At 35.4% G+C, this 57,671-nt stretch carries 55 protein-coding genes and 7 pseudogenes (1 of these 62 running past the window's edge); 50 read left to right on the top strand and 12 right to left on the bottom strand.

Annotation, left to right across the window (positions count from 1 at the left end):
• The 4 genes from ABH959_RS24355 to ABH959_RS24370 all read left to right on the top strand — a co-directional run.
• Nucleotides 1-312: LPXTG cell wall anchor domain-containing protein (locus ABH959_RS24355; RefSeq protein ID WP_404493297.1), on the top strand; the 312-nt coding region annotated here is incomplete at its 5' end.
• A 249-nt stretch (nt 313-561) separates the two neighbouring features.
• A complete protein-coding gene (locus tag ABH959_RS24360; protein ID WP_404493298.1) occupies nt 562-1,236 on the top strand; it encodes a hypothetical protein in 675 nt (224 codons plus the stop codon).
• A gap of 192 nt (nt 1,237-1,428) precedes the next feature.
• Nucleotides 1,429-1,905 (top strand): PH domain-containing protein, encoded by a 477-nt coding sequence (locus ABH959_RS24365; protein ID WP_199659762.1) that lies wholly within the window; start codon nt 1,429-1,431, stop codon nt 1,903-1,905.
• Nucleotides 1,898-3,313, top strand: a complete 1,416-nt coding sequence (locus ABH959_RS24370; protein WP_016093133.1) for a PH domain-containing protein — start codon at nt 1,898-1,900, stop codon at nt 3,311-3,313. The genes ABH959_RS24365 and ABH959_RS24370 overlap by 8 nt, the downstream gene beginning before the upstream one ends.
• Nucleotides 3,314-3,412: 99 nt before the next feature.
• Here ABH959_RS24370 and hmoB read toward each other — a convergent pair whose 3' ends face one another.
• On the bottom strand, nt 3,413-3,916 hold the full coding sequence (gene hmoB / locus ABH959_RS24375) for a heme-degrading monooxygenase HmoB (RefSeq protein ID WP_002087141.1): 504 nt from the start codon (nt 3,914-3,916) through the stop codon (nt 3,413-3,415).
• 127 nt (nt 3,917-4,043) lie between these two features.
• Here hmoB and ABH959_RS24380 point away from each other — a divergent pair, with 127 nt between their 5' ends.
• The 6 genes from ABH959_RS24380 (at nt 4,044) to ABH959_RS24405 (ending at nt 12,771) form a co-directional block, all read left to right on the top strand.
• Nucleotides 4,044-6,161, top strand: a complete 2,118-nt coding sequence (locus tag ABH959_RS24380) for a transglycosylase domain-containing protein (RefSeq protein ID WP_113936584.1) — start codon at nt 4,044-4,046, stop codon at nt 6,159-6,161.
• A gap of 189 nt (nt 6,162-6,350) precedes the next feature.
• Nucleotides 6,351-7,397, top strand: a complete 1,047-nt coding sequence (gene hemE, locus ABH959_RS24385; protein ID WP_113936583.1) for a uroporphyrinogen decarboxylase — start codon at nt 6,351-6,353, stop codon at nt 7,395-7,397.
• A gap of 14 nt (nt 7,398-7,411) precedes the next feature.
• On the top strand, nt 7,412-8,347 hold the full coding sequence (gene hemH / locus ABH959_RS24390) for a ferrochelatase (RefSeq protein WP_113936582.1): 936 nt from the start codon (nt 7,412-7,414) through the stop codon (nt 8,345-8,347).
• A 19-nt stretch (nt 8,348-8,366) separates the two neighbouring features.
• A complete protein-coding gene (hemY, locus tag ABH959_RS24395; RefSeq protein WP_219301541.1) occupies nt 8,367-9,788 on the top strand; it encodes a protoporphyrinogen oxidase in 1,422 nt (473 codons plus the stop codon).
• Between the two features lie 217 nt (nt 9,789-10,005).
• Entirely contained in the window at nt 10,006-12,372 is a 2,367-nt protein-coding gene (locus ABH959_RS24400; protein ID WP_404493299.1) for a DUF6359 domain-containing protein, read from the top strand.
• Between the two features lie 99 nt (nt 12,373-12,471).
• Nucleotides 12,472-12,771: a hypothetical protein gene (locus ABH959_RS24405; protein WP_404493301.1), complete on the top strand. Its 300-nt coding sequence runs from the start codon at nt 12,472-12,474 to the stop codon at nt 12,769-12,771.
• A gap of 48 nt (nt 12,772-12,819) precedes the next feature.
• Here ABH959_RS24405 and ABH959_RS24410 read toward each other — a convergent pair whose 3' ends face one another.
• Nucleotides 12,820-13,662 (bottom strand): hypothetical protein, encoded by an 843-nt coding sequence (locus tag ABH959_RS24410; RefSeq protein ID WP_242309776.1) that lies wholly within the window; start codon nt 13,660-13,662, stop codon nt 12,820-12,822.
• A gap of 433 nt (nt 13,663-14,095) precedes the next feature.
• On the opposite strand from ABH959_RS24410, the gene ABH959_RS24415 reads away from it, so the two are divergent.
• Nucleotides 14,096-14,668, top strand: a complete 573-nt coding sequence (locus tag ABH959_RS24415; protein ID WP_061688996.1) for a TetR/AcrR family transcriptional regulator — start codon at nt 14,096-14,098, stop codon at nt 14,666-14,668.
• A 206-nt stretch (nt 14,669-14,874) separates the two neighbouring features.
• Nucleotides 14,875-17,610, top strand: a complete 2,736-nt coding sequence (locus tag ABH959_RS24420) for a YhgE/Pip family protein (RefSeq protein WP_404493302.1) — start codon at nt 14,875-14,877, stop codon at nt 17,608-17,610.
• A 39-nt stretch (nt 17,611-17,649) separates the two neighbouring features.
• Here the strand turns inward: ABH959_RS24420 and ABH959_RS24425 are convergent, their stop codons facing one another.
• On the bottom strand, nt 17,650-18,411 hold the full coding sequence (locus ABH959_RS24425; RefSeq protein WP_404493303.1) for a hypothetical protein: 762 nt from the start codon (nt 18,409-18,411) through the stop codon (nt 17,650-17,652).
• A 220-nt stretch (nt 18,412-18,631) separates the two neighbouring features.
• Nucleotides 18,632-18,985, bottom strand: a complete 354-nt coding sequence (locus tag ABH959_RS24430) for a PH domain-containing protein (protein ID WP_002125820.1) — start codon at nt 18,983-18,985, stop codon at nt 18,632-18,634.
• Between the two features lie 159 nt (nt 18,986-19,144).
• Between ABH959_RS24430 and ABH959_RS24435 the strand changes: the two are divergent.
• From ABH959_RS24435 to yknW, 3 genes and pseudogenes are all read left to right on the top strand, one after another.
• A pseudogene (locus ABH959_RS24435) lies at nt 19,145-19,350 on the top strand (hypothetical protein).
• Nucleotides 19,351-19,379: 29 nt separating this feature from the next.
• Nucleotides 19,380-19,682, top strand: coding sequence for a DUF2087 domain-containing protein (locus ABH959_RS24440; RefSeq protein WP_404493304.1), 303 nt, complete (start codon nt 19,380-19,382; stop codon nt 19,680-19,682).
• Nucleotides 19,683-19,706: 24 nt separating this feature from the next.
• A complete protein-coding gene (gene yknW / locus ABH959_RS24445) occupies nt 19,707-20,387 on the top strand; it encodes a YknW family membrane protein (RefSeq protein WP_002125826.1) in 681 nt (226 codons plus the stop codon).
• 90 nt (nt 20,388-20,477) lie between these two features.
• Here the strand turns inward: yknW and ABH959_RS24450 are convergent, their stop codons facing one another.
• Nucleotides 20,478-20,996, bottom strand: a complete 519-nt coding sequence (locus ABH959_RS24450; protein ID WP_404493305.1) for a DinB family protein — start codon at nt 20,994-20,996, stop codon at nt 20,478-20,480.
• 91 nt (nt 20,997-21,087) lie between these two features.
• Nucleotides 21,088-22,029: a helix-turn-helix transcriptional regulator gene (locus ABH959_RS24455; protein WP_404493306.1), complete on the bottom strand. Its 942-nt coding sequence runs from the start codon at nt 22,027-22,029 to the stop codon at nt 21,088-21,090.
• Nucleotides 22,030-22,223: 194 nt separating this feature from the next.
• On the opposite strand from ABH959_RS24455, the gene ABH959_RS24460 reads away from it, so the two are divergent.
• Nucleotides 22,224-23,237 carry a LacI family DNA-binding transcriptional regulator gene (locus ABH959_RS24460; RefSeq protein ID WP_002087115.1) on the top strand — a complete coding sequence of 338 codons (1,014 nt, stop codon included), beginning with the start codon at nt 22,224-22,226 and terminating at the stop codon, nt 23,235-23,237.
• 39 nt (nt 23,238-23,276) lie between these two features.
• On the opposite strand, the gene yhfH is transcribed toward ABH959_RS24460, so the two are convergent.
• Nucleotides 23,277-23,405 (bottom strand): protein YhfH, encoded by a 129-nt coding sequence (gene yhfH / locus ABH959_RS24465; protein WP_000567010.1) that lies wholly within the window; start codon nt 23,403-23,405, stop codon nt 23,277-23,279.
• Nucleotides 23,406-23,608: 203 nt separating this feature from the next.
• Between yhfH and ABH959_RS24470 the strand changes: the two genes are divergently transcribed.
• The 14 genes and pseudogenes from ABH959_RS24470 (at nt 23,609) to ABH959_RS24535 (ending at nt 37,365) form a co-directional block, all read left to right on the top strand.
• Nucleotides 23,609-24,343, top strand: coding sequence for an MBL fold metallo-hydrolase (locus ABH959_RS24470; RefSeq protein WP_404493307.1), 735 nt, complete (start codon nt 23,609-23,611; stop codon nt 24,341-24,343).
• Between the two features lie 9 nt (nt 24,344-24,352).
• Complete coding sequence (lplA, locus tag ABH959_RS24475) at nt 24,353-25,342, top strand: lipoate--protein ligase (protein ID WP_002134871.1); 990 nt, start codon at nt 24,353-24,355, stop codon at nt 25,340-25,342.
• Between the two features lie 217 nt (nt 25,343-25,559).
• Nucleotides 25,560-25,985 (top strand): hypothetical protein, encoded by a 426-nt coding sequence (locus tag ABH959_RS24480; protein ID WP_404493325.1) that lies wholly within the window; start codon nt 25,560-25,562, stop codon nt 25,983-25,985.
• 177 nt (nt 25,986-26,162) lie between these two features.
• Nucleotides 26,163-27,695, top strand: a complete 1,533-nt coding sequence (locus ABH959_RS24485; RefSeq protein ID WP_404493308.1) for a fatty acid--CoA ligase family protein — start codon at nt 26,163-26,165, stop codon at nt 27,693-27,695.
• 185 nt (nt 27,696-27,880) lie between these two features.
• Nucleotides 27,881-28,132, top strand: a complete 252-nt coding sequence (locus tag ABH959_RS24490) for a hypothetical protein (protein ID WP_002064161.1) — start codon at nt 27,881-27,883, stop codon at nt 28,130-28,132.
• Nucleotides 28,133-28,229: 97 nt separating this feature from the next.
• Complete coding sequence (locus tag ABH959_RS24495) at nt 28,230-29,252, top strand: S-layer homology domain-containing protein (protein ID WP_404493326.1); 1,023 nt, start codon at nt 28,230-28,232, stop codon at nt 29,250-29,252.
• A 233-nt stretch (nt 29,253-29,485) separates the two neighbouring features.
• Nucleotides 29,486-30,541, top strand: a complete 1,056-nt coding sequence (locus ABH959_RS24500; RefSeq protein ID WP_002166179.1) for a sulfate ABC transporter substrate-binding protein — start codon at nt 29,486-29,488, stop codon at nt 30,539-30,541.
• Between the two features lie 21 nt (nt 30,542-30,562).
• Nucleotides 30,563-31,390: a sulfate ABC transporter permease subunit CysT gene (gene cysT, locus ABH959_RS24505; RefSeq protein ID WP_002011198.1), complete on the top strand. Its 828-nt coding sequence runs from the start codon at nt 30,563-30,565 to the stop codon at nt 31,388-31,390.
• 11 nt (nt 31,391-31,401) lie between these two features.
• Nucleotides 31,402-32,259, top strand: a complete 858-nt coding sequence (gene cysW, locus ABH959_RS24510; protein WP_113936568.1) for a sulfate ABC transporter permease subunit CysW — start codon at nt 31,402-31,404, stop codon at nt 32,257-32,259.
• Between the two features lie 12 nt (nt 32,260-32,271).
• A complete protein-coding gene (locus ABH959_RS24515; RefSeq protein ID WP_002125843.1) occupies nt 32,272-33,345 on the top strand; it encodes a sulfate/molybdate ABC transporter ATP-binding protein in 1,074 nt (357 codons plus the stop codon).
• 119 nt (nt 33,346-33,464) lie between these two features.
• A pseudogene (locus tag ABH959_RS24520) lies at nt 33,465-35,909 on the top strand (RHS repeat domain-containing protein); the annotation flags it as partial.
• Nucleotides 35,910-36,003: 94 nt separating this feature from the next.
• Nucleotides 36,004-36,240, top strand: a complete 237-nt coding sequence (locus ABH959_RS24525; RefSeq protein WP_404493309.1) for a hypothetical protein — start codon at nt 36,004-36,006, stop codon at nt 36,238-36,240.
• 178 nt (nt 36,241-36,418) lie between these two features.
• Nucleotides 36,419-37,096 (top strand): annotated as a pseudogene (locus ABH959_RS24530) (RHS repeat-associated core domain-containing protein); the annotation flags it as partial.
• 23 nt (nt 37,097-37,119) lie between these two features.
• Entirely contained in the window at nt 37,120-37,365 is a 246-nt protein-coding gene (locus tag ABH959_RS24535) for a hypothetical protein (RefSeq protein WP_098167239.1), read from the top strand.
• Between the two features lie 17 nt (nt 37,366-37,382).
• Here the strand turns inward: ABH959_RS24535 and ABH959_RS24540 are convergent.
• Nucleotides 37,383-37,514: pseudogene (locus ABH959_RS24540) on the bottom strand (IS6 family transposase); the annotation flags it as partial.
• 18 nt (nt 37,515-37,532) lie between these two features.
• Between ABH959_RS24540 and ABH959_RS24545 the strand changes: the two are divergent.
• The 9 genes and pseudogenes from ABH959_RS24545 to ABH959_RS24585 all read left to right on the top strand — a co-directional run.
• A pseudogene (locus tag ABH959_RS24545) lies at nt 37,533-37,826 on the top strand (RHS repeat-associated core domain-containing protein); the annotation flags it as partial.
• Nucleotides 37,827-37,835: 9 nt separating this feature from the next.
• Nucleotides 37,836-38,174, top strand: coding sequence for a hypothetical protein (locus tag ABH959_RS24550; RefSeq protein ID WP_404493310.1), 339 nt, complete (start codon nt 37,836-37,838; stop codon nt 38,172-38,174).
• 413 nt (nt 38,175-38,587) lie between these two features.
• A complete protein-coding gene (locus ABH959_RS24555; protein WP_201066347.1) occupies nt 38,588-38,761 on the top strand; it encodes a hypothetical protein in 174 nt (57 codons plus the stop codon).
• A 94-nt stretch (nt 38,762-38,855) separates the two neighbouring features.
• Nucleotides 38,856-39,320, top strand: coding sequence for a DUF6882 domain-containing protein (locus ABH959_RS24560; protein ID WP_215584668.1), 465 nt, complete (start codon nt 38,856-38,858; stop codon nt 39,318-39,320).
• 110 nt (nt 39,321-39,430) lie between these two features.
• Nucleotides 39,431-40,360 carry a hypothetical protein gene (locus ABH959_RS24565; RefSeq protein WP_404493311.1) on the top strand — a complete coding sequence of 310 codons (930 nt, stop codon included), beginning with the start codon at nt 39,431-39,433 and terminating at the stop codon, nt 40,358-40,360.
• A gap of 56 nt (nt 40,361-40,416) precedes the next feature.
• A complete protein-coding gene (locus tag ABH959_RS24570; RefSeq protein ID WP_404493327.1) occupies nt 40,417-41,265 on the top strand; it encodes a hypothetical protein in 849 nt (282 codons plus the stop codon).
• 10 nt (nt 41,266-41,275) lie between these two features.
• A pseudogene (locus tag ABH959_RS24575) lies at nt 41,276-41,527 on the top strand (hypothetical protein); the annotation flags it as partial.
• 397 nt (nt 41,528-41,924) lie between these two features.
• Entirely contained in the window at nt 41,925-43,031 is a 1,107-nt protein-coding gene (locus ABH959_RS24580) for a metallophosphoesterase (protein ID WP_242246146.1), read from the top strand.
• Nucleotides 43,032-43,159: 128 nt separating this feature from the next.
• Nucleotides 43,160-44,137 (top strand): HD domain-containing protein, encoded by a 978-nt coding sequence (locus ABH959_RS24585; protein ID WP_404493312.1) that lies wholly within the window; start codon nt 43,160-43,162, stop codon nt 44,135-44,137.
• Nucleotides 44,138-44,179: 42 nt separating this feature from the next.
• On the opposite strand, the gene ABH959_RS24590 is transcribed toward ABH959_RS24585, so the two are convergent.
• Nucleotides 44,180-45,304 carry an anti-sigma factor gene (locus ABH959_RS24590; protein ID WP_404493313.1) on the bottom strand — a complete coding sequence of 375 codons (1,125 nt, stop codon included), beginning with the start codon at nt 45,302-45,304 and terminating at the stop codon, nt 44,180-44,182.
• A 5-nt stretch (nt 45,305-45,309) separates the two neighbouring features.
• Nucleotides 45,310-45,795 carry an RNA polymerase sigma factor gene (locus ABH959_RS24595; RefSeq protein ID WP_002168921.1) on the bottom strand — a complete coding sequence of 162 codons (486 nt, stop codon included), beginning with the start codon at nt 45,793-45,795 and terminating at the stop codon, nt 45,310-45,312.
• Nucleotides 45,796-45,931: 136 nt separating this feature from the next.
• Here ABH959_RS24595 and ABH959_RS24600 point away from each other — a divergent pair, with 136 nt between their 5' ends.
• Complete coding sequence (locus tag ABH959_RS24600; protein WP_113937632.1) at nt 45,932-46,834, top strand: AraC family transcriptional regulator; 903 nt, start codon at nt 45,932-45,934, stop codon at nt 46,832-46,834.
• A 307-nt stretch (nt 46,835-47,141) separates the two neighbouring features.
• Here the strand turns inward: ABH959_RS24600 and ABH959_RS24605 are convergent, their stop codons facing one another.
• Entirely contained in the window at nt 47,142-48,884 is a 1,743-nt protein-coding gene (locus ABH959_RS24605; protein WP_113937633.1) for an ATP-binding response regulator, read from the bottom strand.
• 9 nt (nt 48,885-48,893) lie between these two features.
• Complete coding sequence (locus tag ABH959_RS24610; RefSeq protein ID WP_113937634.1) at nt 48,894-49,598, bottom strand: response regulator transcription factor; 705 nt, start codon at nt 49,596-49,598, stop codon at nt 48,894-48,896.
• Nucleotides 49,599-49,737: 139 nt separating this feature from the next.
• Between ABH959_RS24610 and ABH959_RS24615 the strand changes: the two genes are divergently transcribed.
• From ABH959_RS24615 to ABH959_RS24655, 10 genes and pseudogenes are all read left to right on the top strand, one after another.
• Nucleotides 49,738-50,586, top strand: a complete 849-nt coding sequence (locus tag ABH959_RS24615; protein WP_404493314.1) for a CPBP family intramembrane glutamic endopeptidase — start codon at nt 49,738-49,740, stop codon at nt 50,584-50,586.
• Between the two features lies 1 nt (nt 50,587).
• Nucleotides 50,588-50,944, top strand: a complete 357-nt coding sequence (locus ABH959_RS24620) for a hypothetical protein (protein WP_113937636.1) — start codon at nt 50,588-50,590, stop codon at nt 50,942-50,944.
• A gap of 31 nt (nt 50,945-50,975) precedes the next feature.
• A complete protein-coding gene (locus ABH959_RS24625) occupies nt 50,976-51,275 on the top strand; it encodes a hypothetical protein (protein ID WP_113937637.1) in 300 nt (99 codons plus the stop codon).
• A 232-nt stretch (nt 51,276-51,507) separates the two neighbouring features.
• On the top strand, nt 51,508-52,776 hold the full coding sequence (locus tag ABH959_RS24630; RefSeq protein ID WP_404491217.1) for a M48 family metallopeptidase: 1,269 nt from the start codon (nt 51,508-51,510) through the stop codon (nt 52,774-52,776).
• 135 nt (nt 52,777-52,911) lie between these two features.
• Nucleotides 52,912-53,691, top strand: a pseudogene (locus ABH959_RS29435) (MCP four helix bundle domain-containing protein); the annotation flags it as partial.
• Nucleotides 53,692-53,847: 156 nt separating this feature from the next.
• Nucleotides 53,848-54,639, top strand: coding sequence for a methyl-accepting chemotaxis protein (locus ABH959_RS29440; protein WP_415750039.1), 792 nt, complete (start codon nt 53,848-53,850; stop codon nt 54,637-54,639).
• 219 nt (nt 54,640-54,858) lie between these two features.
• On the top strand, nt 54,859-55,767 hold the full coding sequence (locus ABH959_RS24640) for a DMT family transporter (RefSeq protein ID WP_113937640.1): 909 nt from the start codon (nt 54,859-54,861) through the stop codon (nt 55,765-55,767).
• Nucleotides 55,768-55,844: 77 nt separating this feature from the next.
• Nucleotides 55,845-56,036 (top strand): S-layer homology domain-containing protein, encoded by a 192-nt coding sequence (locus ABH959_RS24645; protein ID WP_395922792.1) that lies wholly within the window; start codon nt 55,845-55,847, stop codon nt 56,034-56,036.
• Between the two features lie 400 nt (nt 56,037-56,436).
• A complete protein-coding gene (locus ABH959_RS24650) occupies nt 56,437-57,087 on the top strand; it encodes an S-layer homology domain-containing protein (protein ID WP_113937641.1) in 651 nt (216 codons plus the stop codon).
• 361 nt (nt 57,088-57,448) lie between these two features.
• Nucleotides 57,449-57,671, top strand: partial view of an S-layer homology domain-containing protein gene (locus ABH959_RS24655; protein ID WP_113937642.1) — the start only. 443 nt of this gene lie beyond the right edge of the window; 223 of the gene's 666 nt are visible here — the first part of the coding sequence; its start codon is at nt 57,449-57,451; the stop codon falls past the right edge of the window.

Genomic DNA, 57,671 nt, shown 5'->3' on the forward strand with positions numbered 1-57,671 from the left:
AAACCGGAAACAACAGATCCAGAGAAGCCTGGAACAACAGATCCAGAAAAACCGGAAACAACAGATCCAGAGAAGCCTGGAACAACAGATCCAGAAAAACCGGAAACAACAGATCCAGAGAAGCCTGGAACAACAGATCCAGAGAAGCCTGGAACAACAAATCCGGAGGAACCTGGAACAACGAATCCAGAGAAGCCTGAAAAAGAATTACCGAAGACAGGACAGAAAATGCCTGTGGAACCATATATGGGAGCACTTCTTATAATGATGAGTTTTGGGTTACTCGTATTAGGTAGAAAACAACAGAGATAATAAAAGTGGAAAGGTATCCTCAAAGTATTTGAGGGTACCTTTTTAGCATAAAAAAAAGCATCTAGCAAAAGTACTAGATGCAAATAAAAACACAAGGGAAGATAAATGTCTTCCCTTTTCCCGTAAGTAATTATATCAAAAAAATTATAAAAAACTAGCTTTATTTTTAATATAATGAATGTGTGAAGCTATGAAAGTAAAAGATTACACTATTTTCGTAGTGTTTTTTATTAAAAGGAGTGAATTATAGTGCTCGGAGTAAAATTTTATGATTGGAAAAAACAACGTCCTAAAAAACATTATTTGCGTGTGCATGAAATTAGGATTTTTGAGTTAATTTTCTCAAAGAAAATTAACGAGTTTGAAATGGGATTGGGAGAGATTGAGCAAGTTACTGTCTATTGTTTAGCTAATGAAAATACTGATATTTCATATAAAGTGAATAGAGCTTTAGGTGAAATTTGTGTATATGTTCCTTACGATTTTATGGAATTTTTAACACTTGATTCAGTTGAAGAGAAATACAATGAGTTTTGTAAATTAGTACATCAATATGTTATCCCCGGACTTGAAGAAAACTCTACTCTCTCACCACCTATTGTTAGAAAGTATGTCGAAGAGTCTTTGGGAGAAATTGTGAAACGAAACTATGAAGGGATATTTTTAGTAGGAAAGACACCTAAAAAAAGCCCAAGCCGTAAGAAGATAGCGATATTAAAAGGAATTCATCGTGTTAAAGGTTTCCAACTACGATGTGAGGTGTACGATGAAAAGGGTTTAAAGATTCGCGATCAATTATTGGTGGAAGAGGTAGGTAACGAAATGGTGTATTCAAGATTTTTAGGCACATTAAAATGGGAAAGTGAAAATTTAATTGTGGTCAAATCAAAATCTAGTAGTTGGAAAGAAGAAATTTATATTTAATAATAAAGCTATTATAGAAGAAATGATTTGTAGAAAGAAGAGATGCTATTGCTTCTTCTTTCTTTATGTTTATTCGATTAATGAAGGGGATTTTAAAGAAATGCTCGACATAATGTAAGAAACTATAATTTTACAAAACTGTATATAACAACTAATATATAAGTAATAAATTCATATAATTGGAGTGATGAGATGCAGCCGTTAGAAAAGGAGATTCATTCTAATATGCTAAAAGTGTGGAGAATTCATGCTTTAATTGGGGCGGCAGTTATACTAGCAGTCGTAATTGCGTATTTCTTTTTTATGATTAACTTTAACTGGTGGGGCTGGTTGTTTGGATTGTTAGTGACAGGAGCAGTTATATACATACCACTCGACTATTTTGTATTTCCAAATTTACGTCAACGTTATTATAGTTACAGATTAAATGAAGAAGAGATTGAGATTCAAAAGGGAATGTTCGTTGTAAAACGCGTACTTATTCCGATGATTCGCGTGCAGCACGTAACGATTGAGCAAGGGCCAATTATGAGAAAGTATAATTTAGCAGAATTACATATTTCAACAGCGGCAACTTCTCATAGTATTCCAGGCTTAACGAAGGAAGAAGCAGAGCAGCTGAAAAGACAAATTGGAGAACTTGCGAAAGTGAGTGATGAGGATGTATAAGAGGCAACATCCAATCACAATTTTATTAGGTATTCGAATTGCGACTTTGTTGCCTTTTATTTTTCTTGTTTTATTTCGTTCAGATGGTGAAGTAAAACCTTGGTATTTCTTACATCTTGTTCTTTTGTTTGTATTATTTATTATGGCTATTTTTTCAGCTGTAAAATGGTATTTCAAAGTATACTGGGTTGTAAATAATATTGTACATATTAAACACGGTGTTTTTGTGAAGAAGGAAAGTTATTTAAATAAAGATCGTGTGCAAAACATTAGTACATCTTCTAATGTCATTTATCAAATGCTTGGGCTTACGAAATTAAATATAGAAGTAGCGGGCGGCGGTAGTGAGCCGGAAGTGATGTTAGCTGGTATTAAAGAAGATGAAGCGAAGGAACTGATTGCCTTATTAAATAAAAAAAGAAGCGCTGCGAGTGAAGAAGTACCCATGGCAGAAGAAAGTAAGACGATTTATCAGTTAACGATGAAAGAGATTTTAGTAGCTTCCATTACGTCTGGTAGATTCGGATTAGTGTTTTCTGGATTACTTCTTATTTACACAGAGTTTAATCAATTTCTTCCAGAATGGCTCATAAATAAAGTGGAAGCGTATGTGATGGATAACGGTGTATATGAATTAATCGTTATGGCCGCGATTTTAATGGCGGTTTCGTGGGTCGTTTCGACAGCTGGTTATGCGCTAAAATATGCGAACTTTAAAATAGAGCGAAACGGAAATGAAATTCGTATTGTGCAAGGGTTATTTGATAAGAAAGAGTTTGTCTTAAAGCTCCACCGCATTCAAGCAATTACTGTGAAAGAAGGAATTCTCCGCCAGCCTTTCGGTTATTGCTCTGTCGAAGTGGAAGTCATTCAAAGTATAGAAGCGGCAGGGAATGAAGTGATGTTACATCCTTTTATGAAGAAAAAAGATGTACAGCAGCTACTTGCCTATTTACAGTTGCCATATGAAATAGAAGAGGAAATCGTTCATTTACCGAAGGCTGCATTACGCCGTTACGTCGTAATGGGCTGGATTACAAGTGCTGTGCTCGCTGTGCCAATCGCTGGTGCGAGTATATATTTTAAACAACATACTGCGTTGTTCGTTCTTATACCGCTATTTATTGTATTTACAATACTTGCATACGCTAGATATAAAAGTGGTGGATATATGATACGAGACAATCAGTTAGTAATGGTGCACCGAGGTCTCGCGAAATATACAGGGATCATGCGAAGAAGACATGTTCAAGTAGTAGGATATAATCAGTCGCATTTTCAAAAGAAAGATGAGTTATGTACAGCTGCTGTAGCGGTGGCGGGACATGGTTATGAAGTGAAGCATATGCGAAAAGAAGACGCGCTTCGCATATATAATTGGTACAAAGAAAAAGGAAACACCGTGTAATGGTGTTTCCTTTATTTGTGTCGTGATTTGTCGATAAGTCGATATATTCGAAAAATCGCCGATATAATTTCATATACCGCCGACTCCGAACTCCGAAAATTAAACTAACACATCAAAAGTAGTCACGAACGACGGGCGAGAGAAAATGCTTTTTTGCTGTTCTGCATGTGGGTGCGCCTGAGCCTGAGCTTGTCCCTCTGCTTGTGCAGGACGTTTTTTATGAGCGTTTTCGAATGAACGTGATTCCGTCCAGTCTTTAAAGTTTTGCTCAGTTTCCCACATCGTTAAGATGACATATGTATCGTTACTTAATGGGCGAAGAACACGGATTGCTTGGAAGCCAGGCTCATTTTCGATTAGACCAGCACGGTTTTTAAAACGGTTTTCAAATACTGGGCGACCTTCGTCTGTTACAGAAATGTTGTTACAAACGATGTAGCCAGGTTGTCCTTTAAATTCTCCAACAGCGTCTAATACGTCATACTGAAGTGTGGATTCCACAGATTCTTCAGTATTTTCTTTATAAAACATATCTTTTTCGTTATTTTTTGCAGTGAAATGTGCTTGTTCTAGAGGTGTTTCGTATGAAATAATAGCCTTCATTTTAATGCCCCCTTTATGGTTTGTCTCTATTATATCAATTCTCTTAAAAAACTTCGAAGATTATATACATAAAGATACTTCTTTTTCAAATAATAAATGTACCATCATTTGGAAAGAAGGCCGATGTATGAAGAAAGCAAAGTGGACTTTATTAGGCGGGATAGCAACGTTCGTAGTAGCGATTGTACTCTATAAACTTATTGTGTTAACTGGTGGCTATATGATGGATGAAAAGCAGCTTGTTTTCCACTCTTCATCACGTATCGTTGACCAGAAAGGAAAAGAAATTACGAAGTTATATGTAGAAAATAGAGAGCTCGTGCCGATTGAAGAAATTCCAAAGTACGTGCAGCAAGCATTTATTGCTGTGGAAGATTCTCGTTTTTATGAGCATCAAGGAATTGATTACCCTTCTATATTTCGGGCGCTTTATAAAGACGCGTTAGCTGGAGAGAAGGTAGAAGGCGGTAGTACGATTACGCAGCAACTAGCTAAAAATGTCTTTTTAACTCGCGAAAAAACATTTACGCGTAAATTGAAAGAGGTCGCAATTTCTCTTCAATTAGAGCAAAAATATACGAAGCAGCAAATTCTTGAAATGTATATGAATCATATTTATTTCGGTCATGGGGCATATGGTATTCAAGCGGCAGCAAAGTTGTATTTTAATAAAAATGTAGAAGATTTAACAGTGGAAGAGGGAGCTATGCTTGCAGGGCTTCCGAAAGCGCCAAATGGCTATTCACCGTACTTATCCCTAGAAAAGAGTAAAGGGCGCCGTGATCTTGTTTTGTCACTTATGCATAAACAAGGCTATTTAACAGCGGAAGATAGTGTTCGTTACCAAGGGAAAACAATCGCTCTTTATAAAAATTCAGATGAACGTGAACTCGCATATATGCCGTATATCGATATGGTTATAGATGAAGCGGCGCGTTTATATGGTTTATCGCATCAAGAAGTACTGCGCGGAGGATATACGTTTGTCGTACCGATGGATGAAAAAGTTCAAAAGGTAGCATATAACCAGTTTCAAGATGCGAGAAATTTCCCTGGTAAAGAAAACGGGGCGCAAGGTGCATTTTTATTAATGGATAATCAGACTGGCGGAATTAAAGCCGCGATTGGCGGAAGAGAGTATGTTCCGAGAGGGCTTAATCGCGTTTTTGCAAAGCGGCAGCCTGGTTCTGTTTTAAAGCCGCTTATCGTATATGGACCTGCACTTGAGACGAAGAAATATAATCCATATTCTTTATTAACGAATGAAAAAAGTTCGTTTGAAGGTTATGAACCTCGAAATTATAATCATGAGTATACGAAAGAGATGACGATGTACGATGCGGTATTAGAATCAGCAAATGTGCCAGCTGTATCTTTATTAAATGAATTAGGGGTAGATGAGGGAAAGCAATATTTAGAGAAAGGGAATGTTCATATTGCGGACTCAGGTTTAAGCACAGCACTTGGCGGGCTGAAAAATGGTGTGTCTCCATTTGATCTTGTAAAAATGTACCGATCTTTTTTAGCAAACGGGAATATTATCGAACCGCACGTTATCGATAAAGTATTAAATAGACACGGAGCAGTCATTGGAGAATCATCAAAAGCTGAAACGAAAGTCTTTTCGAAGCAAACGGCATGGTATATGACAAAGATGCTTGAAGGAGTTGTGAAAGAAGGTACGGCGAAAGCTGGCGTATATAGTGGAGCTTTAGCTGGAAAAACAGGCACAACTTCACTGCCGAATGATGACAATGGTGCGCGTGATATGTGGTTCGTTGGATATACACCGAATTTAGTAGGTGCAGTTTGGATTGGCTATGACCGCACCGATAAAGAGCATCAATTACAAGATGGAAATGCATCTGCAACGATGTTATTTAAAAAGATTTTAACGAAAGCAAATATACAAGATAAAGCGAGTTTTCATAGGCCAAAAGGTGTTGAAACAATTGGACTGCCAATTCGTTTAGATAAGATTCAAAACGTGGAAGCAAAACTAGCATTTAGTCCTTTCGGTTTATTTGCAATGAAACTAAGCTGGACGCCGCTTCCTGATGAGAGAATTATGTACCGGATTTATAAAGTTGAAAAAGGAATTCATACTCACGTTGGAACGGCAAAAGGAACAGGGAAATATGAGGAAAAGTTTATTAATATATTCTCAAAACCAAGTTTTTACGTTGTGCCATATAACACACAAACGAACCGTGAAGGAGAAAAGTCAAAAGTAGCTAAACCGTAGTTTTTCTCTGTGCTATAATAAGAATGTTGTGAAAATAGTAAACGTTTTTACGAACGTTTGTGTCAATTTAATGAACAACGTACATAATGTTATGCATTTTGTTTTTACAAGCTGTATAGTAAAAAAAGATAAATATCGGAATAGAGCATATTTAAAGAAAAAGCATTGGTAAGGAAGGGAGCTAGGGTCTTGGTAAGAACTATAAATGAGACATTTTTAAAAGCATGTAGGGGGGAACGTACAGAGTATGTACCAGCATGGTATATGCGTCAAGCAGGTCGTTCACAGCCGGAATATAGAAAGATAAAAGAGAACTATTCTTTATTTGAAATTACACATAATCCAGAGTTGTGCGCTTACGTTACAAAGTTGCCAGTTGATCAATATAACGTAGACGCAGCAATTCTTTATAAAGATATTATGTCACCACTACCTGCAATTGGTGTTGATGTGGAAATTAAATCTGGCATTGGTCCAGTTATCGATAATCCAATCCGTTCTTTACAAGACGTAGAAAAATTAGGGGAAATCAATCCAGAAGATGACGTACCTTACATACTAGATACAATTCGTTTATTAACGACAGAAATGTTAGATGTACCGTTAATCGGTTTTTCAGGAGCTCCATTTACGTTAGCGAGCTATATGATTGAAGGCGGTCCTTCTCGTAATTATCATAATACGAAAGCGTTTATGTATGCAGAGCCGAAAGCTTGGTTCGCTTTAATGGATAAGCTTGCAGATATGGTTATTACATATTTAAAAGCGCAAATTAATGCAGGAGCAAAAGCGGTTCAAATTTTCGATTCTTGGGTTGGAGCAGTAAATGTAGCGGATTACCGCATATTTATTAAACCAGCGATGGAGCGTATTTTTGCAGAAGTTCGTAAGGTGGGTGTTCCAATGATTATGCACGGCGTAGGTGCTGCACATTTAGTGAATGAATGGCACGACTTACCGCTTGATGTAGTAGGTTTAGATTGGCGCTTACCGATCGAAGAAGCACGCGCACGTGGTGTTCACAAGGCGGTACAAGGAAATATGGATCCTTCATTCTTATTAGCACCTTGGCCTGTTATTGAAGAACATGTAAAAGGTATTTTAGATCAAGGGATGAAGCAGCCAGGTTATATCTTTAACTTAGGTCACGGCGTATTCCCAGAAGTAAATCCAGATACATTAAAACGCTTAACTACATTTATTCATGAGTACTCTAAAGAACAGTTAGCGAAGTAAAGGAGATTGTCTGTATGAAAAAGAAAATTGGTTTGCTTGTAATGGCATACGGAACGCCATATAAAGAAGAAGATATTGAACGTTACTATACACATATTCGCAGAGGAAGAAAGCCAAGTCCTGAAATGCTAGAAGATTTAACAGAGCGTTACCGTGCAATTGGTGGTATTTCTCCTTTAGCTACTATTACATTAGAGCAAGCTAAAAAGTTAGAAACGCGTTTAAATGAAGTTCAAGATGAAGTAGAGTACCACATGTATCTTGGTTTAAAACATATTGAACCGTTCATTGAAGATGCAGTACAAGCTATGCATAAAGATGGAATAGAAGATGCAATTGCACTCGTTCTTGCCCCTCACTATTCTACTTTTAGCGTGAAGTCGTATGTAGGACGAGCGCAAGAAGAAGCAGGAAAACTTGGGAACTTAACAATTCACGGCATCGATAGCTGGTACAAAGAACCGAAATTTATTCAGTATTGGGTCGATGCAGTGAAAGGTATATATAACGGTATGTCAGAAGCAGAACGTGAAAAAGCAGTGTTAATCGTATCTGCACATAGCTTACCAGAAAAAATTATCGCACTCGGCGATCCATATCCAGATCAATTAAACGAAACAGCTGACTATATTGCACGTGGTGCTGAAGTAGCAAATTATGCAGTTGGCTGGCAAAGTGCCGGAAATACACCAGATCCTTGGATTGGTCCAGATGTACAAGATTTAACGAGAGAATTAAATGAAAAGCACGGCTACAATTCATTCGTATATGCACCAGTTGGATTTGTTGCGGAACATTTAGAAGTTTTATATGACAATGACTTTGAGTGTAAAGTGGTAACGGATGAAATTGGCGCGAAATATTATCGTCCAGAAATGCCAAACGCATCGGACGCATTTATCGACTGTTTAGCAGATGTTGTATTAAAGAAAAAAGAATCTGTAATGTAAGTAGAAAGGGGGAGCTTACTTGAGGAAAAAAGTTGTGATCATCGGCGGTGGCATCACAGGATTGACAACAATGTATAACTTACAAAAAGAAATTCGTGAAAAAAACTTGCCGATAGATGCATTGCTTATAGAAGCGTCTGGTAAACTTGGCGGGAAAATTCAAACCGTTCAAAAAGATGGATTTACAATTGAACGTGGCCCTGATTCTTTCTTAGCAAGAAAAAAGAGCGCAGCTAAGTTAGTGAAAGAATTAGGACTTGATGCTGAACTTGTAAATAATAAGGCCGGTCAATCGTTCGTTCTCGTAAACAATCGGTTACATAAAATGCCGAGCGGTTCAATGATGGGAATTCCAACGCAAATTACGCCGTTTCTATTTTCCGGATTGTTCTCCCCAATTGGTAAACTAAGAGCTGGTTTTGACTTATTAATGCCTAGATCAAAACCAGTTTCTGATCAATCACTCGGGCAGTTTTTCAGGCATCGCCTTGGAAATGAAGTCGTTGAAAATTTAATTGAGCCATTATTATCTGGTATTTATGCAGGGGATATTGATGAAATGAGTTTAATGTCAACATTCCCTCAAATTTATCAAATTGAACAGGAGCACCGTAGTATTTCACTCGGTATGCGTACGCTCGCTCCAAAGCAAGAGAAGGCTGAATTGAAAAAAGGAATCTTTAAAACTGTGAAAACCGGTTTAGAATCTATAGTAGAATCTCTTGAAGCGAAGATTCCTAATGATATGGTAATGAAGGGAACTCGTATCGAAAAGGTTGCAAAACTTGGTGATAGTTATACGATTACGCTTAGTAACGGAAAAGAAATGGAAGCAGACGCGATTGTAGTTGCGACGCCGCATAAAGTATTGCCATCTATGTTTGCGCAGTATAAGCAGTTTCGTTTCTTCCGTAACATTCCGTCTACATCAGTTGCAAACGTGGCACTTGCTTTCCCAAAATCTGCAATTCAGCGTGATATTGAAGGTACCGGATTTGTCGTATCAAGAAATAGTGATTACACGATTACAGCGTGTACGTGGACACATAAAAAATGGCCACATACAACGCCAGAAGGAAAAACGCTTCTTCGCTGTTACGTCGGACGCCCAGGTGATGAAGCGATTGTTGAACAAACTGACGAAGAAATTGTGCAGCTCGTACTCGAAGACTTACAAAAGACAATGGATATTACAGAGGATCCAGAGTTTACAATTGTAAGCCGCTGGAAAGAAGCGATGCCTCAATATACAGTAGGCCATAAAGAGCGAATGAAAAAGCTCACAACATTTATGGAGGAAGAATTGCCAGGTGTGTATTTGGCAGGTAGTTCTTATGCTGGTTCTGGTCTTCCAGCTTGTATTGAGCAAGGTGAGAGGGCTGCAAAGTGTGTGCTAACTCATTTAGAGAAAGTAATGGAGACTGAATTAGTCGCACATTAAAATATTTCAAACAAAACGCCTTCAATTATATTGAAGGCGTTTTGTTTATTGGATAAAATACCTTTAGTCAATAAAGCTATATAAGTTATTTTGTATTATAGTTTGAAAACTTGTAAATTAAATAAATTTTGTGTAAAACTTGTCGAAATATAGTTCTATATAACGAATCATTTGATATGATAGAAATGCTGAGAAAATATGAATTAGGGAGAGGAAAATGGCTGTGAAGAAATTGTTAAGTATCTTTTTATCATTATTGCTATTGCTTTCATTTACTGGAACTTTAGCGCAGGCGGAAGAAACTACTTCTATGTCAGTAGAGAAAGCAATTCAAGTATTTAAGCAGCAAGGGAAAACGAAGGGGATAGTGGAAGGATATATCGTTGGGTATACGCAAAGTCCTTCTAAATACACGAAAGATCCGGCTAAGTTTGACGACACAAACGTGGCAATTGCCGATTCGCCAAACGAAACGAATCCAGACAAAATCATGCCTGTTCAATTGCCAAAAGGCGATGTGAGATCGGCAGTAAATGTGAAAGACCATCCTGAAAATATCGGGAAGAAAGTTAGGTTGACAGGGACGCTTGAGTTATATTTCGGTAGCCCAGGTTTAAAATCAGTAACAGCTCATAAGTTTCAAGGAGAAGAACAAAACCGCGTTAGCGATGTAGTGGCATCACCAAATGGTGGGGAAGTTGCAAAAGGAACAGCGGTAACATTAACAACGAATACAGAAGGAGCAACAATCTACTATACGTTGGATGGCTCTAATCCTACAAATAAAAGTGTTCGTTATAACGGACAAATTGTAGTGAATGAAAATAGTGTAGTGAAAGCAATCGCAGAAAAAGAAGGGCTTACTTCTTCAGCAATTTCAACATTTTCATTTATTATCGTAACAAATGAACCAGTTCGTATTCATGATATTCAAGGGAAATCACATATTTCTCCTTACAATGGGAAGAAAGTAAACAATGTGGAAGGCGTTGTCACAGCGCTTGATAAAAATGGTTTTTATATAGAAGATAATCAGCCGGATAATGATCCAGCTACTTCTGAAGGTATTTACGTATACAAAAAAGATACGAATGTAGCAATAGGAGATCTTGTCCAAGTTGATGGAGAAGTAGAAGAATATGTTGGGCCTGGATATGCAGAGCGATTTGAAACAGACTTAACGACGACGGAAATTAAGGCGAGTCGCGTTGCAGTAATCGCAAAAGATCAACCTTTACCAGCGCCGATTGTATTAGGAGAAAACGGTGTAAAAATCCCTGATCAAATTATCGATAATGATGCATTCGGTCTATTTGATCCAAATGAAGATGCAATCGACTTTTATGAAAGTGTAGAAGGCATGCGCGTTACGATGCCAACGCCAAAAATTATCGCTCCGCAGAAAAACGGTAATTTATATGTAACAGTAAAAAATGGCGGAGATAAAGTAGTAACGAAGTATGGTACACCTTTATTAGATAAAGAGCAATTAAATCCAGAGCGCCTTTCTGTAAAAGTACCTCGTGATTATGTCGCGAAAGTAGGCGATACGTTCACTGGAGATATAACAGGCGTAGTAGGATATGACTACGGTTCGTTCCGTATTTCGCCAGTAACGGAATTACCATCTGTAGTGGACGGCGGATTTAAGCAAGTAGGGGCAAATATTCAGCCGCGTCTTGATAAGTTAACAGTTGCTACATATAACATTGAAAACTTCTCAGCGAACAAAAAAGAAACAACAGATGAAAAAGTAAAAGCGTTAGCTTATTCTATTAAATATAATTTAAAAATGCCTGATATTATCGGCGTCCAAGAGATGCAAGATAATAATGGAGCAATCAATGACGGTACGACTGATGCATCTTTAAGCGCAAAACGTATCATTGATGCTGTATTAGAAATTCGTGGACCGAAGTATGAGTATGTAGAAATTGCGCCGAACAACAATCAAGACGGCGGGGCACCTGGAGCGAATATTCGCGTCGGTTTCTTCTATAACCCATCTCGTGTGAAATTAGCGACAGTACCGAAGTCACTAGATAAAAATGTAGTTCGTATTGGAGACGAAAATCCTTTATTTGAAAGTACACGTAAACCGTTAGCTGCAGAATTTACGTTCCAAGGACAAAATGTTGTTGTCATTTCAAATCACTTAAACTCAAAACTAGGAGATGCAACGCCATTTGGAAAAGTGCAGCCGCTCGTATTAAAGAGTGAAGAAAAACGAGTTCAATTAGCACAAGAAGTGAATCATTTCGTACAAGGTATTCAAGAAAAGAATACAAATGCACCAGTTGTTGTATTAGGTGATATGAATGACTTTGAATTCTCTAAACCTTTAGAAGCACTAGAGGGAACGATATTAAAAGATATGTTAAACACAGTGCCGAAAGAGAACCGCTACACGTACATTCATGAAGGTAACGCACAAGTGCTAGATCATATTTTAGTAACGAATAACATCGCACCGCACACAATTGTAGACCCTGTACACTTAAACTCAAACATTATGAAAGAACATGGACGTGTAAGTGACCACGATCCAGTACTTGTTCAAATTGATTTGAAGAAGGCTTCTTAAAGTAGGGGAACGCTTAGAAATATACTAAGCGTTCTTTTTCTGTAAAAATCATGTTAAAATTAATTAAAAATTCAGTTTTTTATAATGAGGAGGTTAAAGATGCAAGCATGGTTAAACGGAAAGTTAATGAATCAGCTTGCAATTTTTTTTAGTACGATCGTCATGCTCCAATTTTTAGCTGATGTAACAGGGCTTACTGAAAGTTTAGACATTACGTATAACTTAATACATACAGCATCTTCCTATATAACGTTTAGTTTGGCGGTTATTTTTACTTTAATCGGTGCAAGAAGAGAATTAAGTAAATATGCAATTATTGCATTATGTTTAGTGGTAGCTATTAAAGCAATTTATTTTGCGGCTGTTGTTATTTTGTGGGGATTGGCTGGTACGCCGTAAATGAATAAAAAAACCTAATTTCCAAGATAACGTGAGGAAATTAGGTTTTTACAATGGCTGAAAAGCTTTTCTACATCGATCTCGTTTTTGAAGTCTTCTCATATATCTTTTTTTGTCCCGTTGTAATCCTTTTATGTACATGAATAAGCTGACAAGGAAGAAAAATGTACATTGTAAAATGTATGGTGACATCCCGTGTAATGGTTGTTTTGGATCATATAAGTGAATAGGTGCTCCGCCTATTGTAGGGAATATTGTATTTAGCAGGACGAAAGGAATGGAAGTAACTGCCAATGGGAATAGAAGTGCCATGTAATCCTTTTGTGACCATGTGGACGCTGCTAAACCTAAGAGGGCCATTAAACCAGCGAATAAAAAATTAATCCCAATATATAGATAAATATAAGTGATGGGAGAAGAGAAATATAACTCTGCGAACATTCCGTTGCCATTTATCATGCTAGTACCGGCAGTTGGATCTCCATTTGGAATTGTTAATTTGCAAAGTAATAAAGAAAGAATGAACGGTAAAGTATAAAGAAATCCACCGCAGAAAAATGTAACGATATACTTTGTAAAGGAATACGAGAATAGGGAAATTTCCTTACTTATAAAAGTTTTGAAACCATCGGATTTATCGGAATTATAACTCGTACTAAATGGTAAACTCGCAATAACAGGCATTAATAATAAATAAATATCCATTTCATTATTACGAAACCCGATCCATTTAAAAGCAGTTGCTATAGCCCCATTCGTTGCGTCTCCTAAATAACGAATTACATAATAATAATGATAAATAGAAATAAGAGCTAATCCACTAAACATAATAATTAAAGAAACACGATTACAAAAAGCTTGCCTTATATTTAAACGAAGCGCACGCATCATGACTGAAAAAGCCTCCACTATTTTTATAAATCTGTCTACTTTCTATATTACTATTAAATGTAAGGATTTTCTTGTTTTTTTATTTGTTTATTAGAAAAAGAGGAATTTTGTTGTTGTTAGGTAAGGTTTAACTGTAGAAGAAAATTGTCAGAGTGAAAGGAAAAGGAAGGACATATTGAATTCTAGTTTAGACAAAATTAAGCTTTCTAAACTGAAATAAGAAAAAGGTGTTCATAAAAATTATATCTGAAGAACATCTTTTCCTTTCTCCTTTTTTTCTGATACACTATGACAGTATTATATAGATTGACTGGAATTTTTTTATACTGGGAATAATAAAAAAGAGAACTTGTATAGAATGTAAGCGTGTGGTAATATCAAAGATGTACTGATTGACTATATTATCCAATTGGTCATTTTTGGAGGTGACGATGTGGCGATAGATCGAAAACGTTCTATTATTGAAGCTGCAACAAAGTCTTTTTCAGCGTTCGGTTATAAAGCAACAACGATGGATCAAGTTGCGAAGTTAGCGAATGTAGGAAAAGGAACGATTTATACTTTTTTCAAAAATAAAGAAGAACTATTTGGTGAAATTATTTCTAATTTAATTACAGAGATGAAGCAAGTTGCAGAAAATGCAATTCGTTCAGATATTTCATTTTTTGAAAATGTACATAGAGCATTATATAGCATATTAGAATTCAGAAAAGAACATCAGCTCATGATTAAGTTAATTCAAGAAGAGCGTGATATGGGAACGAAAGAAGTACAAGAAGTGATGCAACAAGTAGATGTGGAAATCGTTTCTGTCATTCAATCGTATTTAAAGATTGCGATTGAAAAAGGTGAAATTAGCAAATGTGATCCAGAAATTACAGCATTTATTATGCTTCGCTTATACGTATCGCTTATTTTTGATTGGGAAAAAAATCATGAACCGTTAGAAAAAGAAAAAATATCGGAATTATTCGAACTTTATTTACTAAAAGGATTGTCAAATTAAGATAATCCTTTTAATATTATAAAAAATGACCAATTGAACAAATTGGTCAATCGTATAAGGAGGATGGTTAAATATAATCATGTAGATGAAAATGTGCATAGTATAAATTCGGGGATAAGGCATATGTATGAACAGATATAGCCTTTTTATTTGGGTAAAAATGACTAAAAATACATTTTGGTCATTTTTGAAAAGGGGGATAAATTATGAAATGGCATAAGTTGCTTAGTAAAGAATTTGCAGAGATTATAAAAAGTAAAAAAATATTAATCCCAATCATTGCGGTTTTATTTGTACCGATTTTATATGCAGGTATGTTTTTATGGGCCTTTTGGGATCCGTATAAACAGTTAGATGATTTGCCAGTAGCGGTAGTCAATTTAGATAAAGGTGCAGTATTTGATGGGAAACCAATTGAGGTCGGAAAAGGGCTCGTTGATAACTTAAAAGATAATAAAAGTTTTAAATGGGAATTTGTAAGTGAAAAAGAAGCGAAAGAGGGAATGGAAGGCAGAAAGTATTACATGTTAGTACGTATCCCAGATGACTTCTCAAGTAACGCTACAACGTTATTAAAAGACGATCCGAAACCATTAAACTTAGAATACATTCCAAATGAAAGTTTAAACTTCTTATCTTCACAAATTGGCGGAACAGCAATTGAAAAAATTAAAGGTGAAGTATCAAGCACGTTAACGAAAACATATGCAGAGAAAATGTTTGATTCCATTAAAGACGTCTCAAAAGGATTAGCAGATGGAGCAGAAGGGGCAAATAAACTACACGACGGATCAAGTGAGTTACATGATGGTTCAAGTAAAGTGACGGATGGCCTTCATACACTTCAAGGGAAGTCTGGAGAGATGAAAGATGGAGTTCAGAAATTAGCAGATGGATCTAATAAATTACAAGATGGATCCGGAAAAGTGACAGCAGGTTTAAATACATTAAATAGCAAAACGGGTATAGGAAAATTACAAGATGGATCAGGAAAAGTAACAGACGGTTTAAATACGCTAAATGGCAAAACAGGTGAAATGCAGACAGGTATAGGAAAATTAGTAGACGGATCAGGAAAAGTAACGAACGGTTTAAATACGTTAAATAGCAAAACGGGTGAATTGCGTGATGGATCTGAGAAAGTGACTGGTGGCTTGAACAAACTAGTAAGTAAATCTGGTGAATTACAAACAGGAACAACTGACCTATCAAATGGTATGGGAAAACTTGCTGAAAGGCAAAGTCAATTAGAGGAAGGTTCTCAAGAAATTCAAAAGGGATTGCAAGAGTTAAATAGTAACGTACAAAAGTCTGCCGCAGGCTTAGAGGAAATGCAGTCGAAAGTTCCTTCTATATTAAATACAGTAAATGAGAAAATAGATGGAGCTGGGGCGAATGTAAATCAGTTAAATGAACTTACACAATCAACAGCAGGAGATGCCAAAAATGCAGCGCAAGAGGTAGCGAATTTACAAAAGCAAATTGAAAGTTTACCAAAAGAATATCAAGAGCAGTTACAACCATTCATAACAAGTGCTGTAAAAAGTACAGCGACAGTTCAGCAAAAAGCTGCCGGAGTAGCAGGTGGAACAAATAAATTAAATGAAGAAGTAAAACAATTAACAGGCGAAATACATCAAACAACAAATGGATTGCAAAACAAATTACCAAATCCAGCAGGGGTGAAAACTCTGGCAGTTGGTGTTGAGAAACTAACTTACGCACAAAATGAATTTGTTAGTAAGTTTCATGGGTTTGGTGAGGGATTAGATAAAGTAAAAATAGGTGCTGATAAATTAAAAGATGGATCGGCTCAATTAATTGATGGAGTAACGCAATTACAAAGCGGATCCGGAAAAGTGACAGCTGGATTAGGTCAATTATCTGCAGGAGCAAATCAATTAGCAGATGGCTCAAACCAAGTAACAGGCGGTTTAGGTACGTTATCTGTAGGAGCAAACCAAATGGCAGGTGGAATAAATCAATTAGCGGACGGTTCAAGTCAAGTAACAGGTGGTTTAGGCACATTATCAGTAGGAGTAACTAAATTAGCAGATGGCTCAAGTCAAGTAACAACTGGCTTAGGTACTCTAAATGGTGGGCTAAATAAAATGTCAACTGGCTCAACCCAACTAATCGACGGAGTAAATAAACTAACAGACGGATCCGGAAAAGTGACAGATGGACTTGTGAAAGTAAATGATGGTTCAGGTGAACTTGCTGAGAAACTTGGCGAAGGGGCAGAGAAAACTGGTGAAGTGAAAGGAACGGATAAAACGTATGATATGTTTGCAAGCCCTGTAAAAGTGAAGACGGAGAAAATGGCGGAAGTTCCAAACTACGGAACAGGATTCACACCGTACTTCTTATCGCTCGGTTTATTCGTTGGGGCATTACTATTATCTATCGTATACCCATTACGCGATACAGTCGGCGTTCCGAAATCAGGATTCAGCTGGTTTATTAGTAAGTTTGGTGTTTTACTATCAGTCGGTATTATTCAAGCAATAGTAGCAGATGTCATATTACTATTCTGGTTAGGTGTAGAAGTACAAAGTATTCCATACTTTATACTCTTTAGTATTGTTACGAGCTTAGCGTTTATTTCATTAATTCAATGTTTAGTAACAGCATTCGGTGATGCGGGCCGTTTCATTGCGATCTTAACATTAATTATACAGCTTACAACTAGCGCTGGAACATTCCCGCTAGAGTTGATTCCGAAGTATTTACAACCATTTAATGCTTGGCTACCGATGACATACTCTGTATCAGGATTTAAAGCAGTCGTATCAAGCGGTGATTTTAACTTCATGTGGCAAAATATAGGGATATTAATGATCTTTATCGTTTTATTATCACTTGGAACAATTGCTTCATTAACTTGGATGCACAAACGACAGTTTAAAAATATTGCTGAGAATCAATCGATTGAAGCTTAAATAAGACCAATAAAAAAAGGCACCGAAATGGTGCCTTTTTTATTGGTCTTGTTTTATTGGTTGAGAAAGTTTATTTGTTTTTCTATTTTTACGGAACAAGTATATAACAATACTTATAAGAATAATTGTTGCTACAATCCAAACAAATGGACCATATCTTTCAGCAAAAGTATATAGTTTCATGTTGCTGGAAATGTCCTCTTTTGTTTTTCCTATTAGAATTTCAGAGCCACTATAACCTTCAAGTGTATCTCCTTTTTTTATACCAAAAATAAGAGTGTCTGATTTGTTTTCTATTCCTGTGTATCGGTATCCTTTACCTTTAATTGTTAATTGAGTATCATCTTTTTTTAGTGTGTAGTCTTCGGCGGAAATATCTTTTCCTGACAGTGTAATTGGTTCCATTGAGAAGCGGATTTCTTTTAATGCAGGAAGAGCCTCATTGTTTAGTAAGAGCTGCTTTGCAATATGCTGCTCGGTATCAATGTTTTTCCAATTTGCCTTTCGTCGTTTATATGTATTAATTTCAAGAAGTGCAAATTCTTTATTTTGAAGTTTTTCCTCTGTAATAGGTTGCGCGGTAGTTAATGTTCCTTTTAATAAAATCACACCGTCTTTTGCAGATTGAAATGAAGAGACTTCCTTCGTTTCTTTTAATGTATTGATAGCACCTCTATAATCTTCTTTTCCTAAAAGAACAGCTCCCGTATGTACGGTTAAAATAAGATATAGGATGCTTAATACTATAATAGCTTTTTTCACTATTTTCCCTCCAAAATATGTATAAGTTAATTGTAACATAATTTTCCATATAGAATTTATTAATTTTAATAATAGGTTATGAGAATGAGGGTGATAAGTAAATTAAGAGAAGTGTGGATGAGAGAGAAATACAGTTGTAAGAAAGGTGAACTGTACTTCTCTTTTAGATGAAAAGTATTTTATTCCGTAAAATCCCGATTGGTGTAGGCTAATAATCAGTGGGGGATGAACAAAATCAACCACTGATTAAAGTTTCACTTTATTGAATTCTTTTTCTCTGTATTACATTTAAAAAACCCTCAATATTTGAGCTTAAAATTTGTCCCACCGTTATATATTCGTCTTCATAGTAAAATATTAGTTTTTTATCAAAGAATGTTCTTTTCGTCTCTATGGATAGAATTTTTTTATATTCAAATTCCACAATCAATGCATTTTTACAACATTTGAATGATTGTCCATAAAAAATAACCCTCCTATTAGTGGCAAGTAACACTCCGGAACGAGGGACATTATGTGTAATAATATAGCCAGTAAGTGAACATCTTAAAATGGATAAAATATTTTCTTCATGATGTAATAGTTGTTTTGCATCCTTTAAAATTTGATTCATTGCATATTTGGTGTATGGTCTTTTGAATATTACTCAGAATGGTTCTTACTTTCCAAAGAGCATCTTTTCCTTAATTTCACTATATTTTATGTGTAGCCTAAACGAAAGAAAGGAATCACAACAATTTGAATAGAATCATATTACAGGGGAGTTGATAGTATGAGACGAAAATCTCGCTTCTATTTCATCATATATCCCTAGTCTGCTTCTTAGTTTATACACTATCTCCGATTTTGTTTCATAAAAAAGAATATACGAGTATGAAAGACATAGTGGGAATGATTGTAACCTATTATATTTTAATTGGTGGATATTACTTTATTGATTTTTTAAGTAAAAGAATAAAGAAAAACGGTAAAGTTTAATAATATAAAAACTGATGGAGGAAAACAAAATGACCGAAAGTGAAATGAAATTTCGTGATACAACCATTCGTAACTTTTTTGATAAAGAGGACCGCTTAAAATCGATTCCAGGTCAAAAGAAGAAAAAGTTAGTGTTATTGGAACATTTGATTAGCAAATTAAACGCTGAAAATCAATATACAGAAAAAGAAATTAATACATTCATAAAACAATATCATGATGATTTTTGTACGATTAGACGAGAATTCATAGTGCATGGATTTATGGATCGTGAGGATAATATGTACCATATGAACGGGAGAGAAGTGTGGACGAAGTGGGAGGAGTTATAAGTGTAATGAGGAAGGGGAATTTTCTTGCAAGCTAGTAGTCTTATACAGGAAGAGATTTCGGGAAAACCATCGATTATTGGGATATTTACTTCACCAACACTGCAATTCAAAAAGATGAAGAATCAAAGAAATATATTTTTTCCGTTAGCTCTTTTAATTGTGCTTATTATAATTTCAAGTGCTTTAATGTCTTGGAATACTTTAAACAATCCTGCGCTTAGTATGTTTCATGATAAAACTGGATTTACTGTTCCAAAATACATAACTTTCTTTACTTCATTTGGAATTTCTACAGTAAGTGGAATAGTAGCTATACTTTTTGCGCCTATATTCTATAAAAACATTATGATTTTTTTTGGAGTCGATATTAACTACAAGGAAACATTTCCTATCATTATCTATGCATCTTTTGTATTAAAATTAGGGATGCTTTTAAACGGATTGATTGCGTTCTCCCTTGGTGGATATGAGTTGTCCTATACAGGTTTAGGTGCGATAGCAACAGATAATATGGTTTTACATGCAATCGCTCAGAGGATAGATATATTTAATATTTGGTATTACGTTTTATTAGGAATAGGCTTAAAAACAATTACGAATTTAAATGAAAATAAACTTGTCACTCTCATTATTGTGCTTTTCGTTTTTACTAGTGCATTAGCAAGTATATCTGGATTTATGCAAGAAATATCTAAATTACAATAAAAGTATATTGGATTATATTTTTATTCATTTGTATGAAGAAAGGTGGTTTGGCTATGTGCCAAACCACCTTCTTTCATTCTTTATGGTAAATTATGAAATACTGTGATCCAATCTTTCTTTCTGACGAAGATGATGTGAAAAATGCATAGAAATGAGCTGGAACCACTCTGGAGCATTTAAGTACCCAAGTCCAGGATGCTCCACTTTACAATCATTTGGAATAGAAGCAAGCATTGGTTCAATGTTTTTTACAGCTGTAATTAATTTTAGAAAACGCTCCTGTATCTCTTCTTTGCATGATGGATTTTCAGGTGTGTATCCAGAGCGATTTGGCACTTTTATTTGTATAGGAGGGAAAGCACCCATTGTATATACTTTTTCACCCATATCCGTTTTTTTGTTAGCTACAGATGGTGTTTCATTTTTACATTTCTCGATTGCATCTAATTGCATATACGTAGCCGAAAGTAAATGATTATACATTTGACCGAGAGACCATTCTTCAGCAGAAGGTTTTGTCCTAAATTGTTCAAGAGAGTACTTTTCTAATTCCTCTAAGTAATACGTTGCTAAACTTTCAAATTTCTCTAAAGTGGTAGTACTGTTCATATTGTTATCCCCTTTTTAAGAAAATGTATTTGTTAATACCTACAATAAAGGAGGGATGCTGACAACATTATGTCAGTAGTAAAATGAAAAATTAAAGTTTTAACATTTTTTTTACTTCATCATATATTTTCTCAGAAAGAATTTTTGGCTCTAGTACTTGCACTTGGCTTCCCCAGCTTAATACCCATTGAAATACTTCGTCTATGCTTCTTGATTTCAAAAAGACGTGAAAATCATTATCTTTATGCTCGTATGAATCTATAAAAAAGTATCGTGATTCAATAATTTTATGTGCAATGTGGGCTGGGAATAATAAATGGATCGTAACAGTACGATTGTTTTCAGGTTGATAGTCTTGTAAAGAAAAGTCCTTCGGTTTTGTAAAAAATTCTTGTTCTTGCTGTAATGTATCCATACGGTCTAAGCGAAAATTACGTATTTGTTTTCGCAGTAAACAATGAGCAACGATGTACCAAATTCCAGAAATGTTGACTAAACCGTAAGGATGAACGGTGCGTTTTGTTTTTGTAGTTTCTCTCGGTTTACGATACGAAAAAGAGATAGATTGCTCTCTTTGAATAGCTTCTTGTAACAAGAAAAGTTGGCTCTCTAGTTTTTCTTGCTCGGCTTGCTGGTTTGAAAATATAGGAGAAAGGAAACGGAAAGTTCCTCGCAATTCCTCAATTTTCTTTTGTTGATCAGTAGGGAGGACTATCTCAAGTTTCTCTTTTGCTGATTGCGCATGTACAGAAAAAGAAGAGGTGAAAGCTTTCTCAATATAATCACCGCCCAATAAAAGAGTAACGGCCTCTTCTGGCGTAAGCTGAATGGGTGGTAAGAAATAACCATCCATTAATGAATAGCCGTGACCAGGCATTGAAAAAATGGGAACACCGGATTCGCTGAGTGCGTCCATATCTCGATAAATAGTGCGTATACTTATCTCGAATTTTTCAGCTAAGCTTTGTGCTGTGACAGTTTGTTTTCTTTGTAATTCAATTAATATAGCTAATAAACGATCCGTCCGATTCATGAAATATCATCCTTTATTTTATAAATATTCTTATTGTGAAATTCTAAAAGTAGTGTGTAATTCCCTGCCATTAACAGACTTTTCCCTATGTATAATATTAATATAGTAAAATCATAAGAACCTATATTGCAGTTTCCAATAATATACTATATAATCAGGATAAGAAAACGTTTTCATGCAAAGGGGGAAATTTCGTGTCGACTATCGAGGACGTGGCGAAATTAGCGGGGTTATCAAGGACAACGGTTTCTAGGGTGATCAATAATCATCCATATGTTTCAGATGAGAAGAAGAAAAGGGTTCAATTAGCAATGAAGCATTTAGGCTTCGTTCCTAATTCTGCGGCGAGAAGGCTTCGTAAACAAAAAACAGAAACAATTGCGGTGCTTGTTCCAAGGATTACAAATCCTTTTTTTAGTAGATTTATTGAAGCAATCGAGATTGCTGCTTCTGAACATAAATATAAACTGATTATTTGTCAAACAAGATATTTACCGGAAAAAGAGATGGAGTATTTACAATTATTATCTACGAAACAAGTAGATGGGATTATTCTATGTTCACTAGAAAATCCATGGGAGAATGTGGAGCCATACTTGCAACACGGTCCAATCGTGTTATGTAATGAATATATTGAGGAAGCAAATGTTCCAACAGTGAAGTTCGATCATGCACAGGGTGCATACATAGCTGCCAATCATGTATTAGAACAAGGATATCGTAATCTGATATTTTGCCGTGGTAACGAAACGAAAGTAGTGAGCCAACAGCGAAAAATGGGCTTTTTACGCGCTATTACTGAAAAGAGTAGAGAAGTGGAAGCGATCGATTTTCTTGAAAACGCTTTCTCTTGGGATGATGGAAAACGAATATTCAATGAAGTATTAAAGGACAAAAAAAATCCTACCGCGATTTTGGCAGGAGGCGACGAGGTTGCAGCTGGAATTATCTCAGAGGCGAAACGCCATGGTTGGAGTATTCCAGAAGATCTCGCTGTGATCGGTTTTGATAATCAAATTTTAGCGCAGATTACAGAGCCAGGTATTACGACAATTGAACAACCAATCGACGAGATGGCTCGAAAAGTTGTCGACCTGATGATGGATAAAATCCATACGAAAAATTATCGACAAAAAGAATTGTATGAGTTTGAACTGGAGCTCTTGGTGAAAGGTTCAACGATGAAAGATACGATGTTATTAGCCTAGTAGACTATGTCTGCTAGGTTTTTTTATGTTTACAAACTACTATTCTTCGTGAACGCAATCGTCACATTTGTTATGGTATGCTTCGTGCTGCTCATCAATTTCCTTCCCGCAATGAGCACAAGTTTTCGTCGGTAAATTTCGGAAAAACTCCATTGGTTGATCGATCATGTCAATCCCTCCATTTCCATTTCTTACTATCATTGTATTAGTACAAAAAACAAAAGTCAACAACTGTTTTATAACAAAAGTGAAAATTAATGAAAAAGTTTAGGAAATGGATTATAGTTAACAATGTAGGATGTAAGTAAAAAACTTTCTCAAGTACGGAAAAAAACGGCATTCCTACGCGGTTTTAGAAAGGATGGATACATATGAAGATGACTGTTGTCGGCTTTTGGGGCGGCTTTCCAGAAGCGGGAGAAGCAACGTCGGGGTATTTGTTTGAACACGATGGTTTTCGTTTACTTGTCGACTGTGGTAGTGGTGTACTAGCACAGCTTCAAAAATATATAACACCATCTCATATAGATGCAGTTGTACTGTCGCACTATCATCATGATCATGTTGCAGACATTGGGGTGCTGCAATATGCAAGATTAATTACGAGTGTGACAAAAGGACAACTACCGGAGTTACCAATATACGGTCATTCGTTTGATGAGAATGGATTCCATTCTTTAACGCATGAACCGCATACGAAAGGAATCGCGTACAATCCAGAAGAAACACTTCAAATTGGACCGTTCTCCATTTCATTCTTAAAAACTGTTCATCCTGTTACATGCTTTGCGATGCGTATTATAGCTGGCGATGATGTTGTTGTATACAGCGCTGATTCCAGTTATATTCCTGAATTTATTCCGTTCACAAAAGATGCTGATCTTTTCATTTGTGAGTGTAATATGTATGCACATCAAGAGGCTGCAAAAGCAGGGCATATGAATAGTACAGAAGTAGCAAGTATTGCGAAAGATGCAAATGTAAAAGAACTTTTATTAACGCACTTACCGCATACAGGCAACCCATCTGATTTAGTAACAGAAGCAAAACAAATTTTCAGTGGCCATATTACGCTAGCGCATAGTGGCTACATTTGGAACTCATGAGGTGATACGATGTTATTTATTGATAATAAAGGGATTACAGATCCTAGAATAAACTTAGCAATTGAAGAATATTGTGTGAAGAATTTAGATATTAACGAAACATATTTACTGTTCTACATTAACAAACCTTCGATTATCATTGGTAAAAACCAAAACACAGTAGAAGAAATTAATGCAGATTACGTAAAAGAACAAGGTATTCATGTTGTTCGTCGTCTATCAGGCGGAGGCGCAGTATATCATGATTTAGGAAACTTAAACTTCAGCTTTATTACGAAAGATGATGGAGATAGTTTCAGCAACTTCAAAAAGTTCACAGAGCCTGTAACGAAAGCGCTTGGTAAATTAGGCGTAAATGCAGAACTAAGTGGTCGTAACGATATTTTAGCTGAAGGTAGAAAAATTTCAGGTAACGCGCAGTTCTCAACGAAAGGTCGTATGTTTAGTCACGGTACGTTACTATTTGACTCTGAAATCGATCACGTTGTATCGGCACTTAAAGTGAAAATGGATAAAATTCAATCAAAAGGCATTAAATCAATCCGTAGCCGCGTTGCGAACATTACAGAGTTCTTAAACGAAAAAATGACGACAGAAGAGTTTAGACAACTTCTTCTAGAAACAATTTTCGAAGGTGAAACAGAAATTCCAACGTACGAATTAACAGAAAATGATTGGAAAGAAATCCATAAACTTTCTGAAGAGCGCTACCAAAATTGGGATTGGAACTACGGAAAATCTCCGAAGTTCAACTTACAACATTCACACCGCTTCCCAGTTGGACAAGTTGACGTTCGTCTTGAAGTGAAAAAAGGAACAGTAACAGAATGTAAAATTTACGGTGACTTCTTCGGATCACTAGATGTTCATGACATTGAAGAGCGTCTAACAGGCGTACAATTTGATAAAGATACATTCACTGTAGCTTTAGAAGGCGTAGATATCGTACGCTATTTCGGTAATATTACAACAGAAGATTTCTTACATTTATTCTTCTAAAAATAAGAGAGGCTGCCGTAACAGGCAGCCTCTTTTTTGCGTAGATTGTTGCGTTTTGTCGATAAGTCGATATATTTTAAAAATCGCTGATATATTTCGAGTTACGTTCGATATATTCGAAAAATCGCCGGTATAATTTCACTTACCGTAAAACGTATATTTACAGGACATCTGCTCCGTATAAAGGAATATATATACTAAAAGGAGGATGATCGAAATAAAAAGGATAATACACTTTATATTATTGATCAGCTTCGTCGTCGGGATGACAGCTTGTAACGATGAAACTTCTTCAAACCGTACGACTTTGTCTATTGGAAAGCCAGCGAAGGATAATGTCATATATTTTACACATACAGATAGCAGACGAAAGATAGCTGATATACAAACTATGTTTCAAAATAAGAAATGGAAAAGAAATGAAACGTTTAGTACCATTGGTAAAACGCCAGATCTTGTCTTGTCGATAGATGAGGACAATAAAGGATTGCCGACATTATATGTTACAGTCTACTTGCATGAAAATGGAGCGGACGCTCTCAATTTGTATGGAGAGTATACGGCTTTAAATAAAGAGGAAGTTGAAAAACTTAGAGAGAAGATGAGTGCATATTATCCTAAAATGATTTTAGCTATAGTTTAACTATATGTTTGTACCTGTTTTTTTTACATATAATTCTCGTATCTTACTAAAGTATTCTGGAAGAAAGTGGTTTATGTATATTCGATTAATAGAATATCACTTGCTACTTTAATTTTCTTTTAATATAATTAATTTAGAATTTTTAAATATTCTAAATTTTATAAAGGTGGGATTTGTGTGAATCTCGTTCAATCTTTGGCTGAAACGGCAAAAAATAAGGGGGATAAACCGGCATACATATTTATGGATCAGTCGGTCTCGTATGACCAATTAAACAAAGTGGTCACTAGGTTTTCTAGCAATTTAGCAAAAATGGGCATTGGAAAAGGGGACAATGTCGCATTAGCTGTAGGCAATTCACCACATTTTTTAGTCGGTTTATACGGAACGATGAAAGCTGGAGCAACCGTCATTCCGATTAATCCAATTTATACAGCAGACGAAATACATTACATATTACAAAATGGAGATGTAAAAACAATCATCGTACTCGACGTCCTTCTACCTGTTATACAATCTCTTACAACAAGACTTCCTTCACTTGAAAATATCATCATATGCGAAACCTCATCAGATTTTAACCATACAGAAACTGAAAAAATGAAAACGTTTACTAGTTGTATAGGAACTGGAGATGTAACTTACGAAGGTCCTGAACTAGATGAAGAAGATGTAGCTGTTATTTTATACACTTCAGGTACAACTGGAAAGCCAAAAGGCGCTATGTTAACACATAAAAATTTATATAGTAATGCAAGCGATGTGGCGTCGTATTTACAATATACTGCGGACGATCGCGTCGTTGCGGCACTGCCGATGTTCCATGTATTTTGCTTAACAGTGGCGGTCAATGCGCCGATTGTGAACGGGGCGACTATTTTAATGTTACCGAAATTTAGTCCGAAAGAAGTATTCCGTATTTGTCGCACGTACGAACCAACGATTTTTGCTGGTGTACCGACAATGTACAATTATTTATATTTATTCGAAGAAGCAAGCGCAGAAGATGTGAAGACGCTTCGTCTTTGTATTTCAGGTGGTGCGTCAATGCCTGTTGCGCTTCTGCAAAACTTTGAAAAACGTTTTGACGTTATCGTTTCAGAAGGATACGGTTTATCAGAAGCATCACCAGTTACTTGTTTTAATCCATTAGATCGTCCTCGTAAACCAGGTTCGATTGGTACAAATATTTGGCACGTAGAAAATAAAATTGTGAACGAACTTGGGGAAGAAGTACCTGTTGGTGCAGTTGGGGAGTTAATTGTTCGCGGACCTAACGTTATGAAGGGTTACTATAATGCGCCAGAAGATACTGCGGCGACAATTAAAGATGGCTGGCTATATACAGGAGACTTAGCGAAAATGGATGAAGAAGGTTACTTCTATATCGTCGATCGCAAAAAAGATATTGTTTTAGTTGGCGGTTATAACGTATATCCTCGTGAAGTGGAGGAAGTATTATACACTCACGATTCGGTAGCTGAAGTTGTCGTAATCGGTGTTCCTGATGAAAACTTAGGAGAAGCAGTGCGAGCTTACGTCGTTCTGAAGCAAACGAGCGTAACAGAAGAAGAGCTTATGCATTACTGCACGTTACATTTAGCGAAATATAAAGTGCCAATGAGCATTGAGTTTTTAACAGAATTGCCGAAGAATACAACTGGTAAGTTGTTACGAAGAGCTCTGAGAGAGAAGGCATTGCAAGTGTAAAAATAAAGATATCCATCTCTATGACTACATGTATAGAGATGGATATCTTTTTGTCCTGTAAAAGCTGGATTAGTTTGGATGGACAAAATTCCTACTGATTGAAGTCTCACTTTATTTTTTAGAATTGGTTAAGCTATAAGCCCATATATTTAAAACGTAATATGACTAATAAGGAGGAGATATACGTGGAGCAGAAGGAATTACGCTTACGGAAAGTACAGTATCTTATTTGTGACATTATGGATGAAATGAATATGGAGAATGAAAAGAAGAACTTAGAAACATTGCAAAAGGTAATTGATCACCTTTCAGGAGCGATTGGGGATTTAGTGGATCCATCGGGTACGTATTCATTGGACTATTTAGAGAGAAAAGTGCATACGGCTCATTATTTATTGTTTAAAAATGACCGGAAAGCATATTTATGTAATAAATAGGTAGTATTCGTTTAATTTTTTATTTGACATTGATAATCATTATCAATATGATAGTTATGTTGGGTATATTCATATAAAGGGAGATGTCGTATTGATAATGATTAAGAAAAAATATATTAATGCATTCGTTATAGCCGCAACTTTAGCAGTTCCATTTAGCGGTATTATGGCGCCAATTGCAAAAGCAGATGTGATTGAAATGAAGGCAGCTAGTAAACTTGCAGATGGCACATATGACGTTATTTTAAAAACTTATAAAGATCAAACGAATGAAACATCTGTTGCTTCTACATATTTAAAAAATGCAAAAGTAACAATTCAAGGTGATAAAAAAATCGTTACGTTAACAGTTCAAGATAGTAGCTATTTCCAGTATCTTAAAGTAGAAGATACTAATAAATTAGGGACATTCCATGATGTGAAAGTGATCTCTGAAGATAAAACAAATAATGGCACGAAAGTTGTTCAATTTGAAATCGATGAGTTCTCGAAAAAATATAATATGCAAATGCATATATTAATTCCAGCAATTAAATATGATCATAAATATCAAGTGCAGTTTGAAATCGATGCGAGTGCAATTGAAAAGAAATCTAAGTTCTCAGATGTACCGACTTGGGCACAAGAGTCAGTTCAATATTTAGTAGACAAAGAGGCAGTACACGGTAAGCCAGATGGTACATTTGCACCAGCTGAAAATATCGATCGTGGTTCAGCAGCAAAAATATTAGCTACTGTTTTAGGGTTAGAAATTAATAAAGATGCGAAGCCATCATTCCGCGATGCTCAAAATCATTGGGCTACACCTTACATCGCAGCAGTTGAAAAAGCTGGCATTGTAAAAGGTGATGAGAAGGGTAACTTTAATCCGAGCGGGCTAATTAACCGTGCATCAATGGCTTCTATGCTTGTGAATGCATATAAATTAGAAAGAAATGAAAATATTAAACTACCAAAAGAATTTGCTGATTTAAAAGATCATTGGGGTACGAAGTATGCGAACATTTTAATCCAAGAAAATATTTCAGTTGGAACAGATAATGGATGGGCTCCAGATAAATCGGTAAGCCGCGCAGAAGCAGCTCAATTTATTGCGAAGACAGATAAGTTAAAGAAATAAATCGAAACTAAAATCAGTGGGATTCTATTCCCGCTGATTTTTAGCTTGTATGAAGTTTCTTATATAATAATTCCAAATTCCAAGTTGACACATGTGAATTACGGAATTAAAATGGAAAGAAATCAAACAGAATACAATAGAAGCTCATCAGAGAAACTGAAGGCGCACAACGTTCACTTTTGTGAATAGATTGTGTGCCTTTTTCTATTGTACAAACTAAGGGGGCTTTATATATGAAACAGTGGAGTAAGACAGCATTAATGAAAAGTACAGGTGTTTTATTATCAGCATTTGTCCTTTTGTCAGGGTGTGGTTCGGCAACATCCACTAACAATTCTGAAGGAAGTGCAGATAAGAAGACAGTCGAACTTTTAAATGTTTCATATGATCCAACGCGTGAGTTATATCAGGATTTCAATAAAGACTTTGCGAAGTATTGGAAAGAGAAGCATGGTCAAACAGTAAATATAAAGCAATCACACGGGGGATCTGGAAGTCAGGCACGCTCCGTTATTGACGGCTTAGAAGCAGACGTTGTAACACTAGCGCTCGCTTATGATATTGACGCGATTAGTAAGAAGAAACAACTAGCAGAAGATTGGCAGAAGCGACTTGCGGATAATTCTACTCCGTATACATCAACGATTGTATTTCTTGTTAGAAAAGGAAACCCGAAAGGAATTAAAGATTGGGATGATTTAACGAAAAAAGGTGTGTCTGTCATTACACCAAACCCGAAAACATCTGGGGGAGCACGGTGGAACTATTTAGGGGCGTGGGGATATGCACTGAAGAAATATAACAATAGTGAAGATAAAGCGAAAGAGTTTGTCGGTCAAATTTATAAAAACGTGGAAGTACTAGATTCAGGAGCACGCGGGGCAACGACGACTTTCGTTGAAAAAGGAATTGGTGATGTGTTAATCGCTTGGGAAAATGAAGCGTTATTATCACAAAAAGAACTTGGAAAAGATAAATTCGAAATTGTAACACCTTCGATTAGTATACTTGCCGAGCCGCCAGTAGCAGTTGTAGACAAAGTCGTTGATAAAAAGGGAACGAAAAAAGTAGCAGAAGGATATCTTGAATATTTGTATTCAGAAAAAGGGCAAGAAATTGCGGCGAAAAACTTTTATCGCCCTCGTAATGAAAAAGTAGCAGAAAAGTACGCATCACAATTTCCGAAAGTTCAATTATTTACAGTTGATGAACTATTTGGAGGATGGAAAAAAGCACAAGAAAAGCATTTTAATGATGGCGGCGTATTCGATCAAATGTATAAAAAATAAGGGGGGATGAGGTGACGTTATATGAGGAAGAAGCGTGTCTTACCAGGGTTTGGATTATCTCTTGGATTTACAATGCTATATATGAGTTTATTCGTACTTATACCACTTTCTATCGTATTTATTCAAACTTCGCAGCTAGGTTGGAAGAAGTTTGCTGGGGTTATAACGAGTGAGCGCGTGTTGCATTCGTATCAAGTAAGTTTCACAACTTCACTTGCAGCGGCAATCGTAAATGCCATTTTTGGTTTATTAATTGCTTGGGTACTCGTTCGCTACACATTTCCAGGGAAGCGGTTATTAGACGGACTAATCGATTTACCATTCGCTCTTCCGACTGCTGTAGCTGGTATTACACTTACGACGCTTTATGCGGAAAATGGATTTATTGGAAAAATATTTAGTGTGTTTCATATAAAAGTAGCTTTTACCCAGCTCGGCATTATTGTGGCGCTTACGTTTATTGGCTTACCATTTGTCGTGCGAATGGTGCAACCAGTACTACAAAGTATTGATAAAGAAGTAGAAGAAGCAGCTTCTAGTTTAGGGGCGTCACGCTTCCAAATATTTGTGAAAATCATTTTGCCAGAAATATTCCCGGCCTTGCTTGCTGGTTTTTCACTCGCCTTTGCTCGGGCGTTAGGGGAATATGGATCTGTCGTGTTCATTGCAGGTAATATGCCGATGAAAACAGAAATCGCACCGCTTATGATTATGACAAAACTCGAACAATATGATTATGCAGGCGCAACAGCTGTAGCGGCTGTGATGCTTATTATTTCTCTCCTTTTCCTACTATTTATTAATATGATTCAAACTTGGAGCAGAAGGCATGAATTGAAAAGCGAATAGGAGGGGAGAAAATGGAACCAACATTATTAGAAAAGAAAATAGTAAAAAGCGTATCAGTTAAAAAAGAATCTAAATTTGTACCAATTCTATTCATTACGATAACAATTTTATTTTTATCTCTCTTTCTATTACTGCCGCTCGTGACAATTTTTATGAAAGCGTTCGAACGAGGAATTGATGTATATATTGCCGCTGTAACAGATCAAGAAGCATTTTTGGCAATCAGGTTAACACTTCTCGTTGCATTAATTGTTGTGCCGCTGAATACGATATTCGGAATTGCAGCAGCTTGGCTTATTACGAAGTTTCAGTTTAAAGGAAAGCAACTATTATTATCTCTTATTGAACTGCCGTTTGCTGTATCACCAGTCATTGCAGGATTAGTATTCGTTTTACTTTTCACACCTCGTGCTGCTTTTGGCGGATGGTTAATGGAACACGGGATAAAGCTCATCTTCTCTGTTCCTGGCATTATCATTGCGACGATCTTTGTTACGTTTCCATTCGTTGCGCGTGAATTAATCCCGGTTATGCAGGCGCAAGGGAAAAGTGAAGAAGAAGCGGCTCTATCACTTGGCGCAAGTGGATGGAAAATGTTTTGGCGCGTCACATTGCCAAATATAAAATGGGGTCTATTATACGGCATGATTTTATGTAACGCCCGGGCCATTGGTGAATTCGGAGCAGTCTCCGTTGTGTCTGGTCACGTGCGCGGCATGACAAATACGATGCCGCTTCATATTGAAATTTTGTACAATGAATATCAATTTTCAGCAGCGTTCGCTGTGGCGACTTTAATGTCACTCATCGCAGTTTTTACGCTCGTTATAAAAAACTGGATTGAGTGGAGAATGGAAAAACGACAATAAGGAGTGAGTGCGGTGAGTATTCAAATTCAAAATGTATCAAAACAATATGGTACATTTCAAGCGCTGACAGACATTCATTTGGATATTCCAAAAGGTGAACTGGTCGCTTTATTAGGCCCATCAGGTTCTGGGAAGACGACGTTATTACGAATTATTGCAGGCCTAGAAGAAGCAGATGGAGGTTCGATTTCATTTGATGGAGAAGATTTAACTGATATTCACGTGAAAAACAGGCAAGTCGGTTTCGTCTTCCAGCACTATGCACTTTTTAAACATATGAATGTATTTGAAAATGTCGCTTTCGGTTTAAAAGTAAGAAAGAAAAACTTACGACCTTCAGCTGAAGTAATAAAAGAAAAAGTAACAGAACTATTGAAACTAGTAAAAATGGATGGTTTCGCAAAACGTTATCCAGCGCAATTATCTGGCGGACAACGCCAACGTATCGCACTAGCCCGGGCGCTTGCAGTCGAACCGAAAATTTTATTGCTAGATGAACCGTTTGGTGCACTTGATGCAAAAGTGCGGAAAGAATTGCGAAGATGGCTCCGGAAACTACATGACGAATTTCAAATTACGAGCGTATTCGTAACGCATGACCAAGAAGAAGCGTTAGACGTTGCGGACCGCATCGTTGTAATGAATGAAGGACGCATTGAACAAATGGGAACGCCGGAAGAAGTATATGAAAAACCGGCAAGTCCGTTCGTATATGACTTTTTAGGAAACGTGAATTTATTTCACGGCCGCGTTCATAAAGGTAAACTAAATGTAGGATCGGTGGAATTAGAAGCACCAGAGCATAAGCACGTTTCAAACGTAGACGGAGTGGGATACGTAAGACCACATCACTTATCAATCGATCGTACGAAACAAAGTATAGATGCCATCCCGGCGAAAGTAACATACTCACATGCAGTTGGCCCTGTCGTATATGTAGAATTGAAGCGCGACGGAACAGATGAGTATCTAGAAGCAGAAATTAGTAAAGAACAGTTTAGACAACTAGGCATTCAAACGGGTGAGTTTGTATACGTACATCCGAGAGAAGTGAAGGTGTTTATTCCGGAGGATTTTGTTATTTAATAATAAGGTGCAGTCCCTATATGAGTATGTATAGGGGCTGCATTTTTTTGTTTTTTGGATAAGGATTTTTAGGGGGAAATTGATGCTGCTGATTGGAGAATAGGTAATAAAGAAAAGAGACTGGAGCGATTGTAAAAGATACAAGTCCAGCACCAGGTGGTCTTGGTGGAGATTCGTCATTAAAGATTACAACAAAAGCAACGAATAATGATTGGGGTTTCATTGCAGCAACGCAAGAAGTGCTGTTAGAACCAAATACAACGTATACGTTAAGTGGTATGGTGAAAACGGATTTATCCAATGGTGCAGATTTCTTCAATGTACAGTCACTAAATGAACATGGTGCCGGTATAGATGGTGGTTGGCACGATACTCGTCATAATAAAGTGCAAGGGACGCGTGACTGGGTCAATCGTCAAGTTACTTTTAAAACGACAGAACAAACAAGAAAAGTAAAAATCTATTTACAAGTAGAAAATGGTGGTTCTTCTACAAGTGGTTCCGTATGGTTTGATAAATTACAGCTTGAAAAAGGAGAAGTTTCTTCTAGTTTCAATCCTATTACAAATAGTAGTGTAGAGAATGTAACTGAACAAGGATGTATTCCTGGATGGATTCGAGGAGACGGAACAAGTTGTGATCCGAAAGATGTTTCTCATCAGGAAAGTTTTACAGGAGATTCGTCTATTGTATTAGAGCGTAGCCAATATGGCGGTTCAAATGTAGGATATGGCAATCATGTAAATTTAAATCAGAAAAAAGCAGAACCAATCACGTTAACAGGAATGTCTAAATCTGAAAATGTAGAAAATGATGCGTCAGATAAATTATCTAGAGACTACTCTGTTTGGGCAGATGTACATTATCAAGATGGTAGCGGTGAAAATTATCAAGCAAAATTCCCAAGTGGGACAAATGATTGGAACCGTAGTGCGGTTGTCATTCCAGCTAAGAAACCAATTAAGCAGATTCAAGTATATCTGTTATTTAGAAACAATAATAAAGGAAAAGTCTGGTTTGATGATATTCGTTTACTAGAAGGAAATGCTCTTATCAAAAACGAGTACGATAACGATGGAGATGTTGTTGCCACGTATGATGAAGAAGGTCAGAAAAACACCTTCACATACGATGCATCAGGAAATAAAAAGAGCGAAACAGATGAAAAAGGAAATACCAAACTATATGATTACAACAAAGATAATCTATTAACGAAGGTTACATCAAACAGTATTCTTCTATCTGAACGATATGAATATGATCAAGCAGGTAACCGTACGAAGATTAAATATGAAGGTGCGGGCGGAAAAGTAACAGAAACCAACTTTGTATATGACCCGATTCACCAATTATTACAAGAGACGTTACCAAACGGAACAAGTAAATCGTATACATATGATGGATTTGGAAATCGTACGAGTGTGAAAGTTGTAGAGAATGGAAAAGAAACAAAATCTGTAGCGGCAACGTTTAATGAAGGAAATCAGCTTGTAAAATTCGTAAACGAATCGTTAACGTATGATGCAAATGGCAATCGTACATCAGATGGGAAGTACAAGTATACATGGAATGAAGATGACCAAATTATTGCGATCACGAAACAAGGTGAGAGCAATGCATTCGCAACCTATAAGTATGATGAGGATAATCGCCGTATTGAAAAGAATGTAAATGGTCAAGTAACACGTTACTTCTATGATGGAGATAGCATTAATCCGTTGTACGAGACAGATGGAAGTGGAAATGTACTTCGTCAATATGTATACTCTACAAGTGGCGTACGCCTAGCAATGAAATCAAAAGGACAAACGTTATACTACCACTACAACCCACGTGGTGATGTCGTTGCGATGACAAACCAGGATAAAGAAGTTGTAGCAACGTATGAATATGATTCGTGGGGTAACGTATTAAAGAGTGATACGAAAGGTATCGCAGCAGACAATCCGTTCGGATATGCGGGATACATGTATGATAAAGAAATTGGTATGTATTACTTGATTGCTCGTTATTATAATCCAGAGCATGGTGTGTTCTTATCGGTGGATCCTGATCCGGGTGATGAAGATGATCCGATTACAATGAATGGGTATACTTATGGTGATAATAATCCGGTGATGATGGTGGACCCGGATGGGCATGCGGCTTGGTGGCTTGTTTCGGGAGGTGTTGGTGCTGTTGTAAATGGAGGATCGTATCTTATTTCACATTATAAAAAGAACAAATCTTTAAAAGGTATAAATAAATGGGCATTTGCCAAAACAACAGCTCGAGGTTTTGTTGGTGGCGTTATTGGCGGAACGGGTGGTCGTTTAGCGAAAGCTGCCACCTTAGGAAGAAAAAGTAAAGCGTTCCTGAGTCTACATACAGGGGTGGCTGGATATGCAGTAGCAAATTCTAGTAGAGACTATAGTGGAAAAGGTTTAGGAAGAGACCTTGCATATTCGATGACTGGAAATAAAGGTTATATAGGATTAAATTTTGCAACAACTTATTATGAAAATAGTTCGAAGAAAAAAAGTAAACCTAAGAAAAAGCAAATTTCTAAGAAAAGAAAAAGGTAGGTTTTTATAGTTGTAATAAGATGATAATCTATTTCAAATGCGACTGAATAATTTGAAACATTAGAAAATGTAATATATACAAAGGAGCTAATTGATGATAATAGATTTTATGTTGGATGTATTTATTTTTTCAATAAGTATTTTCTTTATTTGGTTAGGATTTAAAATAGATAAAGATAGTTATAAAGACAATCGTATGTTTATGGCATTTTTCAGTGTAACGGGTGTATTTCCCACCCTACTAACTATAAGTTACTATTTATTTAAAATATCTGCAGTTGGACTAGGTTTGATAATATTGTATTTATTGTTTACGGGCAGTTTTGTTTAAATACAATCTATGGATTGGAAAAGTGGGATTATATGTGGGTTTTGTTGCAAAGTTGGAAAAGGTATCAATAAGTAGATATATAGGGAACAATATTTAAAATTTAGCTAGTAATTGCTTAAATCTATTATAAAGTGAAAAGGCGGAGTCTTCAAAGAGACTTCGCCTTTTCGACGTACACTTATATTACCATTATAACTCTCGTGGTGATATAGTTGCGATGACAGATCAAAATAGAGAAGTTGTAGCAACGTATGAATATGATTCGTGGGGTAACGTATTAAAGAGTGATACAAAAGGTATCGCGACAGAGAATCCATTTGGATATGCGGGATACATGTATGATAAAGAAATTGGCACGTATTATTTGATTGCTCGTTACTATAATCCGGAGCATGGTGTGTTCTTATCGGTGGATCCAGATCCGGGTGATAGTGATGATCCTGTGACGCAGAATGGGTATACGTATGCGGATAACAATCCAGTAATGAATGTGGATCCAGATGGGCATAAAGCATGGAAAAGTAAAGGGAAACAGATTTGGTATGCAACAAAATCTGGGGGGAAGGCTGTTTGGAAATCTTATGTTGGAAATCCAGCTACATTTATCCCACATGTTACTTCATTTGGCGCTGGGTATCGTTTAGGGGCAAGAAACTATAAGCTTGCAAATACACCTTCATTCAATAAAAAACAGTTAAAACAGGGAATGCGAAAAGCTGGAACGAAATTAGGATTAAAAACTTTAGGGTTTATAGGCTTTATTCCTGACGGTTACACATTTTATCAAGGGTTCAAATCGGGATATAAAGAATATGATAAGAAACACAATAAAAAAAGTAATAAAAAAAGAAGGTAAAATATAAGTATGGGGTCGAATGTATGTATATTTTTAAGATGGTTTTGGGAATAGGAATTTCCATATATTTAATGTATACATTGCTGAGAGAAAGGCATTACCTTTCAGCTTTGATTGCTGGCATGTTATTTGTTAGCGGGATTTTGGCAATAACTACAAGTATTCTAAATGATATTTCATTTTTCTTTCAATTAATAGTAGCTATTAGTTTAGGTTTGGGATTTGTATTAGCATATACGTATGAGTTAGCAAAGGAAGATAGAGAATAATTGGTTCTGAATAAATCTTATAATTCCTTGTACGTTGAAAAAGAGAAGTCTGGAATGTGACTTCTCTTTTGTTTGTATATAGCATGAATCGTTTCAATGCCTTTCAAGGTACGTGAAGCATGACGAATACTTTGAAATCCCGTGGGTTTGTATATAATAAGGATAATGGGATTATTAAAGAAATAGATAATGAAGGTCGTGAATCGACTATTGCGTATAAAGCAGCTAACACAGAAGTATCTGAAACGAATCAAGCAGCAGACAATCCATTTGGATATGCGGGATACATGTACGATAAAGAAATTGGGATGTATTACTTGATTGCGAGATACTATAATCCAGAGCATGGTGTGTTCTTATCGGTGGATCCTGATCCGGGTGATGAAGATGATCCGATTACGATGAATGGGTATACTTATGCGGATAATAATCCAGTGATGATGGTGGATCCGGACGGACATTAGGCATGGATGGCAGCTGGTGCTGCTTTTGGTGGTGTATCAAGTTATTATTCTGCTAAAAAAAGCGGAGCTAGAGGTTGGAAACTGGCTGGGGCAGTAGCTGGTGGAGCAGCACTTGGTGCTATCGGTGGTGTAGGCGGTGGTTCTTATAGAGCCCTTAATGTAGCAAGAAAAGCATATAACAAAATGCCAGGTCTACCTTTTAAAAAGGGACAGGCTGCTCATAAGGCATGGGGGAAAGCAATGAAGAATGTAGTTCCGGGCGGAAAATACGAAAAGCAAATTAGAGGGGATAGAAGTACAAAAGCAACTAAGAAAATGATTTTTAATAATAAGAAAAGACGCTAGAAAATCATATAAGGTATATAAAATGTTCAAGGAGGATTAATGGCTAACATATTATATTTGAAGCCATAGACTAATGAATGTTTAGTTTTTTATTAGGATTAATTAGTGGGATTTTAGAATCTAGTGGATTAGATTCAGGTTTAAACACTAGAAAAATTGATAGAAATATAAAATGTCTTCAAAATTATGAATGGTTTCAGCAAATATATAATGATACTAAATATAGGAAGTTGTTTTTTACCAATTACAAAGTACGTTCATATTTACAAAGCACGATTAGAGTTAAACTAATAATAAGGAATGAGAAAAATAGACAGAAGTTTTATGCTGTACTGGACAACCAAATAAAGAGAGATAAAAAGTAGTTAATGGGTTAAAGATATACTGTTGGGTGTTCATTCGAAGAAGGAGAGTTGATAGGGACTCTTCTTTCTTTATATATGGAACAGTGTGATGTCATTGCGATGACAGATCAAAATAAAGAAGTTGTAGCAGCGTATGAATATGATGCATGGGGTGTTCTTATCGGTGAATCCGGGTGGTCATTTTGCGCAGTTTATTCCTATTACAATAATAGGTGGATATAGAGTATACAAAGGATATAAAACTTATAAAAGGTAAAGTTTCCTTTAAACAAATCAATATTACTTGGGAATCTTGCAGTAAAGGAGCGTGTGATAATTGGCAATGACGGATGAACAATTCGAGAATTATCTTGTTATGTGTTATGACAAATTAGAAAGTAAACAGCAAAAATTCATTTCGGATTATAATATCTATAACTTTGATGAGTATTGGTATGATCAAGATCAATGTATATTACAGTTTAAAAATAATGGTCAAGTGTTACTTGAATTTAGTGTTGTTTTTATAGGTTCTTGGTCTGGAAAGAGTAACAGTTGGATGTGGTCTTGGGCTAATGAGAATGTGGCTGATTATGCAAGAAGTAAGTCTAACTGTTTGAAAGATTTACAAAAGATTACAGGAAGTGAGGTTTTTATAAATTCACTTTTTGAATGCGATCAAGAAATGGCGCATGAGCTAGCAGCCTTTTCCATTGAATATTTAGATGCAGAAGGAATATATATAGCACCAGGTGAGAGAAGTGATTTGTTTATGGCTGTTATGTTACCTGATGCATTGTAAGTAGAGCCTACTAAAAATATAGATAAGGTAAGTTCTTCCTATTATCTGGTGGAAGTGAGAGCATTCCGACTGAATTAGAGTATTATCAATTCTTTGGAGGTCTGTTAGTTATGAAAAAACTAGTATTTAATAAGCGGATGGATTTTTCATGTGTAGAAGGGGAAATTCTCTGTATTGCAACGGGAAATAAACAAGATATTATAATTTTAGTATTGGATAAAAAGGTTACAGACATTTATTATTATAAAATTATACAATCGTTGAAATCTGGCGTTTTGAAACAATATACTATAGAAAATAATCAATATTTTAACTTCATTCAACCTTTAGGAGAAAATTGGATTTTGGTTAAAAGTTTCGTTGAGAAAAAGGAAGATACAACGGCTACAATTTTTGATAAAAAAGGAAACATCGTTGCTTCATATTACTTAGGAAATGGAATAAAGTATTTTCAAGTTGATGAAGAAGAACATTTATTGGTTGGGTATAGTGAAGAAGGTATATTTACTTCTGTAGAGGAATTGTTTATTTCAGATGAAGAGTTTGATTCGATAGATTGGGAAAATATATATGATATTAATAAATTTGAAAAGAGCGGATTAGCTATTTTTTCTAAGAATGGCGATTTAATTACTAATGAATTTAATAATTCAATAAAGAGATCTGTCTGTGATTGTACAGCAATACATATACAGAAGACAGGTGATATTTTAATGTCTTACTATAACGAGCAAGGAACGTATTCATTCACACAGATTAATAAAGAACGATGCGAACAAGTTATTTTGTATGAAACAACATTGAATCATACATCACTATATTTAAAAGTACAAAATAATATTATCTTTGGTGTAGATAACAATCAAATACATGCATATTCACTTGTAAATAAAAAATTAGCAACTCTGTTAACAGTAGATAGCGATGGAAATCCTATTCAATTTGAGTATATTTTTTCAAGGGATCAAACAATATATGCTGTTAAAGGGAAACGAATATTTTGTTGGGTGCAATATGGGATTTTAGAAGAGGGAGAATAAATAGAAGTTTGACGCTTATTTTTATGTTTAGAATCAATGAGAGGATTTTCATCTATATGAAAGATATTGTATGTAAAGAGTTAATAAGTTTTAAGGATATTGTTGAAGCTTATCAGTTAAAAAAAGTGAGTTTGGATTATAAACAAAATGTGATTTTACTAGTGCAAGATAATACGAATCAACCTTGTATTATTTATTTGGATAAAAATAATGTGAATATAAGTAAATTCAATTTAAACGTAGATATTGATGTTGAATCTGTGCGATGTATGCAACGAATCGGAGAGAAATGGTTACTTATATTTAATTATGAAGATGATAATGCGGTTATTTATAATGCGGACGGAAGTGAACATTGTAAGTTTTATGCCGGAGAAGGGATTCAAGATTGTCAGGTTGATGTGAACGAAGATATATGGATTAGTTATTGTGATGAAGGAGTTTTTGGAGAGTCCTCGATTGGAGCAAACGGGATAGTTGCTTTTGACTCTACAGGTCACTTGATTTTTAATAATTATGATCAATATGTAGAAAGGTTTAATGTACCTCCTATAGATGATTGTTATGCAATGAACGTTATAGATGGAGACGTTTGGCTCTATTATTATTCAGAATTTCCTTTAGTTCAAATGAAAGATAAAAATTTTCATATGTTGTGGAATGAAATAAATGTAACGATGGAAATATGGTCGAAAAGTTTTGCGGTTGCTCAAGATAAAGTAGTATTTATTACTCAAGATAAAAAGTTGGTTGTTTATGATTTAAACAATAATCATGTGTATGATAGTAATCTTTGTAATGAACTAGGAGAGCCAGTTCAATTTGTTAATTATTATAGCCGCGGATCTGTTATGTATTTTCAGACGGATGATACGCTGTATTATGTTGAGTTACTGAATGTATGAGGTGATAAATGTGAATGAGCGTTTAAAGAAAATTGCAACGTTAAGAGAAAAGGTAGAGGGAAAAGCTACTAGATAAAAGTTTTTAATGTTATGTCCGTCCATAAAAGAATTTGAGATTATTAGCGGGAAGAAAATTGCTTCATTAGTAGACCTTTTAATTAATGAGAAACCTAATCCAATCAAAGTTATTAGTGAATTAAACGCTGAACAAGTTGTCAATGAAATACAAGAATTTGAACGTGAGTTAGATAATTTATTATCTAATTTTAAGGGTGATAAGATGAATAATAATGATATGAATTATATATGTTTAATTTGTGGTTTTAACGAATTATTAGATCCCCCATATGATGAAGATGATGATCCATCATATGAGATTTGTTCATGTTGCGGCTTTCAATTTGGTTATGATGATTATGATCAAGGATATACGTTTATTGAGTATAGAAAAAAATGGTTGGAAAAAGGTGCAATTTGGTTTAATAGTGCAGAAAAACCAGCTAGATGGTCATTAGAAAAACAACTAAAAAATATCGATTAATTTCGTGAAACAAAGGGTTAAATAAAGCAGTCTTATTCCAGTCCGTTTGGAATGCTTACTATTTCCGTTAAACGTGCATAACAAGTTATAATAGAAGAAATCAATAAGGAGGCTAGCAGTGAAAAATTTTCGTTATCTCAATATATTCACTATTTTAATTGTATACACACTACTCATGTTTTACATCGGCTGGAACGGATGGGTTTGGCTTCATGCGGTGTTCGGCTGGGAATCTTGGGGATATTACGCTTTCGTAGTTGGCTTCATTTCATATGCGTATATTCTCGTACAAGTGTTTAAATTCCTTCCTTTCCTGCGAACGGTCGGTTCAATTTGGTTTGCGGTAATACAATACGCGCTTATGTTATTGCCGTTAGCCGATATTGCAGTCTTCCTACTGCAGTTTTCAGTGGAGAAAGAGACGGCAATTATTTGGACAGGAACGGTCGTTTTACTCGTGTTCATCTTTATCTTTGCGTATGGAGTATTTAATGCGTATAGCCCGGTTGTAAGAAAGTATGATGTACATATACCGAAAAAGGTAGAAGGTCGTAAAAGTTTACGCATTGCGATGGCTTCTGATATGCATTTCGGTAAACTGTCTGGTGTATCTCATTTAAAGAGACTTGTCCATCATGTAAATGAAATGAAACCAGATATTATTTTACTGCCTGGTGATATTATAGATGATCATCCAGGTGTGTTCATTCAAAAAAATATGGGTCCAATCATGAAACAGATGAAAGCTCCATTAGGCGTATATGGTGTGTTAGGAAACCATGAATATTACGGCCGAGCTGTTCCTGAGTTTTTACAAGAGATGGATAAGATTGATATTCGTATTCTTTTAGATGAAGTCATTACAATTGAAGATCATTTTTATCTCGTTGGAAGAAGGGATAAAACAGAGCGTGATCGTCAAAGCTTTGAAAATCTAATGAGTACGATAGATAAATCGCTTCCTGTTATCGCAATGGATCACCAGCCATTTGAATTAAAGCAGGCAGCGGATGCCGGCGTCGATTTACTATTATCCGGTCACACGCACCGCGGACAAATGGCGCCGAATCATATTGTGACGAGAAGAATGTACGAGCTAGACTGGGGATATGTACAAAAAGGTGCATTCCACGCAATTGTTTCTTCTGGATTTGGATTCTGGGGACCACCGCTTAGACTGGGAAGTAGATCTGAGATCGTGCAGGTTGAAGTTACATTTGAATAGGATTATGAAATAGAGAGCTGAGTGCTCTCTATTTTTAAAAATGAAAAAAGGCTCCATATAAGGAGCGCTCAATAAAAACAAATGAATTAAAACAAATAGAAGACTCTGCTCGAAAAGGGGGATTTTAAGTGATCATATCAGATGTCATATACGGTGAGTTTAAAGTAGATAAAGTGTTAGAAGAATTAATTTTAAGTAAACCTGTACAAAGGCTGAAAGGGGTTCATCAAGCCGGAGCAAGTTACTTAATGAATGAGAAATGGAATGTAACACGTTTTGATCATTCAGTTGGTGCTATGTTGTTAATTAAAAAGCTTGGTGGTTCAGTAGAAGAACAGATTGCTGGTTTACTGCATGACGTATCGCATACTGCTTTTTCTCATGTGATTGATTATGTTTTTGATAACGAAAATGAAAGTTATCATGAAGAAATATTTAGTGCTGTCGTGAAAAACTCGGAAATCCCGGCGATTCTTTCAAAACATGGTTATAACTATGAAGATATTTTGTTAGATGATTCGAAGTGGACATTACTTGAAAGATCTGCGCCAGAATTATGTGCAGACCGAGTGGATTACACATTACGAGATATGTTTACATATGGATATATTTCTTTAGAAGAAGCTCAAGACTTTTTAAATGATTTAATCGAAGTTAATGGGAAAATGGTTCTTCAAAGTATCGAAATGGCAGAGTGGTTTACGAAGACGTATTACAAAGAAGTAATTGATTTCTTTATGAAACCAATGAATATTTATGGAAACGATATGTTAGCTAAAACGTTAAAATTAGCTCTTCATAAAAAGATAATCCATCCAGATGATTTTCTTCTTGAAGATCATGAGCTTATTACGAAATTACAGCTATGTAAAGATCAAGAAGTAGATGCTTTATTAAGAAAAGTTCATCCAAGTATAGAAGTAAAAGAAGATAGAGATGAGTATGATCTACATCAGAAAAATAAAGTGCGTCTTATTGATCCTCCATTACTTCGTGAAGTGGAAGTTGTTCAGGCGTCTGTCGTATCAGAAAAAATAAGGCAGATGAGTGATATTGCTTATGAAAAAGCTGTGAGGGGGATGTATGTGAAAGTGATTTCGAATTAAAAAAGAAGTAGCGCACCGTTTCTAATGCGCTACTTCTTTTTATTAATTATCAAACCAATTCCAAACCTCAATATCTCCAAGAGTCGCATAACGTACGTGCGGGGAGTTTTGTAATTTTAATAATTCTTTCGACGGCCCCGTAATGACAATGCCGTATACTTTTACGCCGTTATCTTTTACATATTTATAACGTTTATCTAAGTTTAGTTCTTTCTCAGGAAACGCAGCTATTTTGCTTACCGTTTTTTTATGTGTAGAAAGAATACGCATCATTTCGATTACTTTATCTTCTGGTGTTTTCTGCGTGTCTGTTTCACTATTAAGGAATCTTACGTGTTCTGGAAATCCTATAGCTTCCCCGCCATGTAGGATGTAATCTTCTACATTTGTTTTTTCTTGTCCCGTATCTAAAGCGTACCATACAGGAGTTGGAGGGAGTTCTTGTGCTTCGAATATGCTATATAAAAGCGGTTCTAATTCTTTTAAAGTGTAAGTTTTATCAAAAGAAATTGCTACTTCTGCAACGGTTCCATCATGTACTTTTGCAAGTGTATCCCATACTTTTTTTGAGGAATCCTTTAAATAATCACCCTGCTTTGTTTTGGGATGAACAAAGAAGAGCTTTGGTTGATAGAACGGATTCATCCAAGTTTGTTTCGTGACATCTACAGATGATAAGAAGCTTTTTGTTTCTACTGTACCGAGTGGCATTTCTTTTTTACCGACGGTTCTTACTAAATCGAAGCTGCTGTTCGTACGGAAAAAAGCTTCTACACTTGTTCCGCCCCCCATAACACGGCTATTTGGGATAGTTGCTTCAAGTGCAAGCGAAGGAACTTCTCTAATTTCTTCTAGCCTTTTATCATTATTAGCTTGAAAATAAAAGGCTGATAATACCCCGCCGATTATATATATAACGATGCAAATGGATAATATAAAACCAAACGTTTGTAACCGATGTTTCCACTTAATTCTCCAAAAAGGAACTTTAAGATCTTTTGGCGGTAATTTTTTCTTTACGGGTTCACTCTTCGCAAGCAATTCATCTAAATGAGCTTCACATTCTGCACAAGTTTCTATATGACTTTCTAACTGTTCTTGTTCGTCATGTGTGAGCGTTCCTTTTTCGTATTTCGTCCACAGTTTTTTAAACTCTGCACAACCCATCTGTATCACTCCTTTATGCTTTTCGTTTCTTTTCTTCCTCGGTGTAACTCAATTTTTACTTTTGCTAACGAGAGACCAGTCATTTCTGCTATTTCCTTATAAGAGAATCCGTAGTAATCTCGTAGTAGTAACACATTTCGTCTTTCGAGCGGAAGAGAGGATATACTTTGTAACCAACTCGTAATCTCATGTTTTACGAAATAAGAGTGCTCTGTACTTGGCACGTTTGGTAAATGGAATTCTTCAATTTGCGTTGTTTTATACTTCTTTTCTTTTCGGTACCAATCGATAAAGGCGTTGTAGGCGATTGTAAATAACCACGGCCTAATTTCTTCTCCTTTATAATAGTCAATATGGACGAGCATCCGGTAAAATGTTTCTTGCATGAGATCTTCAGCACTATGAGAATCTCCGGTTAGGGAGAGAAGATAGCGAAATAAATCTTGCATATGCTCTGAGTAAATTTCTTCTAATGATTGTTTACGTTTCACTACATTTCCCTCCCTTCATACATAACAACGAAATACATATAAAAAAGTTACAATTTTTACGAAATTATAGTAAAAAACGTCAAGAATTGGATAGGATTCTCTTTTATCATAATACATATAAGGCGGGTGAACAGAGATGGAAAGCTATGAAACACAAATTCAAAGGTCAATTGATTATATTGAGGAAGATGTAATGGAAAAACAAACGCTGCGTAATTTAGCACGTGTTGCAGGTTTTTCTGAGTCGCATTTTCATCGTGTATTCCAGGCGTTAGTAGGCGATACAGTAATGGAGTATGTTCGAAAGAGGAGGTTAGCCCGGGCAGCTTATCAACTTTCTCATACGGATGAAAAAGTTATTGATATCGCATTTGAGCATGGCTTTCAATCTCACGAAACGTTCACGAGAGCCTTTAAAAAATTATTTCAAATGACACCAAGTGAATATCGAAAACAAGAAATTGAAACACCAATGTATTATAGAGTGAATGTAAAACAAAGAAAATTAAATCCATATTTAGGGGGCATACAAATGGAATATCGTATTGTAAATAAACCAGAATTTTTAATGGCGGGTTATGAGCTGAAGACGACAAGTAAAGAAGGAAAAAACCATCAAGATATCCCATTATTTTGGCAAGAATATTTACAAAAAGATCTTGGAACGACGATTCCGAATCGTAAAGATACGAGCCAATGGGTAGAGCTAGGATTATGTACTGATTTTAATTTAGAAACAGGGGACTTCACTTATATTATCGGAATGGAAGTTACAGACTTTGAAAATGTACCAAATGCAGTTGCAAAGCGTACATTCCCATCCGCAACGTATGCAGTATTTACAACGCCAAAAGTTCCTCATGAAGAAATGGTATCGTCTATTCACCAAACGTGGAATGCAGTATTCTCAGAATGGTTTCCGCATTCAGGATATGAACATTGCGGAGTTACAGAGTTTGAACAATACGATGAGCGTTGCCATGCAGATAAAAGTGAGTTCGCTCAAGTTGAGCTTTGGATACCAGTGAAGAAGAAATAATAGGAGGAAAAGCGAGCCAGAGAGGTTCGCTTTTTTATCCGTAATACGGGGGGGAATATTGAATTGTTTTTTGTAAGGAGTATGAAACACAGATCCTCTTATAATATAGATTGCTACATTTGACGATTTTTGTCGACAAATCGATATATCTTGAAAATCGCTGATATATTTCGAGTTACGGTCGATATATTTGAAAAATCGCTGATATATTTTGAGTTGCGCCGATATATTTAAAAAATCGCCGATATAATTTCATTTACCGTGGAACTCCCCCAGAAAAGAAAAAAGGCGCCATATAGCGCCTTTTCTACGAACTAAACGGAAACACAAGTATAATCGTCGTTCCTTTTCCAAGTTCACTATCAATGAAAATCGTTCCATTATGGGCATGAACGAGCTGTTTTGTAATGGCGAGACCAAGTCCAGTTCCGATGTTGCTTTCTTCTGTATTCGTTCCTCTGTAATATCGCTCGAATAGAAGTTCTTTCGTTTTATCATCCATACCTTTTCCATTATCTGAAATAGATAGTGTAAATGAATTTGCATTTTGCGAAAGTTTTACGATTACGTTTGTCGTTTCATTATTATGTTTTACAGCGTTTGCGAGTAGGTTTTCGATAATACGTTGGAACCATTTTTCTTCAATAAAATATTGGATTTTGCTTGAACTTGGCACAAATTCAATGTTTTGATTTTGTAGTGTCGGGTTATTAATAAATTGTAATAGTACTTTTCGGACGAACTGATTAATTTCAACATTTACGTGTTGCGCAGGAAGAGTATCATTTTTTAATTGATATGTTAAGCTTAAGTCGTCAATTAATGTAGTCATATATTGAGATTTTTCTTTCATTACATGGCCAAATTGTTGAATGTCTTGATCCGTCCAATTATATTGCTTCGATTCTAGTAATAATGCATAGCCGTATATAGAGCTAAGCGGTGTTTTTAGATCATGCGTCAGGCCCGTAATCCACTCTTCACGTGTTTGTTGCAGTACTTTTCTCATTGCATCGTTCTTTTTCAAAGTAATAGAAAGGTGCTCTAGTGAGTTTGTAACGTCTTTGAATATACGGAACGACCATTTTTCTTTACCGGAGCGCCGAAACCGAACAGGTTTGCCTTTTTTACTAACAGGTTCTTCATATTTTCCTCCGGCTATGTTTTTAAGCCAGCGCATCGTGTGTAATAAAGGCTTTCCAAACTTATTTCCATACCAAATTGAAAGAATGACTAAATAAACAAACACAATAAGGAGGATTAAGCTGCATCCGATTAGAAGTTTCTTGGTAAATATATCATCTAATTCATCATCTGGATAATAATGAGCGTTTGGGGCGGATACAACGACGAGATGACCGCTATTTGAATCGTAAAAACTAGATATATTTTCTTTATAATTCCACGGTTCTTTTTCATTAATAGCCGTTTTTATAGCCGAAAATGTTTTTTTCTTCCCAGTTGGATAGGAAAAAACTTCTTCGCCATTGTTATTAAATATTTGCAGTGTTGCTTTTTCTTTAGAAAGTAATTGTTTTTCTTGTTCAGTTAATGCAAATTCACTTAATGATAAAGAAGGGTGTCCTTGTTGTATCGTTTTTAGTAATGCATTACTTTTTAGTTTGGCACCGTAAATAACGATCACTGGTTTCTTTTCTAATTTAATTTCCCAATAGTTAAATTTATAAATATTGTTGTTACTATTCTGTAAATACGTAAGTAAGGATGTCTTTGTGTAAGAGGTCGGAACATCGTTAGGCGTATTAAAGTTGTAAAGGACCTTTCCATCTTCATCTACAATTTGAAGCCAATCACTCTTTTCTGTTATTAAATCTTTTACCTCAGATTTTAAAGTAATGTTATTGTCTTCAGAAGAAATATATTCGGAGATTGTAAAGGTATCATAATCAGAAATATTAGGTTCATATAAAGTACTATTAAGAAGAAAAATTAAATAAGAAAAAGAAGCAATTACTGCGATAAGTAACGTAACTAAGACAAAAACGTGTTGTAAAATAAACTGGATTATAAGTCGTTTATTAAAATTCATATCTTTAACCTACTTTGTAATGAACTTATAGCCAAGTCCACGAACCGTTTTTATGTATTCTGGTTTACTTGGATCTTGTTCAATTTTTTCACGTAGTTTTCGAATGTGAACCATAACAGTATTATCATCTCCATTATAGGCAGGTGCTCCCCAAACTTTTTCATATAATTCTTCCTTCGAAAATACGTAGTTCGGATTCTCACAAAAGAATAGTAGTAGTTGAAAGAGTTGAGCGGAACATTCGACAACGTTTCCATCTACTGTTAGTTCCGCAGAATGTTGATCAATTTCAAATCTCCCAAATGAAATGGAGTGTGCGTTTTGTTCGTGTAGTACTGTTTGTTTCATATGTCTTCGAAGTTGTGCTTTCATACGAGCTACGACTTCTAATGGATTAAATGGCTTCGTAATATAATCATCTGCACCGTATGAAAATCCAGATATTTTATCTAAATCAGATGCCTTCGCTGATAGGAAGAAAATCGGACAATCTGTTTGTTGGCGAATAATCGGACAAATATCAAAACCAGATTGTCCAGGAAGCATGACATCTAAAATAATTAAATCGTAATTGTTTTTTTCGGTGAGAGATAAAGCTAATTCAGCTGATGTTGCAGTTGTAATATGAGAAAAACCTTCTTTTTCAAGAATGGTAGTTAGTAATTGTAAAATTGCTGTTTCATCATCAATGAGTAGAATATTTGCGTGATACATATGAATCCCTCCTAATTTCCTCGAATATCATATCATCTTTTTGTAACTTATGGAATTTTTAAGGAAATTTTAAGGTTTTCTTTCACAAAAAATTAAGATTCAAATGATATGATAAAAGTAACATGGGGAGGAGATGAATGTGAATCCGTTTCAAACGATGCGAGCTAGATATTTTTTAATTGTATTTGCACTATTAATTTTAATAGCACGAAGTAGTAATGAATTGCTAGAAAGTACATTTCATATACAAAATTCATCTTTTATAAATATGCTTATATTTTATATCCTTCCAATAATATGGATTTTTTACGGATATAGAAAGCATCGTGTTTCATTTTCATTATTTATTAATAGAAACGAAACATTTAACCTAGTGCAAGTTTTGTACATCGCGATTATGCTTTGTATGTTTAGTTACGGCTATCTTATTTTATATATGTACAGCTTTGCATGGATTACACCAGATTTTATTATGAATGCCTTGCATGAACCGATTATAGATAGTACCGGGGGATATGTATTTCAATTTATTAGGGTTGTATTTATCGCGCCTATTGTCGGAGAATTTGTTTTTCGAGGATTTTTACTACAGCGTTTTGCAGCGAAATGGGGTACTAGTATAGCAATGGTCGTTGTAGCACTTTTATTTTCTTGCTTACATGTTGATTTCCTTGGTGCAGTTGTGTTTAGCGTCGTACTATCAATCGTATATATTCGTACGAAAAGCTTGCTCATGCCAATTGCTATTCATATGTTAAACAATGCCCTTGTGCTTAGTTCTTCTTTTTTAGTAAGTAGAGAAAAGATAATGAGTTTTGCCGATTTTTCGCACTATACGACGTTCTTTCCAGGACTTATTATTTTTATAACGGGATTAAACTTAGTACTCATCTTTTTATTTGTTAACCGCAAATATTGGAATAAAGAAATGCCGGCTATATATGTAGAGCAGGAAAAGAGTTTTTCAGATGTAGTGGGCGGTAAGTAAGATGAAGAAAACGTTTGAAAAAATATTGAAAGACATTATAGAGTCTACGTCTCTTACAGATATGTGTGATAAAAGCGTTTGTCATTGGTTACAACCTGTAGTAGATACAATTGCGTTTCCAGAGTATTACTTATTTTCTAGTACTCATTTAAAAGAAAATATTATTTCTCTTCTTATTGTGTTAGGGGTTTTACTAATATTTGGTCTAATTGTAGAAGAAATGATGAAGCGCATCTTCAAAAAAAATGAAGAGAAGTATATGTGGGTTCATAAAGTATTCGAGAAAGTAATGGTGGCTTTCCTTTTGTTTTATGGCATGAAAACAATCATTTACTTTATAGCTTTGAAACATCATTAATTCGAAATTTGAAAGGGATGTATAAAATTATATGAATGAAACAATATCATCAAATAAGTTTTTTTATTTGATTGTGCTTAGTATAGTGCTGATAACGACAGTCAATGTTATTCTTCGCTGGGAGGAAGCGTATTTCTTTATGTATTTAGCGCTCCATTTATTAGGGGTTCTATGCATAACGGGCGGAGTAGTTGCTGAAAAAAAGAGTGAAGAAAGCGTTAATTATATGTGTGTGACCGGTCTTATTTTACTTTTAGCTGTGCAAGGTATTATGAAATATAGTTCTTTTTCTCTGCAAGATTTTAGTTTGTTAATAGATGTACTTCCTTAAGGCGGATTTTAAGGGTTATGAATATATAGGATATGTAAAAGGAGCTTGTTTGAAAGTACATTTCTTATACTAGATTATGAGCCGAAGAAAATAGGTGAAACTCTTCTTGTAATAGAAGAGTTTTTTTATGTAAATTGAACGAGCTAGAACAATTATCACGATTAGCTTGTTCTAATTTTGAAAGTACGAACTTACAATAATAATAGACAGGCAGCATAGAGGAGGGAATAGCGTGAGGAAAGTTATTGGGTGGTCGCTTTTTTTGTACGTTGGGTTTGCATTACTTATATATTGGTATTTATTTGGATGGAATCATGAACTCATTCCGGACATGTATAAAGGAACGAGTGCAGATCCAGAAACTTTTATGAATGCGAGGGAGCTTACGCTAAGTCAAGATTATTCGCGTGTGAAAAATTTACTGTTCTTTTTAGCGACGCCTCTTGAATGGATTATTTTATTATTTGTACTCGTGCTCGGTATTTCAAAAAAGTTTGAGAAATGGTCGAAGGAAACGACCAAAATAAATGTCTTACAAGTTGCGATTTATTTCTTTTATTTATCACTACTAACAACAGTTCTTGCATTACCGATGCAGTGGATCGGGCGTAAAGTATCCGTTGCTTACGGTATTTCCACGCAAAGTACACAAAGCTGGATAAAAGATCATGTTATCGATTTTTGGGTGAATTATGCGACTATGTTACTCATTGTTTCGGTTCTGTTATGGCTCATCCGTAAATTTCCAAAGAGATGGTGGCTAGCAGGGTGGGCGCTCTCTGTACCATTTACAATCTTTTTAACGTTCGTGCAACCTGTTATTATTGATCCACTTTACAATGATTTCTCGACGCTAAAAAATAAAGAATTAGAAACGAAAATTTTGACAATGGCAGATAAAGCTGATATTCCAGCTAAGCACGTATATGAAGTAAATATGTCGGAAAAAACGAATTCGTTAAATGCGTACGTAACGGGAATTGGCCTTAACTCTCGCATTGTAATGTGGGATACGACGCTTAAGCAATTAAAAGATAAAGAGATTTTATTTATAATGGCTCATGAAATGGGACATTACGTAATGAAACATATATATTGGGGCGTTGCGAGCTATGTGTTGCTATCGTTTATAGGTATGTATTTAATTAGTCGTATTATAAATATGTGTATTCGAAAATGGGGAGATACACTGCAAATTCCAAAATTAGCATGTTTCTCAATTTTACCTTTATTTTTCTTAATTTCCTCTTTATTATCTTTTGCAGCACAACCAGCAACAAACTACGTTTCTCGTATAGAGGAACGGGCGGCAGATCAATACGCTCTAGACATGACGAAAGATGGAAAATCAGGTGTGAAAACTTTTCAATATTTATCAAAAACAAGTTTAAGCCAAGTGAATCCGCCTGCGTTAGTGAAGTTTTTCTTATATACACATCCACCAATTTTCGAAAGAATTCATACGTTTGAACAATATGAAAAACAAAAAAACAAGAAGTAGCGATTATGCTACTTTTTTTTTATAGAAATATAAGTTTGGTATTGGGAATATTTATCATTGCTTTTTATTGTGATTTTGTAAATAATAAGCTATAAAATTCTAAAAATCTATATATAAAGGAATAAAGGTGGAAATATGTATTTTTTACAAAATTTAAAAGTGAAACATAAATTATTCTTACTTATCTCATTAGCAGTTTTGGGCATGGCAATTATGAGTTGTGTAGCAGTTAATTCAATTAATCAGATTAAGTATGATACGGAAATTGTCGTAGATGATTATCAAAATTCAGCAATTTTATTAGAAGGGATGCTTCGTACACAAAATTCACTAGAATATAACTTACTAGAATTAATTACAGTGTCACAAAATGAGGGGACAAATAAAGAGGGGATTATTGGTAATGTTGAAAAGGATTTAAAGAAATATGATTCTTTATTAAAAGAATATGATGATGGCGTTAATTTAAGTAAGCAAGAGGATGAACTGTTTCAGAAGATGAAGAAATCTTTGCCAAGTTATATGGATACATATAAAAAGTTGTTTGAAAAAGCGAAGGTGACAAACGAACCCCAGCTGGTAAACGAATTTCATAAGGAATTAAAACCAAAGGGAGTAGAGTTAGCTAGTTATGCGGTAGATCTAGAAGCATATGTTTCAAACTTAGCTGATCAAGTATTTAAAGATTCTCAAAAAATGATAGATCAGTCCGTTATTACTTTTATCATTCTTGCAGTAGTTACTACAATCGTTATATGTATAGTAAGTTATATTATTAGCAAGCTTATAGTTGCTCCTTTACAAATGGTTAGTCGTATGATGGAAAGAGCAAAAGAAGGGGATCTAACTGTATATGGTGATTATAATGCTAAAGATGAATTGGGCTTATTAGTAAGTGATTTTAACGAGATGATTGCAGGGCTAAGAGCAAATATGCAAGAAGTAGATAATAATATTCAGCTTTTATTCCAACATGCAGACGGAGTAGTATCTGCATCGGAAGTATCTAGTGGTGCAGCGAAGAAAATCACTATAGATATTGAAGAAGTTGCAAATGGTGCAGAGAGTCAAATGCAAGCAATGGAGCAAACTGCGGGTGCGATGGAAGAGTTGACACAAGGAATGCAGAGTATAGTGAATACATCATCCTCTGTGAATGAATTGTCTGCTCAATCAGCATTAGATGCAGAGAGTGGTAACAAATTAATGAAACAAATGATTCAACAGATGGATACAATCCAAAATTCAGTACATAGCGGTGTCAAACAAGTTGAGACTATGAAGGAACAATCAGAAGAGATTGTTAAAATCATTGATGTTATGCAAGGTATTACCTCTCAGATTAACTTATTAGCATTAAATGCCGCAATTGAGGCTGCACGTGCTGGAGAAAGTGGTAGAGGATTTGCAATTGTGGCAGATGAAGTAAGAAAATTAGCAGAACAATCTAGTGATTCTGCAAAACAAATTGAGAAACTTATTATTCAAGTTATGGGAACAACGAACCATACGGTACATATGATGGGGAAAGTAGATAATGAGGTGCAGGCAGGTACTCAAGTAGTAATGCATACAGAAAAAGTATTTGGAACAATTACAGAAAAAGTGCAGCAAGTATCTGAGCAAATTCAAACGGTATCTATGTCTACAGATGAAATTGCAGCGAGTAGTGAGGAGATTTCTGCTTCTACAGAAGACATGGCGCAAATTTCTCAAAGGTCATCTGATCGAACTGATAGGGTAAAAGAGTCTATTCAACAGCAAGAAAAATCAGTTCAAGAAATCTCAGTTTCAATTGAGCATCTGCATAGCGTAGCAGGAGGATTAAAGCAGATTGTTTCACAATTTACTCTTCAAAAATAGTATATTTAAGTTTATATATAGTGAAATTCCTCTGAATAAATAGCAAAAAAATCATCCTTTATAAGAAATAAAGGATGATTTTTTTATTATGAAGATTTGGTGTGAATTCTACTTTTTACATTCTATTTTTTTACAGTTTTTCAATTGTGATATATAATGATATGTAATGTTTTTAGAATTTTTAGTTTATAAAAAGATGATTGTAGGGGGAGGAGAAAATTGTTTCATTCAAAATCAATGCCGACTATAAAAATGATCCTTTCGATGTCTATTTTCGGATCGATTGGATTTTTTTCTGTCCAAACGGGTTTACCATCTTTTGAATTAGTATTTATTCGTTGTATTTGTGCGACTTTATTTTTAACGCTATGTTGGTTTGCAACAGGACAATATAAAAATGAGAAATGGAATAAAAAAGAAATTGTGCAAATATTAGCGTGTGGCGTATTTCTCGTTTTTAACTGGGTGTTTTTATTTAAAGCGTTTGAACTCATGTCGATTACAATTGCGATTTCAGTGTATCATCTCGCGCCAATTATCGTATTAATGATCGGTAGTATCGTATTTAAAGAGAGACTTACAGTATTTGCTGTTATGTCCATTGTTATTTGTTTTATCGGCACAGTGTTAGTAGCTGGAGTGGACGGTAGTATGTCACTTGAGAAATTAATGTCATCTGGAATGGTATGGGCACTTCTTGCGGCTTTATTTTATGCTTTTACCACGTTACTAGGAAAGGGGATTCAGCATACGAGCGCATATGCGATGACCTTTTTACAAACGTTTTTAGGCATATTTTTATTGCTGCCATTCGTAGATTTCGGACATTTTCAAGGATTAACAGAGATGAACTGGATGATGATTACTGCGACAGGACTTATACATACTGGGTTTGTATATTACTTGTTTTTTGACAGTTTAAGGGATTTACCGACGAGACTTATTTCTGTATTAGTGTTTTTAGATCCTGCTGTTGCAATTTTGTTAGATACGATTTTTACCGGTTTTAGACCGACTAGTATGCAAATTGTAGGGATTATTCTTATATTTGTAGGAATGGCATTTACTTTTCGAAAAACGAAGGATGAAAAAGTGGTGGTAAAAGAAAATACGTATTATGAAGTGTGAAAAATTACCTCCTATCGTATTGAGAATCCCCTTATTTTTTATACAATATAAGAGTAGGAAAATAAAGGAAGATGCGGATGAGAAGGATGAAAAAGTTATTAAAGGTAGCTACATCATTAAGTTTAATAGGGTGGATATTTGTTAGCGGTGATATTGTTTCAGCAAATAAAGCTATAGTTGGAACGGGTAATGGTTTATTTGAACCAGAAAAACTTGTAACCCGTGAACAGTATGCGAAGTTCTTAAATAATACAATTCAAAGATTCTAAGCAAACGATTAATCTATGAAGATCGAAAAAAGCGCAAATATGATATTTGCGCTTTTTTTGTCTATAAAGTGAAATTTTTATAAGTGAAGGACTTGATTAGTAGATAGTAGAATATTGTATATATAACATCTTTGCAAAAGCTTTTGTTTATCCTTTTTGAAAATCAAACAGAGAAACTAGAGCGCAAAGATAAGAATATTTCTTCAAATGATTTGCATGCAATTCAGAATACCAATTGGAATTGAGAGCGAATTGGCTCTCCTAGTAATCTTCAAAATAATAGATGTTAAAAATGCAATATATTACATAGGGCTTGCAAATACAGCATATGTAATATGGGGAAAGAATTTAGTCTATTATGTTCCACTTTTAATAAAGTGGAAATGAAGGAGCGAGGACTATGAAGAAAAAAATGTTCCGTATAATGGCGGCAGCGACTATTATGGGTGGATTATTGGTAAGTGCAAATGTTCCTAACATAAAAGCAGAAGAATATCCTGAAATGATTGTATTTGACGATGTCCCAGTAAACCATTGGGCATATGATTATATTCTAGATGCGGCATATAATAAAATTATGCTAGGTTATGGAAATGGAAAGTTTGGTGTAGGTGATAACGTAACACGTGAACAAGTGGCGGCAGTACTGTATCGCGCACTTAATATAAAACATGAAGGCCCATTAAAAAATCCTTATAAGGATATTTCTGAAAGATCAACAATGTTTCCAGATGAAATTTTAGCATTAACAGAGCGCGGTATTTTTAAAGGTGATGAGAAGGGGAACTTTAGACCTAGGGAAACAATTACACGTGCAGAAGTAGCGCAAGTTCTTACACAGGCATTTTCATTTGAAGTGAAGCAACAGCATACATTTAAAGATGTACCGAATAATTACTGGGCAAAAAATTCAATTAGTGCTCTGCAATCAAATAATGTCATAGTAGGGACAGGAAATGGAAAGTTTGAACCGAATAAAGTTGTAACACGTGAGCAATATGCAACATTTTTATATAAAGCTATTATTAATTTTCATTTGAAAGATGAATAACATGAAACGGAAGTTTTTTAAAAAATAGTACAAGAAAAATAAAATTATATTAATATATCATATTTCTTTAAAAAAAGCGCGGGAATTACGCGCTTTTTTCTTATTTTAAATTGTTTATCTGTATATTTATTCTGCTGTTCATAGTTCCATGGTTAGTATTTATGGAAAAAACAGGTTAATTATAGTTACTTTTTATTGAAAAAAAGTACGATTTAGTAACTTTATTGTTAATTAAGTATAAAGATAAGTATGTGAAATACAGTTCACAAATTAGACAAACATTATATGGGTAAGTGTATTGTTACTTTTCCATAAATTCTTTATATTAGAAAAAATATGTTTTTTTTAGGGAGAGAATACAGTGAAGAAAAAGATATTAAAAGTAGCAACAGCTTTAACAATTATGGGTGGAATTGCATTTAGTGCTGAAGGCGCTACAGCGAATGCTGAAGTAGCTGCTAAGCCTAAGCCACAACAAGCAAGTCAGGCTATCTTTAAAGATGTACCAGCAGGACATTGGTCTTACGAAGCAATTCAAACTTTAGCACAAGAAGAAATTATGCTTGGTTATGGAAATGGCGTGT

Source organism: Bacillus sp. RC51 (assembly GCF_044908115.1).
GTDB lineage: Bacteria > Bacillota > Bacilli > Bacillales > Bacillaceae_G > Bacillus_A > Bacillus_A mycoides.

Coding starts and splice junctions, on each gene's coding strand:
- ABH959_RS24365 (WP_199659762.1), top strand. CDS start 1,429: ATGCAGCCGTTAGAAAAGGAGATTCATTCTAATATGCTAAAAGTGTGG.
- ABH959_RS24370 (WP_016093133.1), top strand. CDS start 1,898: ATGTATAAGAGGCAACATCCAATCACAATTTTATTAGGTATTCGAATT.
- hmoB (WP_002087141.1), bottom strand. CDS start 3,916: ATGAAGGCTATTATTTCATACGAAACACCTCTAGAACAAGCACATTTC.
- ABH959_RS24380 (WP_113936584.1), top strand. CDS start 4,044: ATGAAGAAAGCAAAGTGGACTTTATTAGGCGGGATAGCAACGTTCGTA.
- hemH (WP_113936582.1), top strand. CDS start 7,412: ATGAAAAAGAAAATTGGTTTGCTTGTAATGGCATACGGAACGCCATAT.
- ABH959_RS24400 (WP_404493299.1), top strand. CDS start 10,006: ATGGCTGTGAAGAAATTGTTAAGTATCTTTTTATCATTATTGCTATTG.
- ABH959_RS24405 (WP_404493301.1), top strand. CDS start 12,472: ATGCAAGCATGGTTAAACGGAAAGTTAATGAATCAGCTTGCAATTTTT.
- ABH959_RS24410 (WP_242309776.1), bottom strand. CDS start 13,662: ATGATGCGTGCGCTTCGTTTAAATATAAGGCAAGCTTTTTGTAATCGT.
- ABH959_RS24420 (WP_404493302.1), top strand. CDS start 14,875: ATGAAATGGCATAAGTTGCTTAGTAAAGAATTTGCAGAGATTATAAAA.
- ABH959_RS24425 (WP_404493303.1), bottom strand. CDS start 18,411: ATGTTACAATTAACTTATACATATTTTGGAGGGAAAATAGTGAAAAAA.
- ABH959_RS24430 (WP_002125820.1), bottom strand. CDS start 18,985: ATGAATCAAATTTTAAAGGATGCAAAACAACTATTACATCATGAAGAA.
- ABH959_RS24440 (WP_404493304.1), top strand. CDS start 19,380: ATGACCGAAAGTGAAATGAAATTTCGTGATACAACCATTCGTAACTTT.
- ABH959_RS24450 (WP_404493305.1), bottom strand. CDS start 20,996: ATGAACAGTACTACCACTTTAGAGAAATTTGAAAGTTTAGCAACGTAT.
- ABH959_RS24455 (WP_404493306.1), bottom strand. CDS start 22,029: ATGAATCGGACGGATCGTTTATTAGCTATATTAATTGAATTACAAAGA.
- yhfH (WP_000567010.1), bottom strand. CDS start 23,405: ATGATCGATCAACCAATGGAGTTTTTCCGAAATTTACCGACGAAAACT.
- ABH959_RS24470 (WP_404493307.1), top strand. CDS start 23,609: ATGAAGATGACTGTTGTCGGCTTTTGGGGCGGCTTTCCAGAAGCGGGA.
- lplA (WP_002134871.1), top strand. CDS start 24,353: ATGTTATTTATTGATAATAAAGGGATTACAGATCCTAGAATAAACTTA.
- ABH959_RS24495 (WP_404493326.1), top strand. CDS start 28,230: ATGATTAAGAAAAAATATATTAATGCATTCGTTATAGCCGCAACTTTA.
- ABH959_RS24500 (WP_002166179.1), top strand. CDS start 29,486: ATGAAACAGTGGAGTAAGACAGCATTAATGAAAAGTACAGGTGTTTTA.
- cysT (WP_002011198.1), top strand. CDS start 30,563: ATGAGGAAGAAGCGTGTCTTACCAGGGTTTGGATTATCTCTTGGATTT.
- cysW (WP_113936568.1), top strand. CDS start 31,402: ATGGAACCAACATTATTAGAAAAGAAAATAGTAAAAAGCGTATCAGTT.
- ABH959_RS24525 (WP_404493309.1), top strand. CDS start 36,004: ATGATAATAGATTTTATGTTGGATGTATTTATTTTTTCAATAAGTATT.
- ABH959_RS24535 (WP_098167239.1), top strand. CDS start 37,120: ATGTATATTTTTAAGATGGTTTTGGGAATAGGAATTTCCATATATTTA.
- ABH959_RS24550 (WP_404493310.1), top strand. CDS start 37,836: ATGGCAGCTGGTGCTGCTTTTGGTGGTGTATCAAGTTATTATTCTGCT.
- ABH959_RS24565 (WP_404493311.1), top strand. CDS start 39,431: ATGAAAAAACTAGTATTTAATAAGCGGATGGATTTTTCATGTGTAGAA.
- ABH959_RS24570 (WP_404493327.1), top strand. CDS start 40,417: ATGAAAGATATTGTATGTAAAGAGTTAATAAGTTTTAAGGATATTGTT.
- ABH959_RS24590 (WP_404493313.1), bottom strand. CDS start 45,304: ATGGGTTGTGCAGAGTTTAAAAAACTGTGGACGAAATACGAAAAAGGA.
- ABH959_RS24600 (WP_113937632.1), top strand. CDS start 45,932: ATGGAAAGCTATGAAACACAAATTCAAAGGTCAATTGATTATATTGAG.
- ABH959_RS24605 (WP_113937633.1), bottom strand. CDS start 48,884: ATGAATTTTAATAAACGACTTATAATCCAGTTTATTTTACAACACGTT.
- ABH959_RS24610 (WP_113937634.1), bottom strand. CDS start 49,598: ATGTATCACGCAAATATTCTACTCATTGATGATGAAACAGCAATTTTA.
- ABH959_RS24620 (WP_113937636.1), top strand. CDS start 50,588: ATGAAGAAAACGTTTGAAAAAATATTGAAAGACATTATAGAGTCTACG.
- ABH959_RS24625 (WP_113937637.1), top strand. CDS start 50,976: ATGAATGAAACAATATCATCAAATAAGTTTTTTTATTTGATTGTGCTT.
- ABH959_RS29440 (WP_415750039.1), top strand. CDS start 53,848: ATGCAAGCAATGGAGCAAACTGCGGGTGCGATGGAAGAGTTGACACAA.
- ABH959_RS24645 (WP_395922792.1), top strand. CDS start 55,845: ATGAGAAGGATGAAAAAGTTATTAAAGGTAGCTACATCATTAAGTTTA.
- ABH959_RS24650 (WP_113937641.1), top strand. CDS start 56,437: ATGAAGAAAAAAATGTTCCGTATAATGGCGGCAGCGACTATTATGGGT.